A 55791-nucleotide genomic window follows, 5' to 3' on the forward strand; every position below is an offset into this window, starting at 1 on the left:
AACTCTCCGCCCAACTGCAGACCGCGCTCGATGCCGGCGTGGATGTGACGCACCTCGACAACCACATGGGGTCGGTCTACGGGCTCGTGACGGGACGGGACTTCCTGCAGCCGGTCTTCGAACTCGCCGCACGGCACGGCCTGCCCTTCCGGCTGCCCCGCAGCATGGACGGTGTGGGCGAGAACCTCGCCCTGCAGGCTCAGCTCGATCGCGCCGCAGCGGCCGCCGACGCGTCCGGCGTCGAGATCATCGATCGCCTCTGGTCGCATCCGTTCGAACTCCTGCGCGAAGGCGCACCCGACGAGGAGACGTATGAGGAGGTGCGAGCCGGTTTCATCGCGCTGCTGCGGGCGGTGCCGGCCGGAGTCACCGAGATCTACCTGCATCCGATGGTCGACGACGACGAGCTCCGCGCGGCCGTCGACTTCAGCGCGAGGAAGCGCGGCTATGAGCTGCGTCTGCTGAGCGACCCGGTCGTGCTGCAGGCCATCGAGGATGAGGCGCTCGTGCGCATCGGCTGGCGCGACCTGCGAGACCTGCAGAGGGGCAGCGCCCGGTGACCTCTCTGCGCGAACGCGTACGGGACCGACGACTGGATGCGGCGCCCACCAGAGCGCAGACGATCGCCTTCGGCGCATCCGGCTTCCCGACGCAACTGATGGCGCAGACCTTCTCGGCCTTCGTCGTCTACTTCTACGTCTCGCACCTCGCGGTCCCGGCGACGGGCGTGGCGATCGCCATGATCGCCCACGGGGTGCTGAACGCCGTGCTGAACCCCGTCGTCGGCACGATCTCCGACCGGCTGCGCACGCCCTGGGGTCGGCGCATCCCGTGGATCGGCCTGGGCATCGTGCCACTCGTCGTCGCCTTCGCGCTGGTCTGGATGCCGCCGGATCTCCCGGTCACCGGCCTCATCGTCTGGTTCCTCGTCGTCGTGGCCGTCTACGACGTGGCCTTCGTGGTGGTGGTGCTGAACATCTCGGCGCTGTTCCCTGAGATCTTCCGCACCACCGAGGAGCGGGCCCGCGGCAACGTGCCGCGACAGATCTTCGCGATCCTCGGCATGGTGCTCGGCACGGCCGGCGCTCCCGCCCTGTACGGCGCCATCGGCTGGCCGGGAATGGCCATGGTGCTCGGGGCCGTCTGTCTCGTGCTGCTCGTGTGGTCGTTCCTCGGAGGCATGATCGAGCGCCGGACGCCGCAGACATCAGCGGAGTCGTCATCGCCCGACAACCCGGGGGAGGCCATGCGCTGGCGTGATCAGCTGACCTATACCTTCCGCAACCGTGCGTTCGTCCCGTACGTCCTCGGCTCGCTGTTCGTGCAGACGTCGATCGCCGTGATCCTCGCCGCCGTCCCCTTCTACGTACGCTACTCGCTGCACGCGCCGGAGGGAGAGGGCAGTCTGCTGCTCGGGGCGATCTTCGTGACCGCGATCCCCTCGATCGTGTTGTGGAGCGCGGTCGTCCGCCGCACCTCGCCGCGCACGGCCATGCTGTGGAGCGTCGCGGTGTTCGGGACGGCCGTTCTCGGCTATCTCGCCCCCTCGACCGTGCTCGGCGCTGCGCTGGTCGGCGTGGCCGTCGGTGTGGGTGTCGGGGGTCTGCTGCAGCTGCTCGAGGTCATGCTCGCGCAGATCATCGACGACGACGCGACCCGCACCGGGCTCCGTCGAGAAGGCGCCTACTTCGGGGTGAACGGATTCGTGGTCCGTGGCTCGGTCGTGCTGCAGGCGATCGTCGCCGCGGTGGTGCTGAACGCTGCCGGGTTCGATGCCACTCTCGGCGACGCACAGCCGGACAGTGTCGACGGAGGCATCCGGCTGATGCTCGCGGTGATCCCGCTCGGGTTCACGGCCGTCGCCTGGCTGTGCTTCTGGGCGTACCCGATCCGCACTCGCGACGTCTGACCGTCAGGGGCGAGCTGCCTGTCGGGCCTTCCAGCCCGTGCGCACCATCTCGTCCACCGAGTACCGCATGGTCCAGTCGAGGTCGCGTGCGGCGAGCTCGCCCGTCGCCACGATGCGGTCGGGGTCTCCGGGGCGCCGGGGGCCGACTTCGGGGGTGAAGTCGATTCCGGTCACGCGGGCGACGGCATCCATGATCTGCTTCACGCTGAGGCCGTCGCCGGAGCCGAGGTTGTATGCCGCTTCGAGGGGCTGGCCGGCCGTGAGGCGCTGGGCCGCCGCGACGTGGGCGGCCGCGATGTCGCCGACGTGCACGTAGTCGCGCACGTTCGTCCCGTCTTCCGTGTCGTAGTCGTCGCCGTTGATGCGCGGGGTCTTTCCCGCGATCAGCGCCTCGAACACGATGGGGAACAGGTTGTGCGGGCTGACGTCGTAGACCGTCGGATCGGCGGATCCCACCACGTTGAAGTACCGCAGCGAGGTGTGCCGCAGCGGGTGCTCCGAGTCCGCCGTCGCGATCGCCTGGTCGCGCAGCAGCCACTCGCCGATGAGCTTGGATTCCCCGTAGGGGCTGGCAGGCTTCTTGGCGGTGTCCTCGACGACGAGGGCGACGTCTGGGGTGCCGTACACCGCGGCGGACGAGGAGAAGACGATGTTCGCGACACCGGCGGACTCCATGGCCTCGAGGATCACGCGTGTGCCGTCGACGTTCTGCGCATAGGTGTGCAGGGGGCGCTGCACCGAGACGCCGGCGTACTTGAAGCCGGCGACGTGGATCACCCCTTCGGCGTCATGCTCGCGCAGCGTGCTCTCGACGAGCTCGCGGTCGAGGATGCTGCCCTGCACGAACTCCACGCCTTCGGGCACGAAAGACGCGACACCGCTGGAGAGGTCGTCGAGCACGACAGGCGTGAGCCCCGCGTTCGCAAGCGCACGCACGACGTGGGAGCCGATGTAGCCGGCCCCGCCGGTCACGATCCAGGACATTGCTTCCTCTCCTGCCGCGGATTCGTCGCGGCCCGATGGATCATTCTGTCATGCGTCGCGCCGAGGACCGGCTGAGGGGAGGACCGCGAACAGCAGGGGTTCCACGAACCCGTGCGCCGCGAAGGAATCCCTCACGGCCTCCGAAACCGAGGCGACGTCGGACGCTTCGACCAGAGCGATCGCCGCACCGCCGAAACCGCCGCCCGTCATCCGCGCCCCCAGGGCGCCGGCGGCCAGGACGGTGTCGACGGCCGTGTCGAGCTCGGGGGTCGAGATCTCGAAGTCGTCCCGCATCGATGCGTGCGAGGCGACCAGGAAGTCGCCGATCGCTCGCACGCCCTGCTCGCGCAGCACCCGCACCGTGTCGAGCACCCGCTGGTTCTCGGTCACGATGTGGCGCACGCGGCGGAAGGTCACGTCGTCCATCAGGCCCTGCGCCCGCGGCAGGTCGTCCACCGTGACGTCGCGCAGTGCCGGCACACCCAGGAGCGAGGCGCCGAGCTCGCAGGAAGCGCGCCTCTCGCGATAGCCGCCGGTGGAGTGGGCGTGCTTCACGCGCGTGTCGATCACGAGGATCGCGAGGCCCGTCTCGGCGACGGCGAGTGGGACGAGTTCGGCGTCCAACGAGCGGCAGTCGAGGAAGATCGCGGTGTCGGGCCGACCGAGCATCGACGCCATCTGGTCCATGATGCCGGTCGGCGCGCCCACCGCTTCGTTCTCGGCACGGCGCCCGATGCGGGCGAGGTGCGTGCCGTCGAAGCCGGTGTTCCACAGGTCGTTCAGCGCGGAAGCCGTCGCGCCCTCGATCGCGGCGGACGAGGAGAGTCCCGCCCCGACCGGCACGTCGGACGCGATGGTGAGGTCGAATCCTCCGAAGGGCCCGCTCTCCGTCGCGGCCTGTCGCATCGCCCAGGCGACTCCGAGGGGGTACGCGGCCCATTCGGGGACGGCAGGGTGGGCGCCCGCGGGGGTGGGGAAGAGCCGATCCAGATCGTCCAGGTCGACCTCGACCGGCTCCTCGGCGAAGGTGGAGGCGACTCGGACCCGGTCGTCGTCGCGCAGGCCGACGGCGGCCACCGTGCGCTGCGGGATGGCGAACGGCAGCACGAACCCGTCGTTGTAGTCGGTGTGCTCGCCGATGAGGTTCACGCGTCCGGGTGCCGACCAGAATCCGTCCGGCTCGCGGCCGGTGAGGCCCGCGAACAGGGATCCGGCGTCGTCGTGTGCGGCGTCGTCGTGTGCGGCGGTCATGCGGAGACTCCCGGATCGGTCTGGTCGTCTGCTGTGCGCTCGATGGCCTCGCGGAGTCGCGCGGCTCCGACCTCCGGCGGCACCTCTGCCGCCCACGCCCACATCGCGGCCTCCGAGCCGGCGAGGAACTTCAGCTTGTCGGCGGCACGGCGCGGGCTCGTCAGCTGCAGGTGCAGGCGCACGGTGTCGCGGCCCACGTGCACCGGTGCCTGATGCCAGGCGGCGATGTACGGGGTGGGGGAGTCGTAGAGGGCGTCGACGCCGCGCAGCAGGCGCAGGTACAGGGGTGCGAGTTCGTCCCGCTCGGCCGCCGAGGTCTCGGCGAAATCCGCCACGTGACGGTGCGGCATCAGGTGCACCTCGAGCGGCCAGCGCGCGGCGAACGGCACGAACGCCGTCCAGTGCTCGCCCCGGAACACGACGCGCTCGGACGCCTGCTCGGAATCCAGGATGCGCTGGAAGAGGTCGGGCGCCGTGCGGTCGATCGACTCCAGCACGCGAGCGGTGCGCGGGGTCACGTACGGGTAGGCGTAGATCTGGCCGTGCGGGTGGGGCAGCGTCACGCCGATTGCCTCGCCGCGGTTCTCGAACGGGAAGATCTGCTCGATGCCGGGCAGCCGGGAGAGCGCGGCCGTGCGGTCGGCCCACGCCTCGATCACGGTGCGCGCGCGGGTGACCGACTGCGTGCCGAAGGAGCCTGCGTGCTCGGGGCTGAAGCAGACGACCTCGCAGCGTCCGACCGAGGTGCGCGTGCGACCGAGGCCCAGGGCGGCGAGGTCGTCGAGACCGCGGGGAGCATTCGCAGCCTGCGGTGCGGTGCCCGCCGCCTCGGCGAGAGCAGGACCGAATGCGGGGGAGCGGTTCTCGAACACCGCGACGTCGTAGCGGGACGGCACCTCCGACGGATTGCTCGGCGTCTGCGGGGCCAGGGGGTCGGCATCCGAACCCGGCATCATCACGCGGTTCTGCCGGTTCGCGGCCACCGTGATCCAGTCGCCGGTGAGCACGTCGAGGCGCATGGTCGCGGTGTCGGGTCGAGGGCCGAGGGTGCGGGCATCCACGGAGCGCTCCGGTCCGAGTGCCGTCCCCGGGTCGTCGTAGTAGATCAGATCGCGGCCGTCGGCGAGGGTGGTGGCGCGTTTGACGACGCCGGCGCCGAGGGTCTCGGTGCGCGTCTCGGGAAGCTCGGGCGTGTTCACGTAAACATGGTAGGCGCAGCCCCGTGATAACGTCAACACGAGCGAGTCGCGCATCCACCGTGCGCGGGACGGAGGCGGCGGGTGCGAGCACGCGGGAGTGGCGGAGAAGGCGTCGACGTGCCCGGTTCCGACCGCGGGCGTTCGTCCTCCCGCCGGGTGTCGATGGCCATGGTCGCCGAGCGTGCCGGTGTCTCGGGTCAGACGGTCTCCCGTGTCGTCAACGGCAGCCCCCGCGTGGACCCCGATACCAGAGCGCGTGTCGAGACCGCGATGGTCGAGCTCGGATACCGCCCGCACCGCGCGGCCCGCGCCCTGCGCACCGGGCGTTCGCAGACCATCGGACTCGTCGTCACCACGCTCTCGACGGTCGGCAACTCCCGCATGCTCCAGGCGACGGCGGAGGCGGCGGCGGAGCGCGGATACGCCCTCACGCTGGTGACTGCCGCCCGGGGCATCGGTGAGGCGTTCGACCGGCTCGCCGAGCAAGAGGTGGACGGCGCGATCGTCCTGAACGAGGCGTCGGCCCTGGTCTCCGACACCGAGCGCCCGAGCGGGCTCAGGCTCGTGGTCGTCGACGCCCCGACCGAGGCCGGCTTCGCCTCGGTGCACAGCGATCATGCCGGTGGCGCAGCGGCGGCCACGGAACGGCTCCTGGAGCTCGGGCACTCCACGGTCCATCACCTCGCCGGTCCCGCCGACTCCTTCGCCGCCATGGAGCGGGAACGGGGCTGGCGCGAGACCCTCGCCGCTGCCGGCATCGATGCTCCGCCCGTCGTCCGGGGTGACTGGAGCGCCGATTCGGGCCACCGGGCGGCAGCTGCACTGACGGCGGCCACCGCGGTCTTCTCCGCCAACGACCAGATGGCGCTGGGCTTGCTGCGCGCGCTCTCCGACGCGGGGCGCCGGGTGCCGGAGGATGTCAGCGTGATCGGCTTCGACGACGTGCCGGATGCGGCGAACTACCGCCCTCCACTGACCACCATCCGGCAGGACTTCACGGCCCTCGCCCAGTGCGCGGTCTCGTCGTTGATCGACGCCATCGAAGGGGTGTCGAAGGCTCGCGCCGCCTCGGTCGTCGGAACCGAGCTCGTCGAGCGCGCCAGCACGACATCGCGCTGACCGTCACACCCTCCTGATGCGCCTGTTGCAGTTCGCCTCGATGTCGTGCCATGATGCCGGAAAGCGTTTTCCCATCTGGTGGCCGACCAGCAGGTCCGACCACCGGGGAAGCGCACCGACGGCCTCCTGCGACAGAAACGGAACACCATGGCACAGGCGAACACCCGCGAGATCGGGATCATCATGAACGGCGTCTCCGGGCGCATGGGCTACCGGCAGCATCTGGTGCGCTCGATCCTCGCGATCCGCGAGGAGGGCGGCATCGAACTCGCCGACGGCTCCCGCATCACGGTGAAGCCGATCCTGGTCGGACGCAACGAGGCCAAGCTGGCCGAGCTGGCGGCGAAGCACGGCATCGACGACTACACGACCGATCTCGACGCGGCGCTCGCCGACCCGCAGTGGGAGATCTACGCCGACTTCCTCGTGACCAAGGCCCGCGCCTCCGCGATCCGCAAGGCCATCGCCGCAGGGAAGGCGATCTACACGGAGAAGCCCACTGCGGAGTCGCTCGAGGAGGCACTCGAGCTCGCGCGCCTGGCGGACGAGGCGGGCGTCAAGACCGGCGTCGTGCACGACAAGCTGTATCTCCCCGGTCTGCAGAAGCTCAAGCGCCTGATCGACTCCGGATTCTTCGGCCGCATCCTCTCCGTCCGCGGCGAGTTCGGGTACTGGGTGTTCGAGGGCGACTGGCAGCCCGCGCAGCGTCCGAGCTGGAACTACCGCACCGAGGACGGCGGCGGCATCATCACCGACATGTTCCCGCACTGGAACTACGTGCTGGAGAACCTGTTCGGCGAGGTCAAGAGCGTGTACGCGCAGGCCGCCGTGCACATCGCCGACCGCTGGGACGAGAAGGGCGAGCACTACACCGCCACTGCGGAGGACGCTGCGTACGGGATCTTCGAGATCGAGGGCGGCGTGATCGCCGAGATCAACTCCTCCTGGACCGTGCGCGTGAACCGCGACGAGCTCGTCGAGTTCCAGGTCGACGGCACCCACGGATCCGCCGTGGTCGGACTGTTCGGCGCGAAGATCCAGCCGCGCAACGCCACCCCGAAGCCCGTGTGGAACCCCGACCTCGAGGACACGCGCGACTACGACGCCGACTGGCAGGACGTGCCGACCAACGACGTCTTCCTCAACGGTTTCCGCCAGCAGTGGCAGGAGTATCTGGTCTCCTACGTCGAGGGCACCGAATACCCGTTCGACCTGCTCGCCGGTGCACGGGGTGTGCAGTTCGCCGAGGCGGGACTGACCTCCAGCGCCGAGGGTCGCAAGATCGCCCTGTCGCCGCTGACCCTGGGCTGAGGCGCGCATGAGCACTCTGCGCCTCCTCCGCCCCAGCGGTGAGACGTTCGCCGCCGCCCTCAACGACTCGGGCGCATACGCCCGCCCGACGACGCCGCTGCAGAGTCGTGTCGCCTACGCCGCTGCACACGTCGTGCCGAAGGTGCATGCCGACAACACCCCAGGACAGCCCGCCGACATCGACTGGGATTCCACCCTCGCTTTCCGCCGCAACGTGTACTCCTGGGGTCTCGGCGTCGCCGACGCGATGGACACGGCGCAGCGGAACATGGGTCTCGATGCCGCAGCCACCCGTGAGCTGATCGCCCGCAGCGCTCAGGTCGCGCGCGAGGAGGGCGGTTCGGTCGTCGTCGGCGTCAACACCGACCACATCGCCGAGACGCACATCCCCCTCGAACAGGTGATCACGGCCTACACCGAGCAGCTGCACTTCACCGAGGAGCAGGGCGCCGGACCCGTGCTGATGGCCTCGCGCCACCTCGCCCGTGTCGCCGCCGACGCCGCCGATTACCGCCGCGTGTATCGGGAGGTGCTCTCGCGCGCGACGACCCCCGTGGTGCTGCACTGGCTGGGTACGGCTTTCGACCCCGAGCTCGCCGGCTACTTCGGTGCGGAGGATTGGCAGACGGCGTCCGAGGTGCTGCTGCAGATCATCGCCGAGAGCCCTGGCAAGGTCGCGGGTGTCAAGATGAGCCTGCTGAACGCCGACTCCGAGATCGCGGTGCGCTCGCGCCTCCCCGAGGAGGTCAGGATGTTCACCGGCGATGACTTCAACTACGTGGACCTGATCGGCGGCGCTGCGGATCGTGCCCACTCCGACGCGCTGCTGGGAGCCTTCGCCGCGATCACCCCTGTCGCGTCCGCGGCGATCCAGGCGTTGGATGCGGGTGACGCTGCGGAGTACCGGCGGGTCCTCGGTCCGACCGAGGCACTGAGCAGGCAGGTGTTCGCGGCACCCACCTTCTACTACAAGACGGGTGTGGCGTTCCTCTCCTGGTTGAACGGGCACCAGCCCGCGTTCCAGATGGTCGGCGGGCTGCATTCCGCGCGCAGCCTGCCGCATCTGAGCCGCATCGTCGAGCTCGCGAACGACTCGCTCGCGCTCGAACAGCCCGACCTCGCCCGCGAGCGATGGCACAGCATGTTGCGTGTGAACGGAGTGGACGCATGACCCGCGAAGCGCAGACTCCGGATCCGCGACTGTCGATCAATCAGGCGACCATCAAGCACGCCGACCTCGCGACGGCGCTGCGGGTCACGGCCGCCGCCGGCGTACGGTCGATCGGACTCTGGCGTGAGCCCGTGAACGACGTCGGGCTCGACGTCGCGGCGCGGATGCTCCGAGACTCGGGGCTCCGGTTCTCGACGCACTGCCGAGGCGGATTCTTCACGCTGCCGGACGGCCCGGAGAGGCGCGCGGCGCTCGACGACAACCGCCGTGCGATCGAGGAGACGGCGACGCTCGCGGCCGCGGGAGCCGCGGGATCCACCGCTGTGCTGGTGCTCGTCGCCGGGGGGCTGCCCGCGGGATCGCGCGACCTGATCGGAGCGCGCGAGCGCGTGCGCGATGCCATCGGCGTGCTGGCCCCCGAGGCGAAGGCGGCGGGTGTGACGCTCGCGATCGAGCCGCTGCACCCGATGTACGCCTCCGATCGCGCCGTCGTCTCGACGCTCGGTCAGGCGCTCGACATCGCGGGCGACTTCGAGCCCGATGTGGTGGGCGCGGCCGTCGACACGTTCCACATCTGGTGGGATCCGCAGGTGCTCGAGCAGATCGCGCGCGCCGGCCGGGAGGGACGCATCGCCACGTACCAGGTGTGCGACTGGAAGACGCCCCTCGCGGACGATGTGCTGCTCTCACGGCACTACACCGGCGACGGGGTGATCGACTTCGCCTCGCTCACGCGCGCCGTGATCGCGACCGGATACGACCGTGACATCGAGGTCGAGATCTTCAACGCCGACATCTGGGCGGACGCTCCGGATCACGTCGTACGGCGGACTGCCGAGACGTTCGCCGAAGCCGTCTCCGCGTACCTGAGGTGAGGATGTCCGGTCGCCGGCGCCGCGTCGTCCCTCGCGGTGATGCTGAGGCGGGACCGTGGCAAGTAGGATCTGGGTCATGACCAAGCCCGCAACGTCCGCGGAGCGGCCAGCGCGGTCTCCGCGTCATGTGCGAGGGCCCGCCCCCACCCTGCACGACGTCGCACGCGAGGCGGGTGTCTCGCTCGCGACCGCATCGCGCGTGCTGAACGGCTCCGAGCGGAAGGTCGCCGAGTCGTTCCGGGAACGGGTGGAGTCCGCGGCCGGGAAGCTGGGGTACACCGCCAACGTCTCGGCCCAGTCGATCGCGAAGGGCACGTCGCCGGTCATCGCCCTGCTCGTCGCCGACATCGCCGACCCCTATTTCGGACAGATCGCGTCAGGCGTCGCCAGGGGAGCGGACGAGGAGGGGCTGGTCGTGACGATCGCGATCACCGAGAGGGACCAGGCGCGGGAGGCGCGGATCGTGCGCGCCCTGCGCGGGCAGCGGCCCCGAGGCCTGATCCTGGCCGCCTCTCGCACACAGGAGGCCACAGAGGCCGAGACCGCTCACGAGCTCGCGGAGTTCGTGAGGCAGGGCGGCCGCGTCGTGGCATTCGGACCAGACGGCGAGGGAGAGCGTCACATCGAGATCGACAACCGCTCCGGTGCGGAGGCGTTGGGTCGTCTGATGGCAGATCGCGGATACCGCCGTGCCATCGTTCTCGGCGCGGCGGACGGGGTGCGCACATCGGATGATCGTCTCGTCGGCTTCCGCGCGGGTTTCGAGCAGGCGGGTGGCGTCGTCGAGAGCGTGCATCGTGGCGACTTCCGCCGGGAGTCCGGGGCTGCCGGGATGAGGGCGGCCCTCGACCGCGGAGTGGAGGCCGGCACCCTCGTGTTCGCGATCAGCGACGTGGTGGCGCTCGGGGCGATGTCCGCGATCCGTGACGCGGGGCGCGAGATCGGCACCGACATCGCGGTCTGCGGTTTCGACGATGTCCCCGCGAGCAGCGATGTCTCCCCGGCACTGACGACGGTGCGTGTGCCGTTGAGCGACGTCGGGTACCAGGCGTTCCGCGCGACGGTCGACGTCGAGTGGGTGCAGGCCCCGTTGCCGCTCGAGGTCATCGTGCGTGCCAGCACTCCGATGGTCGGCTCGTGACCAGGGTCGTGCTGGCCCCCGACAGCTTCAAGGGCACGGTCGCCGCGGTGGAGGCGGCCGTCGCGCTCGCGGAGGGCTGGGCATCGGTCGAACCCGAGGCTGAGTTCGTGCATCGACCGATGGCAGACGGTGGTGAGGGGACCGTTGCGGCTTTCGAAGCGGCGGTGCCAGGCGCGGTGCGGATGCCCCTCGCGGTCGACGGGCCTGCCGGGGTGCGGGTCGACACCTTCTGGCTGTTGCTGCCGCCGACGGTCGACGCCCCCGACGGCACAGGTGTGATCGACCTCGCCTCGACCTCGGGCATCGAGCTGCTGCAGGAGCTGCGTCCCTGGGATGCGGATACGACCGGCCTCGGCCAGGCCCTGGCCGCAGCCATCGATCATGGTGTCTCACGCCTCGTCGTCGGCATCGGCTCCAGCGCGTCCACCGATGGAGGCACCGGGATGCTCTCGGCCCTCGGCGCGCGGTTCCTCGATGCCACCGGCGTTCCGGTCGCTCGCGGCGCGCGTGGCCTCGCAGACATCGCGTCCGTCGATCTCACCGGGCTGCGCGCGGCACCCGACGTGCGGGTGCTCACCGACGTCACGAATCCGCTCACCGGCCCGCGCGGTGCGGCCGCGGTGTTCGGCCCCCAGAAGGGGCTGCGATCGGTCGACGACATCGCCATCGTCGACGACGGCCTCGGCCGGCTCGCCGAACTGCTCGCCATCGATCCCGCAGGGCCAGGCTACGGCGCGGCCGGCGGAACCGGAGCAGCCCTCGTCGCGTGGGGTGGCGAGCTCGCTCCCGGTGCCGCGGAGGTGGCCGAGCTCATCGGTCTCGCCGATGCGCTCTCCGATGCCGACGCGATCATCACGGGGGAGGGGTCGTACGACGGCCAGTCCGGAGACGGCAAGGTGCCGTCATTCCTCGCGAACCTCGCGGCCGAGGCCGGAGCCGTGGCGATGCTGGCGGCAGGGCGGGTCGCCGCAGACGCCGACACCTCGTCGTTCGCCGACGTCGCGTCTCTCACCGCGCTGGCCGGTTCGTCGGAGGCGGCGCTGGCCGAACCCGTCCGCTGGTTGCGCGCCGCCGGCGCCGTTCTGGCTCGCACCGCCGCAGCTCGCACCGCCTCAGCTCGCACCGCATCTGCCGGCGAACCGTCCTGACCGCCGGCGCGAGACCGACGGTCCGCAGCCGTCAGTCGCCGAGCGCGGCGGAGACCACGGCGCGTGCTTCGGCCTGCACCTCGGCGAGGTGCTCAGGACCGCGCAGGCTCTCCGCATAGAGCTTGTAGACGTCTTCGGTGCCCGAAGGGCGAGCGGCGAACCAGGCGTGCTCGGTCTGCACCTTGAGGCCGCCGATCGCCGCACCGTTGCCAGGGGCGTGCGACAGCTTCGCCGTGATGTCCTCGCCGGCGAGCGCGGTCGCCGTCACCGCCTCGGGAGCGAGCTTGCCGAGGGTCGCCTTCTGCTCCGGGGTCGCCGGAGCGTCGACGCGCTGATACGCCGATGCGCCGAAGGCGGTCTCCAGCTCCTGGTACCGCTCCGAGGGGGTCTTCCCGGTGACGGCGATGATCTCGGCGGCCAGCAGGCACAGCAGGATGCCGTCCTTGTCCGTGGACCAGACCGAGCCGTCCTTGCGGAGGAACGAGGCACCGGCCGACTCCTCCCCGCCGAACGCGACCGAGCCGTCGAGCAGCCCGGGGACGAACCACTTGAATCCGACCGGAACCTCCAGCAGGCGCCGTCCGAGCGACTCGGCGACGCGGTCGATGATCATGGACGAGACCAGCGTCTTGCCGATCGCGGCGTCGCGGGGCCACCCCTCACGGTGCGAGAACAGGTAGTCGATGGCGACCGCGAGGTAGTGGTTCGGGTTCATCAGTCCGGCGTCCGGGGTCACGATCCCATGCCGGTCGGCGTCGGCGTCGTTCCCGGTGAGGACGTCGTAGGAGCCCTTCTTCGCGACCAGGGATGCCATCGCCGAAGGGGACGACGGATCCATCCGGATCTTCTCGTCCCAGTCGAGCGTCATGAAGCGCCATGTCGGGTCGACCTCGGGGTTCACGACGGTGAGGTCGAGGTCGTGCATCTCGGCGATCAAGGCCCAGTACTCGACGGAGGCCCCGCCCAGCGGGTCGGCGCCGATGCTGACGCCGGCGCTGCGGATCGCATCGATGTCGATGATCGACGGCAGATCGCGCACGTAGGCGTCACGGAAGTCGTAGCCGGTGAGGGAGTCCCAGTCGATGTCGGCGAAGCGCTCCAGCTTCACGCCCTCGAGCCCTGCGGCGATCAGGGTGTTCGCCCGGTCGGCGATCCAGCTTGTCGCGTCGGTGTCGGCGGGCCCGCCGTGCGGAGGGTTGTACTTGAATCCGCCGTCGCGCGGAGGGTTGTGCGAGGGGGTGACGACGATGCCGTCGGCGCGACCGGGGTCGTCTGCCGCCTTGCCGCGGTTGTAGGTGAGGATCGCGTGGCTGAGGGCCGGAGTCGGCACCCACGAGTCGCGGGAGTCGACGCGCACGTCGATGCCGTTCGCGAGCAGCACCTCGATCGCGCTGCGCTCGGCGGGGAGCGAGAGCGCGTGCGTGTCGCGTCCGAGGAACAGCGGACCGGTGATCCCCTGCGCGTCGCGGTAGTCGACGATCGCCTGCGTCGTGGCGAGGATGTGGTTCTCGTTGAAGCTGTTCGACAGCGACGATCCGCGATGGCCGCTGGTGCCGAACACGACGCGCTCTGCGGCCACCTCCGGGTTCGGCGTGCGGTCGTAGTAGGCGGCGATCAGTTCGTCGACGTCGATCAGGTCACTTTCCTCCGCGGGGAGGCCGGCACGGCTCGTCATCCTCTCAGTCTGCCCCCTGTTCGGCGTGATCGCATCTGGAAGAGGCCCTCTTCCTCTCCCGCCTCGCCGTTCTCGTCGCGATATGACAGCCAGAACCGCCGACGAAGGTGGAATATTGCGACGGGAGGGGAAGTCACGCGGGGGAGCGGCGCCGTCACCGAGGGATAAGGTGAAACCCGTGACTGAACGCCGCACCTACAGCTATCTCGGCCCCGCCGGCACCTTCACGGAGGCGGCGCTCGATCAGGTGGCCGAGGCCCGCGGGCAGGACTGGCGCCCCGTGCACAACGTGGGCGAGGCTCTCGCCGACGTGCTCGAGGGGCGCAGCGACGCCGCGATGATCGCGATCGAGAACTCGATCGAGGGCGGGGTGTCCACCACGCAGGACGCTCTGGCGACCCTCCCCGGTCTGCGCATCATCGGCGAGTACCTGGTGCGGGTGAACTTCGTGCTGGTCGCCCCGCGCGGCACGACGCTTGACCAGGTCGAGGTCATCGCGGCGCATCCCGTCGCCTACGCGCAGTGCCACGGCTGGCTCGGCGCGCACCTGCCGTCGCACTCGCACGTGCCGGCCTCGAGCAACGTCGCCTCCGCGATCGGCGTCCTCGACGGAACGCTGCCCGCCCAGGCCGCCATCGCGGCTCCCGGCATCGTGAACCACTACGACGTCGATGTGCTGGCGGAAGGCATCGGCGACAACGCGCAGGCGGTGACCCGTTTCGTGCTGGTCACCCGCACCACCCGCTCACCGGAACCGACCGGTGCAGATAAGACGTCCCTGATCGTCGAGCTTCCGCACGACCACCCCGGATCGCTCCTGGAGATGCTCGAGCAATTCTCCACCCGCGGTATCAACCTGTCGCTCATCGAGTCTCGGCCCATCGGCGATGAGTTGGGTCGCTACCGGTTCGTGATCGACGCCGACGGCCACATCGAGCACGAGCGCATGGCCGATGCGCTGCTCGGCATCCGCCGGTTCAGTCCCCGCGTCGTGTTCCTCGGGTCGTACCCGCGGGCGGACCGTCAGATCGTGCAGTACCCTGACCGCTACTCGGACGACGTGTTCGTCGAGGCGCGCGATTGGCTCCGCGGGATCCTCTCCGGCGAACCGGAGTCCTGACTCTCCCGGTCCGTCAGGCCGTCGAGCCGCTCAGTGCTCCTGGAAGCGCGGCCAATCGCTCCCCGGCGTCATGTGCGAATGCAGCGCACCCTTCGCCGAGGCGAGGCTCGGGTAGGTGCCCGTCGTCGCGTCGGCCCCGACCATCGTGACCGTGTAGCCGTCCTCGTCGTGGCGGATGCTGCCCACAACGCCGTTGCGTCCGTAGGCCACCCAGAGTGCGAGTGTCTTCGTGGTGCTCATCGTCGAACCCCTCTCTCTGCCGCCGAGGCTACGCCTGCCCGCAGGGGAAGGCCAGGGCTTGACAAGCGGCCGTCACTGTCGGCTCAGAGCGCAGCGGCGATGAGCTCCAGAGTCTGCGCTCGTCCGGTCGGGGCGTCCTTCGGCTCGGCGTCGTAGGCACCGGCGACCGGTGAGAGCATGACCTCGTCGACGCAGTGGCGCTCGGCGAAGGCACGCACCTCGGCCGCGACGCTCTCACCCGTGCCGACGAACCAGCGAGAGCGGGCGGCCTGCACGACCTCGTCGGTCGCCGGGTCGGTGACGGCGGACATCGCTTGCTCGACGGTCTCGAGAGCGGCGAGGGGTTGATTGAGCCGCAGGCGCGCCATCATCCGCAGCTGCGGCAGCGCGCGAGCCTCCGCCTCGTCCTGGGTCGGCGCCGCCACCGCGTTCACGGTGAGGAACGTGCGCGGCTCAGGGTGCTCTTCGCTGGGGCGGTACCCGGTGCGGTAGAGATCGAGCGCGCGTTCGAGACCCTGCCCCGAGAAGTGGTTGGCGAAGACGTAGGGCAGCCCGTGGGATGCGGCGAGCTGGGCCGAGTAGTCGCTCGATCCGAGCAGCCAGACCTCGGGGGTTCCGGTCGCGGCCGGAGTGGCGCGCACCGTGTACTCCCCGCCAGAGGTGAAGCGCAGGGCGGCTCCCTCGCCGGAGAGGAGTGCGGCGATGTCCTGCACATGGCGCGGGAACTGCTCCACGTCGCTCGTCGTTCCCGAACCGCGGAGCAGCTGGGTGATGACCGGGTCGCTTCCCGGAGCGCGCCCGAGGCCGAGATCGATGCGGCCGGGCGCGATCGCCTCGAGTGCCGCGAACTGCTCCGCGACGATGAGCGGCGCGTGGTTGGGCAGCATCACGCCGCCCGAACCGAGCCGCACGCGCGAGGTGCGGGTGGCTGCGGCCGCGATCAGCACCGGGGGAGTGGTCGATGCGACCGACGGCATGTTGTGGTGCTCGGCGAACCAGTAGCGGCGATAGCCGAGGCGGTCGGCGACCTCCGCGAGAGCGAGCGAGGCGGCGACGGCCTCTGCGCTGGTCTGGCCGGTGCGAACCGGGACGAGGTCGAGGACGGAGAGAGCTGTATCGGGCATCCTCGGTTGCAACGCGTCCGCAGGCGCCGTCATTCCCCGTCTTGCCCGGTTCGCCCGGCGGTGTTCAGGGCCCAACGGGGTGGGGGCGACAGTCACGCCGCCCCCACCGTTCGTCAGGCGTTGATCGCCTCGCGCTGATCAGTGGACTCCACCGTGATCTTGCGCGGCTTGGCACGCTCGCTCACCGGGATGATGACGGACAGCACACCGCTCTCGTACGAGGCGCTGATGCCGTCGAGGTCGACACCCTCGCCGAGCGAGAACTGCCGCAGGAAGGAGCCGGATCCGCGTTCACGGGCGAGCCAGCGCACACCGTCACGAGTGTCGGGGGTGCGCTGTGCGCGGATCGTGAGCTGACCGCCGTCGAGATCGACGTCGATCGAGCCGGGGTCGGCCCCGGGAAGGTCGGCGTGGAGCACATACCGGTCTCCGTCGCGGAAGAGGTCCACCGGCATCGGCCGGGGAGCGCGAACGGAGTCCAGCACGCTCGCGGCGAAGCGATCGAGCTGGCTGAAGGGGTCGAAGGTCAGTGCCATGAGGTTCTCCTTTCGTGCTGCCCTGAGGGCGAATCGGTGGTGCAGGAGATCTGCACCATTGCTATAGATTTTTTATACGACAACTCGTGTTAGATTTGCAACTCCGAATCCCGCCGACCTCAGGGGGTGACCGCATGCCGCATCGTGACAGCCGGACGCCGCTCTATGGCATAGCCGTCGCAGCGCAGCTGGTCGAGCTCCCCGAGGCGACGCTCCGCCTGTTCGAGAGCAAGGGCTTGCTCACCCCCGCCCGCAGCGAAGGCGGGACCCGCCGCTACAGCGATGACGACATCGAACGGCTGCGGCGAGCGGCCTCACTGCGCGAAGACGGGGTGAACATCGCCGGGATCGCTCGGATGCTCGACCTGCAGGATGCGAACGACGACCTGCAGGTGCGCAACGAGCAGCTCCGCGAAGCTCTCGATGCTCAGCGCGGGAGAGGCCGCCGCTCCGCCGACTGATCGATGGTGCGACGCGGCCGACCGTCCATCGGGCCCGACCACTACCGTTGAGGCATGGAAGCAGGCATCTTCTACGTCCTCGTCGGCTCGGTCGCCGTCGCCGCCTTCGCGCGGTGGCGTGGATGGCCTGCACCTCTGCTCGTGACGGTGGTCGCGCTCGCCGCGTCGTTCCTCCCGTTCGTGCCCGATCTCGACATCGACGGGCATGTGCTCCTGAGTCTCGTGCTGCCGCCGCTGCTGTACTCGGCCGCCCTCGATGTCTCCTTCGTCGGGTTCAAGCGCAGCCTGCCGCAGATCCGCCGTCTCGGGATCTGGCTCGTGCTGCTCACGGCCCTCGCTGTCGGGTTCGTCGCCTGGTGGATCCTGCCCTCGCTCACGCTTCCCGGCGCACTGCTGCTGGGCGCGATCGTCGCTCCTCCCGACGCGGTGTCCGCCGCGGCGATCGGTCGTCGGCTCGGACTGCCTCGACGCATCATGACCGTGTTGTCGGGCGAGAGTCTCATCAACGACGCGACCTCGCTCACCCTGTACCGGGTGTTCGCGGCGATCCTCGCCGGGGCGACGGTCTCGGTGTGGGGCGGTGTCTTGCAGTTCCTGCTGGCTGTCGGCGTCGGTGTCGCCGTCGGACTCGTCTTCGGGATCGTCCTGCACCAGCTGCGCATGCGCATCAGCGATCCGGTCGTCATCGGCACCTTCGGACTGCTCGCTCCGTTCGGTGCGTACGCGATCGCCGAGCATCTGCTCGGATCGGGAGTCCTCGCCGTCGTGGCGATGGGGCTCTACGTCGGTTACAACTCGCCGCGCACCGACTACACGACGCGCCAACAGGAGAAGCCGCTGTGGCTCTCGGCCGACCTGTTGCTGGAGAGCTTCGTGTTCGCCTACATCGGGCTGCAGTTCCCTCGCGTGCTCAGCGACCTCGGCAGCGAGTCCGTCGGACAGATCCTGCTGCTCTCCGGCGCGGTGCTGCTCGTGGTGGTCATCGTGCGGCCCCTCTACATCTACCCGACCAGTGCGTGGTCGAACTTCCAGGACCGCAAGCGTCTCGAGCGCTGGGATCGCGGTGTGGAATCCGGGGAGTTCGAGAAACGTCACCGCAGGTCGCGTCGCTGGGGGAACTACACGGCGGACGAACTGCGCAGCCACATCGTCCGGGAGCAGATGGCGGGACTCACCCTCACGTGGAAGGACAGCGCCGTCATCTCCTGGGCGGGCATGCGCGGGGTGGTGACGCTGGCGATCGCGGTGGCGGCGGCCGACCTCGCGACCCTCGACACCGAGGCGTCGCACGCGATCGTCGTCGTCGCGTTCATCGTCACGGTGGGCACCCTGCTGCTGCAGGGGCTCACGCTGCCCATGCTGATCCGTGGTCTCGGCATCGAGCGCGACGCGGATGAGGCGGAGGACGAGGCGGCTCTTGCGGAAGTGCGGGAGAAGAGCCGCGAGGCCGGCAAGGCCTATCTCGCCGAGAAGCGCGTGGAGTGGGAGGCGAAGTACGGCGAGGTCGATCTGAGCGTGTTCGACGCGTTCACGAAGCGTATGACCCGGGTGGAGAAGGACACCGACGAGGCGCAGAAGGTCGAGGACGCCGTGACCCGGCCCTCCTATGACGACCTCGTCGCGCTGTCCAGAGGGTGGTTGCAGGTGCGCCGCGACATCCTCCTCGCCGAGCGCGACGCCGGCAATCTCGACGAAGAGGTGATGCGGGAGCTCATCGCCGCGATGGATGCCGAGGAGCTCGCGCTCGACACGCGCGGTGCCACCCGTCAACAGAGCCGCGCCTGACGATCCCTCCCGCTCCCCCTCCTCCCCTCCCCTCCCCTCCTCCCTCCCCCCTCCTCACCTCCGCCGAGACCCATCGTCGTCGCCCAGACCCATCGTCTGAGACGTCTGCGACTGTGGGTCTCGACGACGCGCGTGGGTCTCGGCGGAGGAGAGACGGGGGAGGAGGGGGAGAGGGGGAGAGGGAGAGAGGGGGAGGGGGTCAGCGTGCGCTGACCGGCTCCTTGTCGGCGGACGCGTCCGCCTCGGGAGCGTCGTCGTCGCCGGAGTCGTCGGCGAAGGGGAGGCCCTCGCGCGGAGCGTTGTAGAGCTCCTCGTTCAGGATGCCCTCGCGCTTGGCGACGATGGTCGGGATCAGCGCCTGACCCGCGACGTTGACCGCGGTGCGGCCCATGTCGAGGATCGGGTCGATCGCGAGCAGCAGCCCGACGCCCTCGAGCGGCAGACCGAGCGTCGACAGTGTCAGCGTGAGCATGACCACCGCGCCGGTGGTTCCGGCGGTGGCGGCGGAACCGACGACCGAGACGATCACGATCAGCAGGTACTGCACGAAGTTCAGCTCGATGCCGAAGAACTGTGCCACGAAGATCGCGGCGATGGCCGGGTAGATCGCGGCGCAGCCGTCCATCTTCGTGGTCGCGCCCAGCGGCACGGCGAACGAGGCGTAGGAGCGGGGCACTCCGAGGTTGCGCTCGGTCACGCGCTCGGTGAGGGGCAGCGTGCCGATCGAGGAACGGCTGACGAAGGCCAGCTGCACCGCGGGCCACACGCCGGAGAAGTACTGTTTGATCGACAGGCCGTGCGTCTTGACCAGGACGGGGTAGACGACGAACAGCACGAGCGCGAGGCCGATGTACACCGCGGCGGCGAACCAGCCGAGTGAGGCCAGCTTCTCCCAGCCGTACTTGATCACTGCAGAGCCGATGAGGCCGAACGTGCCGAGCGGGGCGATGCGGATGATCCACCACAGCACGCGCTGGATGACCTTGAGCAGCGACTCGGTGAACACGAGGAACGGCTCTGCCTTCTTGCCGGCCTTGAGCGCGGCGATGCCGACGACGGCCGCGACCACGATGACCTGCAGGATGTTGAAGCCGACGCTGGAGCTGAAGGTGCCTTCGACGGCGCCGGGGTTGGTGCTGACCGTGAGCCCGAGGAAGTTCTGCGGGATGAGACCCAGCAGGAAGTTCCACCAGGTGCCGACCGTGTACGGGTCGCCGGTCTCGAGGCCCTCACCGGCGCGGTTGCCCGGCTGGATCACGAGGCCGAGGACGATGCCGATGATCACGGCGACGAACGCGGTGATCGCGAACCACAGGATCGTCTGCCCTGCCAGGCGTGCAGCGTTCTGCACGCGGCGCAGGTTCGAGATGCTGGCGACGATGGCCGTGAAGATCAGCGGGACGACGGCGGCGCGCAGCAGCGTCACGTACGAGCTGCCGATCGTGTCGAGGGTCGCCGACAGGCCGTTCGGGTTCTCGGCGGTGGCGCCGAGCTGGCGGCCGATCAGACCGGCGGCGACGCCGAGGACGAGGGCGGCGAGGATCTGGAAGCCGAACGACGTCAGCAGCTTCCGGACCGGTCCGCGGGTGTCTGGCGCCTTCTGGGCGCGTGCGGTGGTGCTCATGGGGTGGGGACTCCAGGATCGCGGCGCGCCGAGTGCGCGCCATGAGGCCCAACGCTATGACTCCCTGAGAATTCCCTGGGTGGATATGACGAAGGATGACGCTCCCGAGCTCAGCGGGGGAGTGAGTTCAGCGGGGGAGGGGGCTCAGCGGGGAGCGAGCACCAGCAGCTCGCCCACTTCGCAGTCGAGCGCTTCGCAGATCGCGCGAAGGGTGGAGTAGCGGATGGCGCGGGCGCGGTCGTTCTTCAGGACCGACAGGTTCACGATGCTCACCCCGACCGCGGCGCTCAGCTCGGTGAGGGTCATCCCGCGATCGGCGAGCAGCTCATCGAGTCGGCAGTGGATGCCGGTGAACTCGTCGTCGCTCTCCGCCGGGGTCACACCAGCCCCTCCGTTTCCTTCTCGAGCGCGAGCTTCTCGTTCTGCAGGCGGATGCCGCGGCGGAAAGCGACGGCGATCAGGCCCACGGTCACGCCGGTCGCGAAGATCGGAGCGACGCTCCAGAACTCGATCGGATGCGCAGGCTCTCCCTCACCGAGGCCGAGTGCTGAGGTGACGCCGTTGCGGCCCATGGTCTCGAACATGACGATCAGGATCGGCGCCACGACCAGGGTCCAGCCGATCACATCGAACGCGCGGGCGTTGCCGCGCACGAAGAAACGTCCGCGCAGGAAGTTCCAGGCGACCAGCGTGACCGACCCGATCACCAGCAGGGCCGCGAGCGCCCACAGGGTGATGGCGGCGATGATCGCCCCGACCGACACCGTGTTCACACCGGTGGCGAAGACCATCGCATCCTGCGCTATCCCCTCGACGGAGATCGCGCCGGAGTCGGTGGTCGCCGAGATCGGCTGCTCGTCGATCGGGATCGACCACGCGATCCCGGAGTCGCGGAAGGTGCCGGCGACGCGCAGGATCGTGGCGAACGCCACTGCGACCAGAGCCGCGGCGGCGTAGAGGATCACGGTGATCGCGTCCGCCGTCTCGGAGCGGGTGGCCTTGGTTGCGGCTGCGGTGGTGTTCATCAGACGAGTCCTTCCGTGTCGCGCTGTAGGCGTTGATCGATCTCGAACGCGCCGGCGACGACCACGAGCGCGAAGCCCCACCCGAACGGGGCGAGGTCGATCGACATCTCGAACGCCGGAACGCCACCGGAGACGAGGTTCAGCTCGGAGGTGATCTCGCTGAACGCATTCGCGCGCACCGCCTGGCTCATCAGACCGCCCGCCATGACGGCGAGCGCGGCGACGGCGATGCCCCAGGTCGCCGCGCTGCCGAAGGGGCGACCGATCAAGAGCCGGATGCACAGCCAGGCGACCGCGAGGCACAGCACGATCGGGCCCAGGACCGCGAGCGCATCGGCGATGGCGAGCAGGAGGCGGGGAGACAGGCTGAGGCCGGAGGCGGTGAGCGTGACGGTGTCGTACTGTGCATCGGAGATGTTCGAGGACGCCGCGAGCACTGCGGGCGCCTCGGCCGTGCTCAGCGGCATCGACGGGACGGTGACGGACTCGCCCGTCATCAGGACGGCGGTGCGGACGCCTGCGCCGATCAGATCGACGACCGCGATGGCTCCCGCGGCTCCGGCTATGACACCCAGCACGGTCTTCTCCACCAGGCTCGCCGCTCTGGTCGCGGTCGGTACATCGGTCATGGCGCCTCCTTCTCCGTGGCCCGGTTCGGACCCGTTGTTATCGACTTTCGTTAACATAACGACAGTCGATAACCCCGTCAACCTCCGGTATGCCCACGGCGAACACGGGCATACGTGCCGTTCGCGGTGGTTACTCTCGATGTACAGGCGCAGAGAACGCCATAGGTGTCAGCGCTTCGCCCCGTGCGAATAAGGAGTCACAGCATGTTCGAGAGATTCACGGACCGAGCCCGTCGAGTGGTTGTCCTCGCCCAAGAAGAGGCGAAGATGCTCAACCACAACTACATCGGAACCGAGCACATCCTGCTCGGTCTCATCCACGAGGGTGAAGGTGTCGCTGCCAAGGCGCTCGAGTCGCTCGGCATCTCCCTCGACGCCGTGCGCGAGCAGGTGCAGGACATCATCGGCCAGGGCCAGCAGCAGCCGACCGGCCACATCCCGTTCACCCCGCGCGCCAAGAAGGTTCTCGAGCTCAGCCTCCGCGAGGCCCTCCAGCTCGGCCACAACTACATCGGCACCGAGCACATCCTGCTCGGCCTCATCCGCGAGGGCGAGGGCGTCGCCGCCCAGGTGCTCGTCAAGCTCGGCGCCGACCTCAACAAGGTGCGCCAGCAGGTCATCCAGCTGCTCTCCGGCGCTCCCGGTCGCGAGCCGGCGTCCGTCGGTGCGCAGACCAACGACTCGCAGGCGGGCGCTCAGGGCGGCTCGGCCGTGCTCGACCAGTTCGGTCGCAACCTCACCCAGGCCGCACGCGACAACAAGCTCGACCCGGTGATCGGGCGCGAGAAGGAGGCGGAGCGGGTCATGCAGATCCTCTCCCGCCGTTCCAAGAACAACCCCGTCCTGATCGGCGAGCCGGGCGTCGGCAAGACCGCCGTCGTCGAGGGGCTGGCCCAGGCGATCGTCAAGGGCGATGTGCCCGAGACGCTGAAGGACAAGCAGCTCTACTCGCTCGACCTCGGCTCGCTCATCGCCGGTTCCCGCTACCGCGGTGACTTCGAGGAGCGTCTGAAGAAGGTCACCAAGGAGATCCGCACGCGCGGCGACATCATCGTCTTCATCGACGAGATCCACACCCTCGTGGGTGCGGGCGCCGCCGAGGGTGCGATCGACGCGGCCAGCATCCTGAAGCCTCTCCTCGCCCGCGGCGAGCTGCAGACGATCGGTGCCACCACGCTCGACGAGTACCGCAAGCACTTCGAGAAGGACGCCGCGCTCGAGCGCCGCTTCCAGCCGGTGCAGGTGAACGAGCCGACGCTGCCGCACGCGATCAACATCCTCAAGGGTCTGCGCGACCGCTACGAGGCGCACCACAAGGTGCAGATCACCGACGGCGCGATCGTGGCCGCGGCGAACCTCGCCGACCGCTACGTCTCGGACCGCTTCCTCCCGGACAAGGCCATCGACCTGATCGACGAGGCCGGCGCACGTCTGCGTCTGTCGATCCTGTCCAGCCCGCCCGAGCTGCGTGAGTTCGACGAGAAGATCGCCGCCGTGCGCGAGCAGAAGGAAGTCGCCTCCGAGGAGCAGGACTTCGAGAAGGCCGCCTCCCTGCGCGACGAGGAGAAGAGCCTCCTCGCGGAGCGTCTGCGCCTCGAGAAGCAGTGGCGTGCGGGCGACGTCGCGACCCAGGCGGTCGTCGACGAGGGTCTGATCGCCGAGGTGCTCGCCCAGGCGACCGGCATCCCCGTGTTCAAGCTGACCGAGGAGGAGTCCAGCCGACTCGTCTTCATGGAGAAGGCGCTGCACCAGCGCGTCATCGGTCAGGAGGAGGCCATCGCCGCCCTCTCCAAGACCATCCGTCGTCAGCGTGCCGGCCTCAAGGACCCGAAGCGTCCCTCCGGCTCGTTCATCTTCGCCGGCCCCACGGGTGTCGGAAAGACCGAGCTGGCCAAGGCTCTCGCCGAGTTCCTGTTCGACGACGAAGCTGCGCTGATCTCCCTCGACATGAGCGAGTTCGGTGAGAAGCACACCGTCTCGCGTCTGTTCGGTGCCCCTCCCGGATTCGTCGGATTCGAAGAGGGTGGCCAGCTCACCGAGAAGGTGCGGCGCAAGCCGTTCAGCGTGGTCCTCTTCGACGAGATCGAGAAGGCGCACCCGGACATCTTCAACTCGCTGCTTCAGATCCTGGAAGAGGGTCGTCTCACCGACGGTCAGGGTCGGATCGTGGACTTCAAGAACACGGTCATCATCATGACCACCAACCTCGGTGCGCGCGACATCGCCGGCGGACCCGTCGGCTTCCAGATCGAGGGCAACGACTCGACCAGCTACGACCGGATGAAGGGCAAGGTGAACGAAGAGCTCAAGCGGCACTTCAAGCCCGAGTTCCTCAACCGTGTCGACGACATCATCGTGTTCCCGCAGCTGTCGAAGGAAGAGCTGGTGCAGATCGTCGATCTGTTCACCAAGCGCCTCGGCGAGCGTCTGCTGGACCGCGACATGACGATCGAGCTGTCGCAGGCCGCCAAGGAGCGTCTGATCGAGATCGGCTTCGACCCGGCCCTGGGCGCCCGACCGCTGCGTCGCGCGATGCAGCACGAGGTCGAGGACCGTCTGTCGGAGAAGATCCTGCACGGTGAGCTCAACTCCGGAGACCACGTGAAGGTCGACGCGAAGGACGGGCAGTTCCTGTTCGAGCACGGCCCGCGCGATGGCGGTCCCGTCGCGGTCGGTGTGAACACCGGCGGCGGCGCGATCTCCGGCACCCCCGACCTGGCGGTCGCCAGCGGGGAGTGACCTCCCGGAACCACGAGAAGGGGCGGATGCTGCGGCATCCGCCCCTTCTTGCGTCCCCGCCTCTTGCGTCCCCGCCTCTTGCGTCCCCGCCTCTTGCGTCCCCGCCTCTTGCGTCCCCGCCTCTTGCGTCCCCGCCTCTTGCGTCCACCATGCCGCGGCGCCTCGGCGCGTCCAGGCCGGACACGCCTCGAGGGCATCGGATGGTCTGGGTTTTGGCATACCGACCCCGGCTGAGGGACATGCCCAGGGGTGGGTTCTAGGCTTGTGGTGTGAGCGAGTACATCGTCCGTCCGGCGCGCAGCGCCGACATCGTCGGCATCCGTGACCTGCTGCAGCCGCTCGTCGAACAGCGCATCCTGCTCGGCAAAGACCTGGCGGTGCTGTACGGCGCGGTGCAGGAGTTCGTCGTCGCAGAGGCCGATGGCGTGCTGATCGGATGCGGTGCGCTGCACGTGTTCTGGGAAGACCTCGGCGAGGTGCGCACTCTGCTCGTGCGCGACGACTGGCTGCACCACGGTGTCGGGCGCGCGATCGTCGACCGTCTGGAGGAGAACGCCAAGACGCTCGGCCTGACCCGCCTGTTCTGCCTCACGTTCGAGGTCGACTTCTTCGGGCGGCGCGGTTACACCCCGATCGGCGAGCAGGTGGTCGACTCGGACGTGTACTCGCAGCTGTTGCGCAGCGGTGACGCGGGTGTGGAGGAGTTCCTCGACCTCGCCCACGTCAAGCCGAACACGCTCGGCAACACGCGCATGCTCAAGGTGCTCTGACCACGCACGTTCGTCCGCGTGTGCCGTGGGGCCTCCCAGGCTGAGCGCGGCGGATCGCTTAGCCTGGAGTCATGCCCCGTCGCTCTGCCGCCGTCTACCGTCGTCGGCGACTGGTCGTCATCCTCGGTCTCATCCTGGCCGTCGCCGCGATCGGCATCGGCGCCTGGTTGCTGATCGCCCGCCCGTGGGCCTCGGCCGACACGTCATCGACGCCGACGTCCACCCCCTCCACGTCGCCGTCACCGTCCGCGGGCGCGACGACCGAGGGGCAGTCGCCCTCTCCCGATCCCTCCTCCGAGCAGACGCCGGCGATCGTCGCCTGCGAGGCGGCGGACATCGAGGTCGCCGCCGTGACCGACGCCGAGAGCTATGCGCCCGGCGTTCTACCGAAGCTCTCGATCTCGCTGACCAACAAGGGCACGAAGGACTGCACGCTCGACGTCGGTTCCGCCACCCAGGCGTTCACGATCTCCAGCGGCTCGGACGAATGGTGGCGTTCGACCGACTGCCAGGAGAACCCGAGCAGCATGATCGCCACGCTCACGGCGGGTACCACGGTCACGAGCAAGGACCCCGTCACCTGGGATCGCACCCGGTCGAGTGTCGAGACCTGTGCCCAGGAGAATCGACAGCGAGCGCCTGGGGGCGGAGCCTCGTACCACGTCGAGGTATCCATCGGCGGTTTCACGAGCCCCTCGAGCGCGCAGATCCTGCTCTACTGAACGACGTCGCACCGACGACCGATCGCTGCGCAGCTCCGTCCCGCTGAGTTCGAAGCGATCTCAGACGGCGCCTTCGAAATCCGTCGTCGCTCGACGGGTATCGCACGAAATGGAGCGATGTCGCCTGCCTTCGCCGCACGATGCTGACATCCCCCACTCTTTGGGATACCATAGAAGCGACTCTCCGCATCTGCGGCAACAAGCCATCCCCAGTGGCGTCGAACTACAGCGTCCCCAGCGCTTCGACATCGCCGCACGAGAGTCCGAGGGCCCTCTCGAGTACCCCAGTCCCCAATGTGGGACTCGAGAGGGCCCCAATCGTCTCCGCTGTCGGATCGGCACTCTGCGCCCGGCGCTCTGCATAAGCTGGATGCATGGCAGCGAAGAAGGCGAAGTCCGGAAAGAACAAGCCGGCACCCGAGGATTTCCGTTCGGACGCTCTGGCGCAGGCTCTGGAGAAGCAGGATGTCGCTGCGGTCGCGCTCGCCCTCCGGCACGGCACCACGATCGTCCCGCTCATCAAGCCCGGCGCGCGGGACAACCCTCTCGACAGCGGCGAGGTGTGGACGTATCGCGACCCGAACACCGGTGACCTCGCCCTGCTGCTCTTCAGCGACGCGAAGAACAAGCCTGCCAACCTGCCTCCAGGAGTGGGCATCTACAGCGCGGACTGGCTGCGGAAGTTCCTCGCGGCGCACCCGATCACGACGGTGTTCCTCGATATCGCCGGACCGCACCCGATGCAGGCCGATCCCGCTGAGCTGCTCAAGGCGCTCGACGCCTGACACGCGACGTCAGACACACGGCGTCAGACCCTCCATGCCTGACCTTCGACGTCAAAACCGCGACGCGGAAGCGCGGGCGGTCAGAACGGGGGGATGTCGCGGTCGGATCGGCGTGAGGTGTTGCGCGCGCGCACATCGCTCAGCGCGGCTCGGAGCGTCTTCGAACGATCGTCGACCACCTGCTCATAGCCGAGGCGCGCGGCCTCGGAGCGTCGCTGGGCCGCCTGCGTGACCGGCCTGATCTCCCCGGCGAGGCTCAGCTCGCCCACCGCCGCGACCGTGCGCGGAACCGAGATCTGCTGGATGGAACCCGCCACGGCGATGGCGATCGCGAGGTCGGCCGCGGGTTCGGTGAAGCGCACACCGCCGACCGTGGACACGTAGACGTCGAGGCTGCCGGTCGCGATGCCGGCTCTCTTCTCGAGGATGGCCAGCACCATGGCGACCCGCGAAGAGTCGACGCCGTGCACGATGCGGCGCGGGTTCGGGGCGTTGCTCGGCACCGTGAGCGCCTGCACCTCGACGGGAAGGGCGCGTCGACCCTCGAGCGAGATCGCCACGCACGTGCCTGGCTCGGTCGCCCCCTGCGAGAGGAAGAGCCCTGAGGGGTCTGGCACCTCGGCGATGCCGTCGCCGGTCATCTCGAAGCAGCCCACCTCGTCGGTCGGACCGAAGCGGTTCTTGAGCGCGCGGACGAAGCGCAGCGAGGTCTGCCGGTCGCCCTCGAAGTGACACACCACGTCGACGAGGTGCTCGAGCACACGGGGCCCCGCGACCTGACCGTCTTTTGTCACGTGGCCGACGATGATGATCGGCAGGTCGCGATCCTTGGCGATGCGGATCAGTGTGGCAGCCACCTCTCGCACCTGGCTGGGCTGCCCGGCGGCGCCGTCGATCAGGGACGACGAGACGGTCTGCACCGAGTCGACGATCACGAGCTGCGGCTTGACCTCGTCGATGTGGCCGAGGATGGTCGCCAGATCGGTCTCGCTCGCGAGATACAGCTCGTCGTGCAGCGCGCCAGTGCGCTCGGCGCGCAGGCGCACCTGACCGGGGGATTCCTCGGCGCTCGCGTAGAGCACACGGCGTCCGCCGCGAGCCGCCTGCGCTGCCACCTCGAGCAGAAGCGTGGACTTGCCGACGCCGGGTTCACCGCTGAGCAGGATCGCCGCCCCCGGCACGATGCCGCCGCCGAGGACACGGTCGAACTCGCCGACGCCGCTCGAGCGACGCGGTGCATCCTGCGTCGTGATCTGCGTGATGGGCCGGGCGGCACGGTCGGCCGTCGGCGCGACCGGCCCCACCCGACGGAGGATGCCGGTCTGCGCTGCCTGCTCCTGCACCGTTCCCCACTGCTGGCACTCGCCGCAGCGTCCGACCCACTTGGCGGTGGTCCACCCGCATTCCGTGCACACGTACGCAGGAGGAGCGGGTTTCCGGGTGGCCATGCCCCCAGGCTATCGCCGGCATCAGACATCCCTATCGGCCAGGTGTTTATTCACGGCCCATCCTCTCGGCAAACTCGCAGTGTCGCGGGATACTGGGTTCATGGCCAACGGCGGGCCCGTCTGCGGGCCGATCTCGAGCTACTCCCGGGTGCAGATCCTGCACTTGCTCTTCGAAGCGGGAAGTTCGCAGACCCGGGGCGAGCTCTCCATCACCCAGCTGTGCGAAGCCACAGGGCTGCACCCCAACACGATCCGCGAGCACCTACAGCGCCTGATCGAGGGCGGCTACGTGATCCCCACGATCGAGCACCGCACGACGCGGGGCCGACCGCGCACGCTGTACAGCGCGGCGACCGGAGCGCCAGGGGCCTCCAGTCCCGTGGCCCGAGACAAGGCGAAGGCGGCCGCCCGCCGTGGCGACCTGATGCGGAGCATGCTCCCCGACGCGGCGTCCGGACTCGGTCGCGAAGCCACCTATCAGCTCGATGCGCTCGTCGAGCACCTGGAGGAGAGCGGCTTCGAGCCCGTGCTCGACGACCGCAGTCTCACGGTCGACCTCAGTCCGTGCCCGCACGCCGCCGGACGGTCGGAAGACCGCCCGATGCTGTGCCGCGTGCACCTGGAACTCATGCAAGGCGTCCTGAACGAGGCAGGCGGACCACTCGAAGCCGAGTGCGTGCGCGACGCTGTCCTCCCGTCGGACTGCACCGTGCAGCTGCGCGACACCACCGCGCCGCTGGTCGAGGGAACGCTGCGTCACAGCACGAAGCAGCGGCACCACAGAACAGGAGTCGTGCATGGAATGGCTTGATCCGCTCGCTCTGGCCCGATGGCAATTCGGCCTGACGACCGTCTACCACTACCTCTTCGTGCCGCTCACGATCGGCATGGCGCTGGTCGCGGCGATCTTCCAGACCGCGTGGGTGCGCACCGGCAAGGTGCAGTACCTGCACCTGACCCGCTTCTTCGGGAAGATCTTCCTGATCAACTTCGCCATGGGCGTCGTCACCGGCATCGTGCAGGAGTTCCAGTTCGGCATGAACTGGTCCGACTACTCCCGCTTCGTCGGTGACGTGTTCGGCGCCCCGCTCGCCTTCGAGGGCCTGCTGGCCTTCTTCTTCGAGGCGACCTTCATCGGCCTCTGGATCTTCGGCTGGGACAAGCTCCCGCAGAAGCTGCACCTCGCCACGATCTGGTGCGTCTCGATCGGCAGCATCCTGTCGGCGTACTTCATCATCGCCGCCAACGCCTTCATGCAGAACCCCGTCGGGTACACGTTCAACGAGGCGACCAACCGCGCCGAGCTGACCGACTTCTGGGCGCTGCTGACCAACCCCGTCGCGCTCGCCGCGTTCCCGCACACGATCTTCGGTGCGTTCATGTTCGCCGCCGGTGTCGTGATCTCGGTCTCGGCCTGGCACCTCTCGCGCGGCCAGCACTTCGACACCATGCGCATCTCGCTCAAGTTCGGGCTGTGGGCCATGATCGTCTCGACCGCGGGCGTCGTGCTCACGGGCGACCAGCTGGGCCTCGCGATGTACGCCGCGCAGCCCATGAAGATGGCGGCGGCCGAGGCCACGTTCAACACGGTCTGCGGTCCCGATGCCTCGTTCAGCATCTTCACGCTCGGCACCCCGGACGGCAGCTCCGAACTGTTCTCCATCCGCGTGCCGTATCTGCTCTCGCTGCTGTCGACACACACCCTCGACGCGTGTGTGCACGGCATCAACGATCTGAACGCCGAGTACGCGCAGACCTACGCCGCCACCGGTCTGACCGACTTCGCCCCGGTGCTGTGGATCACGTACTGGGCCTTCCGCTGGATGATCGGCCTGGGCATCGCCGCGGCGCTCGTCGCCGTCGCGGGCCTCTGGGTCACCCGCAAGGGCGCCAAGAAGCCGGTCGCACCGTGGATGTGGAAGGTCGCCATCTGGTCGTTCCCGCTCGCGCTGGCCGCCAACATCATGGGCTGGGTCTTCACCGAGATGGGCAGACAGCCCTGGATCGTGTTCGGGCTGATGACGACGCAGGACGGTGTCTCGCCGGGCGTCAGCGGGCTCGAGGTGCTGATATCGCTCATCGCGTTCACCGCGATCTATGCGGCGCTCGCCGTCGTGGAGATCCGCCTCATCATCCGGGCCGCCCAGAAGGGGCCCGACACCGAAGAGAAGCCGCATGACGAGACGGCCCAGCTGCCGTCGGTCGTCTACTGAGAGGGAGGAGCATCATGGATCTCGCAACACTCTGGTTCTTCATCGTCGCCTTCTTCTTCGTCGGCTACTTCGTCCTGGACGGCTTCGATTTCGGAGTCGGCATGTCCCTGCCGTTCCTCGGCAAGAACGACGTCTCGCGCCGACAGGTCATCAACACGATCGGCCCGGTCTGGGATCTCAACGAGACCTGGGTCATCGTGGCCGGCGCCGTGCTGTTCGCGTCGTTCCCCGAGTGGTACGCCACGCTGTTCAGCGGCTTCTATCTGCCGCTGCTGCTGATCCTGCTCGCGCTGATCCTGCGCGGTGTCTCGTTCGAGTACCGGCACCAGCGCGACAGCGCGAAGTGGAAGGCCGGCTTCGACCGGATGATCGTGATCGGCTCTGTCGTTCCCGCGCTGCTGTGGGGTGTGGCGTTCGGCAACATCGTGCAGGGCGTCGCGATCGACGAGAACCACATCTTCGTCGGCGGCTTCTTCTCCCTGCTGAACCCCTACGCACTGCTGGTGGGCGTCACCACGCTGCTGCTCTTCTTCCTGCACGGGGTGCTGTTCGTGGCACTCAAGACCGATGGTCAGGTGCATGAGGATGCGCAGAAGCTCGCGAAGAAGGCCGCCATCCCGACGATCCTCGTCGCAGCCGCGACGGTGATCTGGACGGTCGCGATCGCGATGGGCCGCGAGGCTCCGTTGCTCTGGCTGGTCATCGCAGCCGGTGCGCTCGCGGCGGTCAGCCTGATCGCGGCGGTCGGCTTCTCGCTCGTCCGTCGCGACGGGTGGGCGTTCTTCGCCGGCATGCTCACGGTCATGTTCGCCGTGGTCATGCTGTTCTCCGCCCTGTTCCCGTACGTGATGCCGTCGACGATCGACCCGGCCTACAGCCTCACGATCGCCAACGCCTCGAGCACCCCGTACACGCTGCAGATCATGAGCTGGACGGCCCTGATCGCGATGCCGCTCGTGCTCGCGTACCAGGCGTGGACCTACTGGGTGTTCCGCAAGCGCGTCACCCGGAAATCCATCGAGGGGGCTCCGGCGCACGCGTGAAACCCGTCGATCCGAGACTGCTGCGATACGCGGGTGCCGCGAGGGGTTTCCTCGCGGCATCCGCGTTGATCGGCGTCGTCCAGACGGCGGTCACGATCGTCTTCGCGTGGCTGCTGACCGACGCGATCACGGGTGCGCTCGCGGGGCGTGACGTCGCCTCGTCGCTGCTCTGGCTGCTGCTCACGGCTCTGCTGCGCGGCCTGCTCATCGCGGCCTCGGATGCCGCGGGCACACGGGCGGCCGCCAAGACGGGGATGCAGCTGCGCACGGCGCTCGTGGCTGCGGTCGGGAGGCTCGGGCCAGGGTGGCTCGCGCAGCGCAATCAGACGGCGCTCGCGGTCACGGCCGGTCACGGGCTCGAAGCTCTCGACGCCTACTTCGCCCGGTACATCCCGCAGCTCGTGCTGACCGTGATCGCGACGCCGGTGCTCGTCGCGGTCATGTGGTGGCAGGACTGGCCGAGCGGACTCACCGCAGTGATCACGCTGCCGCTGATCCCGTTGTTCCTCATCCTGATCGGCATGGCGACCCGCACCGTGCAGACCCGGCAGTGGCAGACGCTGCAGCGCCTCGCGGCACGCTTCGCCGACACGGTGCAGGGGCTGTCGACGCTGCGACTGTTCGGACGCGACCGGCGTGCGGCCGACCGCATCGAGGTCACCGCCGACGAGTACCGCCGCGAGACCATGAAGGTGCTGCGGTTCTCGTTCCTGTCCGGCTTCGCGATGGAGTTGCTGGCCTCGATCGCGGTGGCCCTGATCGCGGTGTCGGTCGGCTTCCGGCTGCTGTCGGGCGATCTGACCCTCGAGGTGGGGCTGTTCGTGCTGCTGCTCGCTCCCGAGGCGTTCCTGCCCATCCGGCAGGTGGGGGTGCAGTTCCACGCGGCGGCCGAGGGGGTCGCGGCGACGGAGGACGTGTTCGAGGTGCTCGATGCGGCGGGGGAGCGCGCGCGGATGCAGGAGCGTTCGACGGATGTCGGAGGAATCGCCGCCGAAACCCCCGGCATCCGTGAATCGGTCATGCATGTGGACACCACCGTGGAACCGGCGAACGGCGGAAACCTCGTGGTCGAGGGTCTGCGGGTGCGCGACCTGCCGCCCGTGTCGTTCGCAGCCGGGCCGGGGACCATCACCGTCATCGAGGGGCCGAGCGGGTCGGGGAAGTCGTCGCTGCTGGCGGCACTCCGGGGCGCTGTCGAGTTCGAGGGGACGGCGTTCTACGGCGGCGCGGACGTGCGGGGGATCGCGCCGTCGGTGTGGCTCGCCTGGGCCGGACAGGCACCTGGACTGACGCGCGGGACAGTGGCGGCGAATGTCACCCTCGGTGATCCTGAGCCGGACGCAGGTCGGGTGCGCGCTGCGCTCGACGACGCCTGCGCCGAGGGGATCGACCCCGCGCTGGAGCTCGGCGTGCAGGGGGCGGGACTGTCGGGCGGGCAGGCGCAGCGGGTGGCCGTCGCCCGCGCCCTGTATCGCCAGGCAACGGCGTCCGGACGGGTGCTCGCACTCGATGAGCCGTCGAGTGCGCTCGACCCCGAGACCGAGGACCGGCTGTGGCGATCGTTGCGCGAGAAGGCGGATGCCGGGGCGACGATCCTCCTCGTCTCCCACCGTCGGACCGCACGGGAGATCGCGGATCAGATCGTGGCGCTGGGGGTGAACGCATGACTGCACCCCGCACAACCGATGCCGCGCATTCCCGCGGTCACCGGGTCGGCGCCATCCTGCGACTCGCGCAGCCGCCACTCGGCCGCTTCGTACCGGGACTGATCTGGGGTCTGCTCTCGGCCGCCGCCGCCGTGAGTCTGCTCGCGGTCAGCGGGTGGCTGATCGTGAGCGCCTCGATCGTCGATTCGCTGGTGCCGCTGTCGATCGCCGTCGTCGGTGTGCGCTTCTTCGCCGTCTCGCGCGCGGTCACCCGCTATCTGGAGCGCCTGAGCGGACACGATGCCGCGCTGCGTCAGCTCGCCTCGACTCGTGCCGACATGGTGCGCCGGCTGATCCCTCTGTCGCCGGCGGGACTCGGCTCGACGGACCGCGGGCAGGTGCTCGCAGCTCTCGTGGACGACGTCGAGAACCTGCAGAACCTGCCGCTGCGAGTGGTGCAGCCGCTCGGTGTGGCGGCGCTCGTCGCGGTCGGAGCGGTGGGCTTCCTCGCGTTCGTCTCGCCCCCGGCCGCCCTCGCTCTCGCGGTCTGCCTCCTGGCCGCCGCGGCTGCAGCGATCGGACTCGGTTGGGCGTTCGGCTCGCACGCCGAAGCACGGGTCTCGGAGCGTCGGGCAGAGCTCTCCGCAGCTCTCGTCGACTACCTCGGGAGCCTCGACGTGCTCATCGCCTACGGGGCGGAGCAACAGGCGCGGGCGCGGATCACCGCCGCCGATGCGGCTCTGCGACGCGTGGTCGACCGTGCCTCCCTCGCTCAGGCCGTCGCGGCGGGTGTCGTGTCCGCCGTGGCCGGGGCGGCATCGGTCTGGGCGCTCGCCGTGGCGGCTCCGGGCCTTGCGGACGGCTCGATCGACGGTCCGTGGCTGGCCGTGGCGGTGCTCGTGCCGATGGTGGTCTTCGAGGTGTTCGGAGCGGTGCCGATCGCTGCGGCGTCATGGCGGAGCGTGCGCGCGAGCGCCGGGCGCATCGTCGACGTGCTCCCGGAGCGGATGCCGGAGGAGTTGCGTTCCGACGAGGGGGATGACGTGGAGTTCGCGCGCACTCCCGAGCTGCATCTGCGCGGCGTCAGGGCGACCTGGCCCGGCGGCACGCCCGCGCTGAAGGGAGTCGACCTCGACCTCCGCGCCGGTGAGCGCGTGCTGGTCGCGGGACCGAGTGGGGCGGGCAAGAGCTCGCTCGCGGCGACCCTGGTCGGCTTCCTGCGCGTGGAGGGCGAGTATCTGGTGGGTGGTCGCGACGCCGCAGAGCTCTCGGGCCCGGCGCTGCGACGCGTGATCGGACTGTGCGAGCAGAGCCCTCAGCTGTTCGACGAGGACATCCGCCAGAATCTGCTCTTCGCGCGCGACTCCGCCTCGGACGAGGAGCTGCTGGCGATGCTCGACCGGGTCGGACTCGGTCACTGGGTGCGGGAGCGCGGGGGCCTCGATGCGAGGGTGGGTGACCGCGGCGCGCTGGTGTCCGGCGGTCAGGCGCAGCGGATCTCGCTCGCCAGGGCGCTGCTGCGCGGCTTCCCCGTGCTGGTGCTCGACGAGCCGACGGCGGGCGTCGATCCTGAGGCATCGGATGCCCTGCTGCGCGATCTGCTGCTGGCCGCGGGGGAGCAGTCGGTGCTGCTGATCTCGCACGTGGCGCCGCCGGCGGGGACGGTCGACCGCGTGGTGCGGATCCACGACGGCCGCACGGTCTGACACCGTTGGCTCCGTGCGGGGAGACCCGCCGGCCGACGTCTCAGACGTTCATGTCCACGGGCGGTTCCATCACGATGCCCTGTGCTTCGAACGCGCGACGGCGCTCTTCGATGCGGCGATGCAGCTCGATCTGGGCGGCGTCGACGAACCGGGGATCGAGGTCGACGGTCTTGGGGTGCGGGTCGCCGTGATTGGCGGCGATGTACGCGTCGAGCTCGGGGCCGCTGGTCCACGAGGTGATGAGGGCGTACCGCGGTGCCGTGCCGCGGTGCCAGACCGCGTGCCAGAAGCGCTGCGTGTCGACGATGATGCGGGAGCCGGCGCGCAGCGGCAGGCGGATCTCGGTCGCGGGGTCGAAGCGGTCGGAGCGCAGGATCAGCATCGACTCGGTGTCGTCGGAGAGGTTGAAGAACCCGCGCACGACCCAGCCGGTGCCCTCTTCGTTGAGGCGGTTGTTGTCGTCCTGGTGCAGGTTGTAGATCGCGTCGGCGTACTCGTTGGGCTGCAGCTCGATCACGCGGCATCGGCCGATGCCCGCGCCCGGTTCCTGGGCCCGGCGCTGGAGCGTCGGGGCGATCGCGACCTGCGAGTCGACCCAGACACCGTCCTTGTCGGTGCGCGGCGGGGTGTGGTTCCAGAAGCCGTTGCAGTCGACGTCGCCGGCATAGCTGGTGAGCGGGGCGAAGCGCGTGATGCCGGAGGAGCGCCAACCGACGTACTCGAGGCCCAGCCATTCAGCGGGATCGGTGGCGGAGGTGTGGTCGTCGAGCACGACGTAGCCGGTGTCGGCCAGTGCCTCGGACGTGATGAAGCCCATGATGGAACCTTCCCGTCATCGCTGCCCCCACAGGCGGCGGGTTGTAAGGCCATCCTAACTCGATCATCCCCGTCCTGGCGGAGCCGCTGCCGGGGAAAACACCGCCGACCCGCCGATATTCTGGGGGCATGACTCAGCCGCAGGGTGCCCTCCTCGTGGGCAGCGTGAACTACGACGACGCCGAGACCACGATTCGCACCGCCGCGGAGACGCTCGGCACTCGACTCCGCCGCATCCCGGACGGCGAGGTCGGCAAGCGGTTCCACTGGATCATGTTCCAGCCCGACGTGATCGGTCGGGCCGAGGGCATCGAGCGCATCGGCGATGAACCCATCCCGTTCCCCGCCGGCATCGATGCCCGGGGTCTGCGCATCGGCGAGGGCGTGGATGCCTCGGCCATCGAGCTGCCGCCGCTCGGCTACGCAGCCGCCGCGATCGAGTCGTATGCGGTGTTCGAGCGACTGCGCGCCGAGGGTGCGGTTCCGGCGGAGGTGCGGTTCCAGGTGTCGTTGCCCACGCCGCTCGCCGTGATCGCCTCGTTCTTCCACGGCGATGATCGCGGCGCCATCGAGCCCGTCTACACCGCCGCGATCCTGCGCGAGCTCGAGGAGATCCTGGCCGCCATCCCGCACGAAGACCTCGCCGTGCAGTGGGACGTCGCCAGCGAGATGGGCATCATCGAGCGCGCGGCCGGGTACGGATCCGTGATGGAGGCCTGGTGGCCCGGCGAGCCGTTCGCCGGACTGGTCGCACGGCTGGCCGCCCTGGTCGACGCGGTGCCCGCCGACGTCGAGGTGGGCGTGCACCTCTGCTACGGCGACGCGGGGGAGAAGCACTTCTTCGAGCCGCGCGACGCGGCGAACCTGGTCCGGTATGCGAACGCCGTCGTGGCCGCATCCGCGCGTCCGCTCACCTGGCTGCACCTCCCCGTGCCGATCGACCACGACGACGAGGCCTACTTCGCCCCGCTCACCGACCTCGCACCGGTCGACGAGCTGTACCTGGGGCTCGTGCACCGGGAGGACGGTGTCGAGGGTGCCGCACGTCGCATCGCCGCCGCTGCTCCGTTCGTCTCCGCGTTCGGGGTCGCGACGGAATGCGGCATCGGCCGCGCACCCGCCGGATCGACCGAGGGCATCCTGCACACGCACGCCGAGGTCGCCAGCACCTGGTGAGCTGCTGCTCTCGATTCGCGTGGACGCCCCGCGTCGCGTAAGCTGTTCCGCGGTGACGTGTCCGAGCGGCCGAAGGTGCAACTCTCGAAAAGTTGTGTAGGGTAACCCCCTACCGTGGGTTCAAATCCCACCGTCACCGCCACCACGAAGGCCCCGACTCCCTTGTAAACACTGGGATGCGGGGCCTTCGTCATGTGCGGTGATCGGTCTGCGGTAACGCAGCAAGGGCGTCTCCGCGGATATCTGTTGGCAGGACGTGACGCGGCAAACTGCGATCTGTGCGGCCGACGGCTGCCTACGTCGCTGCTAGTGGCAGCCCACATCGTGCCGCGGTCTGTTTCCGACGAGGACCACCGGAAGGACTTCGCAGCGATCGCGATGCTCGCCTGCAACCTGGGGTGCGACGAGCCGTTCGAGCTATCGTCCCGCTGTCACATTCGCGAGACTCTCGGCGAGCTCCTCCGCGCCTTCAGAGACATCGAGCGCGGTGTGACGAGGGAGCTCCCCGTCCTCGCCGCGAGCGTAGAACGCGGCCAGGAGCGCGATGATGTTCGGGTACTTTCCCTCGGGTCCGTCCCACTGTGATGCATACTGCGAGTTGCCGACCAGGCGGCCGGTGCAGACCAACACCCGAACGAGGATCTGCTCGACTTCGGCGATCGAGGGTGCGGGCCCGGTCTTCAGTCGTTCGAGCACCGGGAGGACGGAGCGACCCTCCCACTGGATGTCCTGCTGGAGGATCGCCTGGGGGTCGAAGGTCGCTGGGTCGTAGTGGAAGCTGTGCCGCACCCCGTCGTTCTCCGTAATGAGCGCCGAAAAGCCGACCCCGATTCGATCGATGTAGCCCTCTGCGGCGATGCGCACTTCGTCCCGGCTGCGCTGAGCCGAGGCGGCGGTACCGATGTAGAGGATGTCGCGGTCGGGAGCGGCATAGATGTAGGTGTTCTCGGGGTGAGCCTCGTCGGCACGCACCAGCGCGATGCCGGCGCCGCGGGCGATCGCGACGAGATCATCGACCTTCATGAGTTTGACCATGGTGTCACTGCTTCCTGTGGGTGATCATTCGCCGGAGTCATGCGTGACTATCGGCGCGATCGCCCGTGTGGGAAGCCATGCACGAGGGGTGCCGCAGTCGGTGCAGGAGCGTGACCCGGGAATCTGCCCGAGCTCTTACCTCCTTCGATGCCGGCGACGAAAGGCACAGTCCGATGCCGAAGGGGGCGAGTGGTGATGCTCCGGGCGCTCGACGCCGCCTTCGGGCTTCACTGATCCGCCGCTCCGGGAGGGGGATGGGCGATGAGGGGTGATGGCTCTCAGCCGAGCAGTTCCACGCCGAACTCGGAGACGACGGCGCGCAGTTCGGCGAGGTAGCGCTGTGCCTGCTCGGTGAGCGGGATCGCCGAGTGGCCGATCCAGCCGATCTCGATGTTCTCGTCGACGTCGAGCGGGATGGCGACGATCTCGGGGTCGAGGTCGTCGCTGATGATGCCGGTCGAGATGGTGTAGCCGTCGAGGCCGATCATCAGGTTGAAGATGGTCGCGCGGTCGGAGACGCGGATGTCCTGCGGGCTCGAGAGGGTGGAGAGGATCTCCTCGGCGAAGTAGAAGGAGTTGTTCGCGCCCTGGTCGAACGTGAGCCTCGGCACGTCGGCGAGATCGGCGAGCGTTACGCGCTTCCGCGCGGCGAGGGGGTTCTTGCGGGAGATGAAGATGTGCGGGTCTGCGACGAAGAGCGGGTGGAAGGCGAGCCCGGAGTCGCGGAGCAGCTTGTCGATCACGTTGCGGTTGAAGTCGTTTCGATAGAGGATCCCCAGCTCGCTGCGGAGGGTGCGGACGTCTTCGATGATGTCCCAGGTGCGCGTCTCGCGCAGGGAGAACTCGTACTCGGTCGCCGCGGTCGCCTTCACCATCCGCACGAGGGCGTCGACAGCGAACGAATAGTGCTGGGTCGAGACGCCGAGGAGTCGTCGGGACGGCGGACGACCGAGGTAGCGCTGCTCCAGGAGCGCCACCTGCTCGACGACCTGCCGGGCGTACCCGAGGAACTCGACACCATCGGTGGTGAGCGTCACGCCCCGGGCGGAGCGGATCAGGAGTTCGCGCCCCACTCTGCCCTCGAGATCCTTCATCGCCGCGGACAGTGTGGGCTGGGCGACATAGAGCAGGTCGGCGGCGGCACTGATCGATCCCTCCGCGGCGACTTCGATGTAATAGGTGAGCTGCTGGAGGGTGATGCCGTTCGAACGCTTGGCCATAGGTTCAACCTATGCCACGGCATAGTCGACGCGCATTACCCGATGGGCCCTTGCAGTCGTCATCATGGAGAAACCCCCGATCGAGGCCGAGCCCGGCCGATCTTCCACCGATTGGCCGCTCATGGCATCCGAATTCACGTTCCGCATCACGACGACCCGATTCGACGAGGACTACTCGCCGTCCGACGACTCGCGCATCACCACGAACTTCGCCAATCTGGCGCGCGGCGAGCACCGTCAGCAGAACCTCCGCAACGCCCTGACGATGATCGACCGGCGGTTCAACGATCTGGCGCACTGGGACAACCCGAGCCGCGATCGCTACACGCTCGAACTCGAGATCGTCTCGGTCGCGATCCAATTCGCCACGGAGGGGGAGGATCGGGAGTTCCCTCTTCTCGAGGTGCTGGAGGTGACCATCGTCGATCGGTCGACGGGCGCGCGCACTCAGGGCATCGTGGGCAACAACTTCTCGTCGTACATCCGCGACTTCGACTTCAGCGTGCGGTTGCCGGCGGCCACCGCGGCCGCGGGAGGCTTCACCGTTCCCGACGACTTCGGCGACCTGCACGGCAAGCTCTTCCAGCACTTCCTCGACTCCGAGGCGTACCGGGAGCGGTTCACGCTGTCGCCCGTCATCTGCATCAGCGTCTCGACGAGCAAGACGTACCGTCGCACCGAGAACCACCACCCGATCCTCGGTGTCGAGTACGAGCAGAAGGACGGCTCGCTGACCGACGAGTACTTCGGCAAGATGGGCCTCTCGGTCCGCTACTTCATGCCGCGAGGCAGCGTCGCCCCGCTGGCGTTCTACTTCCGCGGGGATCTGCTCAGCGACTACACGAACCTCCAGCTCATCGGCACGATCAGCACGATGGAGACCTTCCAGAAGATCTATCGACCGGAGATCTACAACGCGAACTCCGAGGCCGCGAGCATCTACCGGCCGACCCTGGAGCAGCAGGACTACTCGGTGACCAAGATCGCCTACGACCGGGAGGAGCGCAGCCGGCTCGCGGCCGAGCAGGGGCGGTACGCCGACGCGCATCTGATGACCCCGCACGGCGAGCTCCTCGAGAGGTGGGCCGTCGGCCGTTCCGCAGACTCGCTGGTGTCCGTCGGATGACGAACGGACGAGCCCCGATCATGCCCGAGATCCTTCCCACCTCCATCGTCGGCAGCCTGCCGAAGCCTTCCTGGCTGGCCGAGCCCGAGACGCTCTGGTCCCCGTGGAAGCTGGAGGGCGATGCCCTGGTGGAGGGCGTGCAGGACGCGCTTCGCCTCACTGTGCACGAGCAGCGTCAGGCCGGCATCGACATCATCAGCGACGGGGAGCAGTCGCGCCAGCACTTCGTCACGACGTTCATCGAGCACCTCTCCGGTGTCGACTTCGACCAGCGGGAGACCGTGCGGATCCGCGACCGGTACGACGCCAGCGTGCCCACCGTGGTCGGTGCCGTGAGCCGCGAGAAGCCCGTGTTCGTCGAGGACGCGAAGTTCCTCCGCCAGCAGACCGACCAGCCCATCAAGTGGGCTCTGCCCGGTCCGATGACGATGATCGACACGCTCTACGACCGTCACTACAAGAGTCGCGAGAAGCTGGCGTGGGAGTTCGCGACGATCTTGAATCAGGAGGCGAAGGAGCTCGAGGCGGCCGGGGTGGACATCATCCAGTTCGACGAGCCGGCCTTCAACGTGTTCTTCGACGACGTGCAGGACTGGGGCGTGGCCGTGCTCGAACGCGCAGCCGAGGGTCTGCGCGCGGAGACCGTGGTGCACATCTGTTACGGGTACGGGATCAAGGCGAACACCGACTGGAAGGCGACCCTCGGCTCGGAGTGGCGGCAGTACGAGAAGTCGTTCCCGCTTCTGCAGCAGTCGAGCATCGACACCGTCTCGCTGGAGAGTCACCACTCGCACGTGCCCCTGGACCTCATCGAGCTCATCCGGGGCAAGAAGGTCATGCTCGGAGCCATCGATGTGGCGAGCCCCATCATCGAGACTCCGGAGGAGGTCGCCGATACCCTGCGGAACGCCCTCCGCTTCGTTGACGCGGACAAGCTCGTGCCGAGCACGAACTGCGGGTTGGCGCCGTTGTCGCGTGACGTCGCCCGCGGCAAGCTGCGGGCGCTCAGCGCAGGTACTGCTCTCCTTCGTGAGGAGCTCGGCTCCGCGCTCTGATAGCCTCGAGCTTCCGTGCAGCAACCTGAGGAGGTGGTACCCGTGAACGAACTCACGTCGGTGCTCCTCCAGGGAGACACGGTCGGGCGATAGGTCGTCCGGGAGCGCCGCTTCTTCGCCGCACTCCCGAGAGGTACGACCATGCATTTCACTTCACGACGAATCCTCGACGACCGCGTCACCGAGCGCACGTTCACACTCGGCGACGTCTCCGGCATCCTGTGGACGCCGCCCGCCGCAACGCCGACCGCTCCCGTCCCGCTCATCCTCATGGGCCAGCCCGGCGGCATCGGCATGCGGCGCATGTATCCGAGACTGGTCGCGCGTGCCCGCAACGCCAGCGCGCAGGGCTTCGCCGCCGCGACTATCGAGTTGCCGGGGGCAGGCGAACGCGCTCCACTGCCCGGCGCCGAGCTCGCCAGGGCCGACCTCGTTCGAGCGATCACCGCGGGAGAGAAGCCTTCCGCGGATGTCGTGGACCGGCTGATCCTCCCTCTGGTCGACCGGGCTGTTCCCGAATGGCAGGCGACGCTCGACGAGTCCCTCGAGCTTCCGGAGATCGGCGACCGGGTCGCGTTCTCCGGAGGGGTGATCGCGATCGGCACCCGCCTCGCCGCGATGGATGCACGCATCGTGGCCGCCGGACTCTTCGCCGGCAGCTACGTTCCACGCTCGACGATGGCAGAGGCCCGACGGGTGACGATCCCGCTGCACGTGCTGCTCCAGTGGGACGACGAGGGCAACGACCGCCAGATGGCACTCGACCTGTTCGATGCATTCGGCTCGACGGAGAAGACGCTGTACGCCAACATGGGCGGACACACCGGAGTGCCGGCGTTCGCCGGGGAGGACGCCGCCCGGTTCTTCGCCCGTCACCTCGGGGGTGCGTGAGGGCAGGAGGCCGAGTGATCTGACCGGGGCGCGGAGGCGAGGCGCTCGCCGAGGGGGAGGGATCCGGCGAACGCCCCGTCTGCACCCGATGCCTGCGAGCGCGGCCCCCCACGATCTCGCGCTACGACCGGAGCACGATCAGGATGCGCCTGATGGAGCCGGAATGCAATGCGCTTCCGCGTTTAACGGCACAGTCTGGACAAAAGTCACTGCCGAGAACCCCACGACCGTGGCGCCGGATCCGTCCGGACGGTTCCCGCTCCTGTCAAGGCCCGATACGTCGAGGACGGATCATCCTAAAGTCATCGAATGCCGCCCTTGACCCGACGGGTGGCAGGAGGACTCGCCGATGACCGAAGACTCTGCGCCCACCGACTCTGCGCCCACGCAAGAGCTGCTGGGCGGGCGCTATCAGCTGCGGGAGTGCGTCGGACAGGGCGGAATGGCCCGCGTGTACCGCGCCGACGATGTCCTGCTCGGCCGGACAGTGGCGATCAAGCTGCTGAACGGGGGGAGCGAGGGCGTTCCGTCCGAACGCGCGCGCAGCGAGATGACGCTGCTGGCCTCGCTCAACCACCCCGCGATGGTCACGCTCTACGACGCCCAACTGGTGCCGGGCAAAGCCGAGTACCTGGTGATGGAGTTCGTCGACGGCCCGACCCTCTCCGCCCGCATCGCCCAGGGCCCCGTGCCGCCGACCGACGTGGCCATGATCGCCGCGGATCTCGCCGAAGCGCTGCATGTGGTGCACGGTGCCGGCGTGGTGCACCGCGATGTGAAGCCGTCGAACGTGCTACTCTCGCCCACCTCGCTTCCGGGGAGCCGTTCGGGCGCGAAGCTCGCCGACTTCGGTATCTCCGTGCTCGTCGATGATGCCCGGCTGACGTCGCCCGGTGTCGTGATCGGCACTGCTGCGTACCTCGCCCCCGAGCAACTCCGGGGCGCGCCTCCTGCTCCGGCGGCCGACATCTACTCCCTGGGACTCGTGCTGCTGGAGGCGCTCACCGGGAAGCGGGCGTTCGGCCAGGCGGAGGGGATCGGTGCGGCGATGGCACGTCTGATCGAGGTCCCTGAGGTGCCGAGATCCGTGGGTCCGCAGTGGGCGGATCTGCTGACCCGGATGGTGGCGATCGCGCCCGAGGACCGGCCCAGTGCTGCTGCCGTGTTCGCCGCGGCGTCCATGCTCGCGTCTGCGCCGGCCATCCCGCCTCGCCCTCCCGTGCCGGTGATCGCCCCTCCGGTCCCGGCCATGAGCGCCGCTTCCGCTGCCAGCACCGCACCGACACTGCTCCTCTCCTCGAAGCCTTCGGACCGTGTGGTGCCCACGCGTCGCCCGACGCGACGGTGGGGAGTGATCGGCACCGCCGCTGCCGCGGTCGTCGCCGCCTCCGTGCTCGTGGGGGTGTGGGCGGCAGGTCAAGGGTTCGGAGACACCGGCGACCTGGAGACCGGCGATGTCGATTCCGTCGTCACCGAGCAGACGCCGGGAAGCTCGCCCTCGCCGGATCCGACACCGGATCAGGCTGACGCGCAGCAGGACACCTCCGGGACTGTCGTCCCCGTCGTCCCGGCTGAGAACACGCAGCCGACACACGTCGATCAGGTCGTCGATCAGACGAAGGACGAGCGCAAGGCGGCGGAGCAGGCGGCCAAGGACGAGCGCAAGGCGCAGGAGGAAGCCCAGAAGAAGGCCGACAAGGAGCAGGAGAGGGCGGACAAGGAGCAGGAGAAGCGGGACGCGAAGAAGTAGTGCTGCCCGACCCGATCGGCCCACCCGACCCGATCAGCCCGCGGCGGCGCGCTCCCCGTCGGAGTTCGGCGCCCAGCCGTACCAGCCGCCGTCCGTGGCCATCACGGCCCAGTCGCCGCAGACGAAGACGGTCTTCGCCTTGTACGGATCGGGGGCGCCGTCGAGCGTCCAGGACGGCGCCGACTGCCGCTCGACCTCGGTGCAGGCATCGGCGAGGTCGGAAGCGCTGGTGAGGAGGATGACCGCGTCCTCGGCCTTCTCGACCGTCGAGGTGCGCACGGTGATCTGCGAGGAGTCTGCGGGAATCCAGTCCGCGTCGACCTCCGCCCCCTTCGCGAAAGCGGCCGCATCGTCGAAGGTGGAGGTGGACTGCTTGTGGACGATGCTGTCGAAGGCAGAGCATCCGCTGAGGGAGAGTGCGCCCACGACGATCAGGGCGGAGGCGGCGAGAAGCGGTCGTACGTTCATGCCCCCAGCCTCGCGGCTGTGACGCCCTCGCGGCATCCCTCGCGCGAGGTATCGGCGTACCTCGGACGGATGACTCGTGGGTCGTGTCGTGAGTCGTTCCGCGACGCTCGACGGTCCGGATGTCCCCCATGTGTGCGATGCTGGAGAGGACCACTCAGCGATCATCTCGGTCGCGCCTCTGGCACGGGTTCCCGTGGCGAAACAGAGGAGCGCCTCATGGGCAGGTTCATCTATGAAGGCGACGTCAAGACCGAGATCGAGGATCGTGCGCTGACGCACATCCAGCTCGTCATGACCGCGAAACTCCGTCGAGGCGAGCCGTTCGGTTTCAGCTGGAAGGAAGACGTCAGCATCGGCGGCGGACGCACGACCGTCTGGGTGCATGGCGGCAGCGCGCTCGTCTTCAAGTACAGCGGGAGTCGTCAGCCCTCGATCAATCGCGAGTGGATCGAAGCGCTTGCTTTCACCGCGAACTCGCCGAGCGGTCTGTATCTCGTGCCAGAGCCGGTGGACGCCGGGCCCCGCGAGCCGAACCGGGTGCTCGAGCGGGCCTGACCCAGAACGACGCATCCGCCCACGGTCGATTCGGCCGCGAACGGATGCGTTCGTCATCTGCCGGGCGTTCAGCCGCCGGACGGGTTCTCGAGCGGTTTCCCGTTCTCGTCGGTGGTCTCGTCCTCGAGCACCTCTTCGGTGTCCGGAGCGCCTCCCGATGCGGTGTCCGCCTCCTCATCGGGGCCGGGCGTACCCTGGGTGTTCTTCGGATCGCTCATGCTTCTCTCCTCTCGTCGGGACTGGCGACGGTAGTCCTCGGAGTCGATCGACATCAGGGGGTTGACCGGCCACGGGTGCAGGGGTGCTGATAATCTGCGGGCCATGCAGCCAGCCGAGGACGAGCGCACATCGCCGGGGGGAGAGTCGGCCGACCTCGTCACCGCCTCGATCAAGGAGCGGATCTACGCCACCTTCACCGGCCTCGCCATCGTGCTCGTTCAGGCCTCGAACGTCGAGCACACCAGCGCCGCGCGGGCGAGCATCACCCTTCTCGTCGGCATCGTCGCGATCGCGGTGGCCGGGTTCGTGGCAGAGCTCCTTGCCCACCTGGCCGTGCACGCGACCTTCCCTGATCGGCGGGAGTTCGGGCGGATGCTCCGCCTCACGAGCACGGCGATCGCCTCGGCGGCGATCCCGCTCCTCGTCCTCCTCCTCGCGGTGTTCGACTGGGTCGGGTTGGGCACCGCTCTCACGATCGCTTCGGTCGTCTACGTCGCCATCCTCGGATTGATCGGGTACGTCGCCGTCCGTCGCACCCGAGCGCCCTGGTGGAAGCAGGTGATCGCGCTGGGGATCCTGATCGCCCTCGGCGGGCTGGCCATCCTCATCCAGCAGCTCGCCCACGGGCACTGAGGGCTCTGCTCTCGCGTCGAGCGCCGGAACCCGAGAAATGTCCTGCTCCGGAGTAATCTCAGAGGATGGGAACTCTCGAGTACAACAGCTCTCGTCCTCCGATCAAGGTCGACGACGCGACGTTGGCGCACCTGAAGATCGTCATCGGCACCAAGCTGCGTCGACACGAGAGTTTCATGATGACGTGGCTGCCCGAGGAGAAGAACCCCGCCGGCCGTCTCACCATCTGGATGCACCCCGCCATCCCTCTGATCCTCGCGTTCGACGGCGCGACGATGCCCGAGATCGACACCAAGCGGATCGAGCGCATGATGGAGCACCTCAACGCGCGTGGTGAGCTCGTCCTCGACCAGCTCGGCTGAACACGTCCGCTCGTCCCGCTTCCCTATAGTGGGGTCATGCGACGTCGCTCCGCCCTGGCCCTCGGTCTGTCCGCCGTCCTTCTGTTGACGGGGTGCGCCTCCGCTGTGGGCGACGGCTCCGCCGCGCCCACGTCCGAACCCACCGCCACGCAGAGCGCACCGCCCGCGGGAGTCGACGCAGCAGCCGAGGAGCAGGCACAGGCCTGGCTGGATGCGGCCGTCGTGCCGCCGGGGGCTGTGCGCGTGACCGAGAAGCCGGTCTCGTTCGGCTCCTACCAGGGGTGGCCGTGCCAGCCGGTCGCCCAGCTCGAGGGCTACTGGACCGTGGCCGACTCGACGGTTGCAGGGGCTGCGAACTGGTTGCGAGAGAACCCGACAGCGGATCTCGTCAGCACGGCATCGGGCATGGCGTGGCCCGAGGATCCGAACCTCGACGGCGTGCTCATCGGCTACATCCCCGCCGACGAATCGCAGCAGGGCGTCGTCTACGCCGTCGCGAAGATGGACTCGGGCGTCGCGATCCGGGCGGAGGTCGCGGCCCTCAGCGCTTCGGCGACGTGTCCTTCCCTCGCGCCCGGAGAGATGCTGGGCAAGCCGGGACAAGGCTGAGCGCCCCCGCGGAAGTCCGCGAAGGCGCTCCTCTCACCTGCTGAAGGCCGTCAGTCTTTGCCGGGGTTCTCGGCGTCGGTGCTGTCGTCCGTGCCGGCGTCCTTGTCCGTCGGCGGCACGGTCGGCGGGGTTCCCTTGCCGTCCTCGGCCCCGAGGTTGTCGTTGTCCTCTGGCCCGGGAGAGGGCTCGGTGCTGATGTCGTTCCGGTCGTTCGTGCTCACGGGAGCCTCCTTGGTCGCTGTGGGTTCTCGACGCGCGTCGACGTTCTCAGGGCAGGTCTTCGACGTCGATGCCGTCCTCGTCGGTGTCCTCGTCCTCGTCGGTGTCGTCGTCGTCGATGTCGTCGTCGGTCGATGGCATGTCCGGGTCGATGCCCTGGGCTTCGACCTCGGGGGTGTCGTCTGAGTGGTGCTGGGGATCTGACATGCGGTTCTCCGATCGATCAGTGGGCTGGTCGACCAGTGTCGCCTGACTTCCGTGCGGTCCGTCTGCCCGTTGACAGGTGGGCGCCCGCGAGCGGACAATCCCGGTTGCAGCTCGGCGGGCGTGCGCTCGGGGGAAAGGGGGCGGGGTCAGCGGCGGGTGCGGGCTCGGGTCTTCGCGACGCTGGCGAGGGTGGCGCGGACGGGGGTTCCGAGGTAGAGGCCGAGCGAGGCACCGGAGGCCAGACCGATCCCGATCACGGCCGCATCGATGAGGGAACCGCCGGCGAGCAGCATCCCCGTCGACGTGCCCGCCGCGTGGACCATCTCGAGCAGGCCCTGGAACACGGCCACTCCGGGAACGAGCGGCACGATCGCCGCCGTGGTCACCGCGACCGAGGGGACATGCAGGTTTCGCGCGATCAGCATCCCGAGGAAGCTCGCCAGCAGCGCGCCCACCGCGCTCGCCGCCGCGGGGTGCAGGTTCAGCGCCACCGATCCCGTGTAGCCCGCGAGGGTCACGGCGCTCAGGAGCGCGCTGACCAGGATGATCCGGATGCCGGCGCCGTTGAACACCGCGACGGCGACCGCGATGATGATCGCACCGGCGAACTGGTTCACGGGTGGCCCGAACGGTGCGGGGTCGTCCGGGAGGTCCATCGTGAAGCCCAGGACGCCGCCGAGTTCGAGGCCGACGAGGATGCCGATCACCACGCCGAGGGTCTGCATGGTCAGATCCAGGATGCGCCCGCCTGCGGTGAGGGCGAAGCCGTCGATCGCATCCTGTGCCGCGCCGACCACCGTGAGACCGGCGAGCATCAGCACGATGCCCGAGGCCACGATGATCGATGGGCGGATGCCGACGAACGGCTCGATCCCCGCGGTGCCGAGCGCCGAGACCACCACGGCCACGATCGTCGTCACCAGGCCTCCCGCGATCTGGCTGAAGAACAGGGGGACGCGGAGTCGCGCGAGCCCGGCCTGGGTCAGGGCTGCGCACAGCGCGGCGACGAATGTGAGTCCGACGATGATCGGTGCGGCACCGAGCATGATGCTGACCCCGACCGCGAGCAGAGCGCGCGCGACGATCACGACTGGCTGCTGGTAGCGGAACGGCACACGCCGGATGGCGCGGAACGTGGTGCGGGCGGATTCGAGGTCGAGGCCGCCGTCGATGTCGGCGACCAGGGCCTGCACACGCTGCAGCTTCGCGTGATCGGGCGCGGTCACCCGCACCACCCGCACCAGGGTCTCGGGCCAGACCTCGCCGCTCAGGTGGAACGACACCGTGATGGAGTTGTACGTGACGTCGACCTGCACGCCGCGCATCCCGTAGGCGTCGCACACCCGCGTGATCGCGAGCGTGACCTCGTGCGCGGAGGCGCCGACGGCGAACATCGACTCTCCGATGCGCGTCGCGAGGTCGAGCACGCGGGGGACCGTGCGCTCGTCGATGACGGGCATGGCCTCGGTGTGCGCGACCGCTGACGGATCGGTGTGCAACAGGCGACGTACGGAGGAGAGCAGCGGCCGGCGGGAGTTCGCGGACATATGGTCCATTCTCTCGCCGGTGCCGCCGATCGCGGGGAAGACTGTCCGGTCCTCCGCGACCCGAACGCGGAGGACCGGCGAGATCGAGTGAGCGGGTGCGTATGCGCACCGGCCCCCGAGCCGCCGCCCGGACCCGAGAGAGAATCCGAGCACGCCGCCGGTTCGACCGGCGTAGAGCGCTGAAGCGACTCTTCGCTTCGGCCACGATACGCGGGAGCCGCGGCAACACTGCCATCGGACACCCTCCCTTGACGGAAACCCCGACGCGCTGGTAGCGACGCGGTGGGCATGGTTAGCGTTCGAGAGGGCCACGATGCAACCCCCTTGGGTGTGCTGCGCCGATCGTGGCACCGTCGTGGATATGAAACTCGTGTCCTATGCAGGCCAACAGGTGGTCACGACCGATGACGTCGCCGACGCGCTCGTCGCGCTCGCCGCCGCCATCGCGAGCGAAGGCGAGTCGGCGGCGCTCCGGCTCCCGATCGTCATCGATGGGAAGAAGGATTCCGCCGATCTGATCGTCGGCGTCGGCAACGACCTCCTGGTCGGGCCGCAGACCTCCGACGGCGACGATCCGGACTTCTCCGACGAGGCAGCGGAGATCCGACGCCACCCCCTCTTCCCCCAGCGCGCCACCGGGGATGAGGATGAGGATGATGAGATCGGGATCGCGTCGATCGACTTCGACATCGACCACGGGGCACGTGCGTAGCGCACCGACGCGACCGCTGTAAAGGGGAGCGCGTAACGGATACCGTGCGCCTAGTCTGCTGAGGTGCCGAACTCCGCCCTGCCCGATCCCGACGTCCTCTGGGCGTGCGTCGAGGAGGGCTTCCATGTCGGGAGCCGTCGCGGCGACTTCCTCGGATACATCGACAGGCAGCCGGACGGCGGGTATCGCGCGTTCGATGCTCGATCACGGTCGCTCGGCGACTTCCCGACGCTGCGGGCAGCGACCGCCGCGGTCGAGCAGCCGACAGACGCGGCATCGTCCGAGATCCTCGACGGCGAGCAGGGGGCCACGCTGTGAGCTCGGCTTCGGCCACCGGTCTGGTGTCGCTCGTCTACACCAGCACGGCGTCACAGCCGTTCAGGGAGACCGCGCTCGAGCAGCTGCTCGCCGTGTGTCGTCGCCTCAACGACGGGCGCGGCATCACCGGCATGCTCCTTCACAGAGACGGTCGCTTCATCCAGGTGCTGGAGGGGCAGGCGGACACGATCGCCGGCCTCGTCGACACCATCCGCCGTGATTCCCGGCACCGCGACCTGCGCGTGCTCCTGACGCAGTCGATCACCGAGCGCCGCTTTCCGGACTGGACCATGGGGTATCGCGCCCTGCACGTCGGCGAGAGCCGCCCTTCGGGCTTCCGGGACTCGTTCGCCGACCTGGACGCCGGTGCAGACGTCGACACCACGCTCAGGGCACTGAACGAGCTCACCCTGTGGTTCCGGGTACGGGCGCGCGACTGAGCACGCGTCAGCAGGCGCTCAGCCCCGGGCGAAGATCTCGGGATGCGCGTCGATGAGCTCGGCCTGCTCGGTCCAGGAGAGCCCCACGATGCTGAGCACCACGCGCACGACGGTCGCGTCGGCGTCGGTCGTGGTCAGCCGTAGCTCGCGCAGCGTGGCCCTGGCCGTCTCCTCGATCAGGAAGGCGAGCAGTTCAGGGGGCATGTCGCCGCGGAAAGCTCCCGATCCCACCCCCACTGCGGTCAGGTCGCGGATGCGTCGTCGCAGCGGAGCCAGGGCGCGGACGGTGTCGGCCAGATGCGCGTCGTCGAGTGCGATGTTCGCCGAAGCGCGCACGGCCGAAGCCTCCCGCCAGAGCCGAGTCGCCATCCGCGCCAGGGTCACGCGCGGATCGGACTCGTCCGTGGTCTCGGCGATCGCGTTGAAGCGCTGCGCCCCCACCGCGATCACCTCGCGCAGCAGGCTGTCGCGGTCGGCGAAGTGGCCGTAGACGGCTCGGCGTGTGAGACCCGCGGCCTGCGCGATCGCATCGAGGGAGGCTGTGGGATTGGTCGCGAGCACCGATTGCGCCGCCCGCAGCAGGGACTCTCGGTTGGCCAGGGCATCGCGACGCCGGCGCGGAGCCGGAGCGGCGGTCTCCTGCCCGTCTCGCGGAGTCGCGGTGCTCACGACATCACCTTGGTCGAGGCGAGGGCATCGACCAGCTTGCGGTTGTAGTTCACGAGCGGTCGCCGCAGCACGAGACCGAGGAGGAGAGCGGGGACGATGAACAGCGCGAGAGCACCGAGCGACCACCAGAAGTCGCCCTGATAGACGCCGGCGATCGCCGAGCGAACCATGTTCACCGCGTAGGTCGCGGGAAGGAAGGGGCTGATGCTCTGGAACCAGTCCGGCAGCAACTGCAGGGGGTACGCGCCGCCCGAGCCCGAGATCTGGATCACCAGGAGCAGCACCGACAGCGCCTTGCCCGCGTTGCCGAACGCCACGACCGCGGTGTAGACGATCAGGGTGAACACGGTCGAGATCGCCCACCCCGCCAGGATCAGCAGCAGCGGATGCGCCGGTTCGATCTGCACGAACAGGATCAGTCCGAGCGTCAGGAGCGTGCTCTGCGCGAGGCCCACCAGACCGAAGACGCCGTAGCGGCCGAGGTACTTCTGCGTGGGGGTGAGCTCCGGCCGGTCGGGCAGCGTCTCGGCGTTCACGTCCGTGCGGATCGTCACGGTCATCAGAAGAGCGCCCACCCACAGGGCGAGGATCATGTACAGCGGAGCCATGGCCGCGCCGAAGCCTGCCACGGGGAACACCGCCGTGCGGTCGAGACGCACGGGCTCGGCGAGCGAGGTCGCCAGCACACCGGGGTCCGCGCCGACCAGGGCACTGAGGTCACCGGTGTCGGCGGCTTTTCCGATGGACTGCTGCACGCCGTCGAACCTGTCGGCCAGGGAGTTCAGCGCCGCCGACAGCCCGGTCGTGGCCTCCTGGGCACGGGACAGGGTGGACAGTACGGAGTCGGACGCCCCGGACAGACCCGACGTGATGCCGGACAGGTCGGAGCGGATCGCCGAGACGTCGGAGCCGATCTGCGCGAGCGTCGACGAGAGGGCGTTCAGCTTCGTCTTGAGCCCGTCGTCGTACGCGGTTCGCGCGTCGGCGATCGCCTTCTTGGCGTCGGCGATCGCGGCGCTGATCTCCTGGTGGGAGCCCTGCGCCGCGTCGTTGCCGGCCGCGATCTGCGTCGCCGTGTCCTGGAGCCGCTGCTGCAGGGCCTGCTGGCGCGCGATCGCCTCGTCGAGTCGGCTGATCACCGCGTCGAAGTCGGACTGCGCGGAATCCGGCAGGTTCGGTCCGACCTGGGTCTCCAAGGTGTTCTTCACGGCCTGGTACTGGTCGATCTGCTGCTGCACGCGCTCGGCGAGCGTGGTGATCGCCTGCACCTGGCTTCCGCTGAGCGAGTCCGCGCCGGCGTACAGCTCGTCGATGCGCTGACCGACGGCGTCGTAGCTGCTCGACGTCGCCGCGAGGGCGTCCGCCAGCGACTGCGCGGCCGTCTGCAGGGTCGACTTGAGAGCGCCCGCCGCATCCACACCGCTGCCGAGGGCGCCAGAGGTGTCCTTGAACGCATCGCCGGCCGAACCGACCAGGCCAGAGGCGCTTTCCAACAGAGGACGACTCGCCTCGAGCAGAGCGGTGAACGTGTCGGCGGTCGTCGCTCCGGACCGCAGCTGATCTCCGACGCTGCCGAGTCGCGCCTCGATGCGGTTCAGCGCCGCCTGCGTGTCGTCATCCGTGAGGTAGTCCGACATCGATGAGACGAGGCCGAGCGCCACGTCGCCGAGGGTCTGGGCGAACGTGTCGCTGATCGCGGACGACACTCCTTCCGCACCCTGCCCCGTGATCTTGGGGGCCAGGGCATTCTTCTTCTCGTTCGTGTAGAGCGCGATGTGGGTGCGGTCGCCGCCGTCGGCATAGAACGTCAGCATGTCGGCGCTGAACGTCTCCGGCAGCACGATGGCGGCGTAGTACTCGCCCGACTTCGTCCCGTCGATCGCATCGCGCTCGTCCGTGATGACCCAGTCGAGCTGGTCGTTCCCGCGCAGCTGTGAGAGCACCTGCTCGCCGACGTTCACGCGGATCGGCACGAGATCGCTCTCGTACCCGGCATCCGTGCTCGCGACCGCGATCTTCAGATCCTTGGTGTTGGCGAACGGATCCCAGCTGGCGATGACGTTGAACCACGTGAACAGCGACGGGATGACGACGAGGCCGAACAGCACGATGCAGGCCATCACGTTCTGGGTGGCGTGACGCACGTCGCGGCGCGTCAGATCCAGGATGTTCTTCACGCGCGGTCCTCCCCTTCGGCTCGCTCGGCGGTGTCTTGTTCTGCGGTGTCTTGTTCAGCGGTGTCTTGTTCTGCGGTGTGTTCTTCGGCCGTGTCGTCTTCAGTTGTGAGTTCGGGCGCGGTGTCGGGTTCGGCGGTTCGGCGCTCTGCGGGTCGGCCCTCAGCGGTGGCGGATGCGGAGCTGTCGGGCTCGGGGGCCGGGCCCTCGGGCTCCTCGACCGACTCCGTTTCTCCTTCCGGCTCGAACCACTCGGTGAGCAGCGCGTGTGCCTCGGCACCCGAAGCCGTCTCGGTGTCGGCAGCGGGCGCGGTGTCGGCAGCCGTCTCGGTATCGGCAGCGGGCGCGGTCCTGGTGAGCGGAGCGGTCGTGGCCACGTCGTGGGCAGCGGTCCCCACGGGCAGGGCCGCGTCCCGGACTGCGGGTCCGGCGAGCGCGAGGCGGCGCAGCTCGGTGTCGTCGAGCGCCGCGACCTCGGCACCGTTCTCGAAGCTGTGCTTGATGTATTCGATGGCGACGAGGAATCCGATGACGAGGAGGATCCACAGGGTCCACAGGCCCAGCAGCAGGGCTTTGGATCCGGGGAGAGCCCAGGTGAGGACACCGAGCACGACGAGGCCCGCCACCCCGGTGAGCACCGTGCCCTTCAACAGCATCGGGTACCGGCGCGTGAACGGTTCGGCGCGCCGTGCCAGATCGTCGCGGTAGTCGCTGCGGTTCGAGAGGGCGCGGATCACGTCGGTGAGCCGGTATCCGTTCCCGACGACCTGCACCTTCTCGCCGATGAGCAGGTCGGTGGCGAGCACCTGTCGGTTGAAGAGCAGGGTGAAGTTCGCGAGACGGCGGCGCAGGACGAGTCCGATGAGGAAGGCGAGCACCACGAACACGGCGAGGGCGCCGAGGAAGCGCCAGTAGTGACCGTCGTAGAAACCGCCGATGGTCTCGCGCATCGCGTCGATGCCGTAGGAGAACGGCAGGAGCGGATAGATCGCGCGGAAGAAGCCTGGCATCAGCTCGATCGGGTACAGGCCGGAGGCGCCGGGGATCTGCATGATCACGAGGAGGATGCACAGTCCGCGGCCGACGTGCCCGAACGCCACGCACAGGGCGTAGACGATGCTCACGTAGGCGAGGGCGATGAGCACACCCGTGCCGACGAAGGCGAGTGCGCTGACCGTCTGCACCCCGATGATGAGGTTCCCGGTGCACACGATCAGCGCTTGGCCGATGGCGAGCGTCGCGAAGAGGAAGAAGCGGCCGAAGTAGGCCTCTCGCACCGTCACACCCTCGACCCCCTCGGTGTCGACCTCGACGCGGAAGATGACCATGAGCACGAAAGCGCCGATCCACAGTGACAGGTTCGTGAACAGTGCTGCCATCGCCGAGCCGTAGGTGTCGACGGGGAACACCAGGTGCTCGTCCACCTCGACCGGGGAGGAGATGAACTGGGCGATCTGCTCGGGCTCCAGGTCGGTGAGGGTGCCGAGCAGACCCCATTCGGATGCGGCGTTCAGCGCGACCACGTCGGTGCGCGAGGTCTGCAGGCCCTGTTCGATGCCGGCGAGGTCGCCGTCGAAGCTCGTGAGTGCCGCGGAGGTCGCGACGAGCTGTGAGTCCAGTCCGCCGAGCAGCTGGTCCGCCTGGGCGAGCACACCCTTCTGCGCATCCAGTGCGGCGGAGAACGAGCCGACGCTCGCCGACAGCTGCGCCATGGCGCTGTTCAGCGCGGGGACGGTGCCGGTGAGGATGTCGCGCATCGAGGACGACGCGTCCCTGGTGTCCTGCATCGCGCGGTCCACGGCATCGGCCGTCGCCTGGATCGAGCCGACGGTGTCGGCGGCGCCGGCCTTGAGGGTCTTCAGGTCGGCGAGCAGCTGCTGGTCGGTGGCGTTGCGCTCCTGCAGGGAGGCGATCACCTCGGTCAGGCGCTGCTTCGTGTCCTCGCTGAGGTCGGTGTCGTCGAGGAGCGCCTGCAACCGGGCGGCTGCCGCCTCGTTCGCCTTCAGCACGGCGGAGACGTCGTCGATACCGGCATCGATGCGCACGCCTGCCTGCTCGAGGCTCTGGGTGAGGCGCGTGATGGAGACGTTCGCCTTCGAGGAGGCGTCGGCGAGCAGGGTCGTCCCCTGCAGGAACGCGGTGGTGGCGCTGTCGGTGAAGGTGATCACCTCCTTCTGCGTCTCGGCGATGA

The 55791-nt window shown here is 68.8% G+C and carries 55 protein-coding genes, 1 tRNA gene and 1 pseudogene (2 of these 57 running past the window's edge); 34 read left to right on the forward strand and 23 right to left on the reverse strand.

Annotation, left to right across the window (positions count from 1 at the left end; genetic code table 11):
- Together ILP86_RS02430 and ILP86_RS02435 are read left to right on the forward strand one after the other, a co-directional pair.
- Positions 1 to 560, forward strand: partial view of a polysaccharide deacetylase family protein gene (locus ILP86_RS02430; RefSeq protein WP_193761281.1) — the 3' portion only. The gene continues 370 nt to the left of window position 1, outside the view; the window shows 560 of its 930 coding nt (coding positions 371-930); the start codon falls outside the window, past its left edge; it ends in the stop codon at positions 558 to 560.
- A complete protein-coding gene (locus ILP86_RS02435; protein ID WP_193761282.1) occupies positions 557 to 1909 on the forward strand; it encodes an MFS transporter in 1353 nt (450 codons plus the stop codon). The genes ILP86_RS02430 and ILP86_RS02435 overlap by 4 nt, the downstream gene beginning before the upstream one ends.
- 3 nt (positions 1910 to 1912) lie before the next feature.
- Here the strand turns inward: ILP86_RS02435 and galE are convergent, their stop codons facing one another.
- Genes galE through galT form a run of 3 tightly spaced genes read right to left on the reverse strand, consistent with a single transcriptional unit; the run spans position 1913 to position 5343 of the window.
- Positions 1913 to 2893: a UDP-glucose 4-epimerase GalE gene (galE, locus tag ILP86_RS02440; protein ID WP_193761283.1), complete on the reverse strand. Its 981-nt coding sequence runs from the start codon at positions 2891 to 2893 to the stop codon at positions 1913 to 1915.
- 48 nt (positions 2894 to 2941) lie between these two features.
- Positions 2942 to 4144: a galactokinase gene (gene galK / locus ILP86_RS02445; protein WP_193761284.1), complete on the reverse strand. Its 1203-nt coding sequence runs from the start codon at positions 4142 to 4144 to the stop codon at positions 2942 to 2944.
- On the reverse strand, positions 4141 to 5343 hold the full coding sequence (galT, locus tag ILP86_RS02450) for a galactose-1-phosphate uridylyltransferase (protein WP_193761285.1): 1203 nt from the start codon (positions 5341 to 5343) through the stop codon (positions 4141 to 4143). Before galT ends, galK begins: the two co-directional genes overlap by 4 nt.
- A 162-nt stretch (positions 5344 to 5505) precedes the next feature.
- Between galT and ILP86_RS02455 the strand changes: the two genes are divergently transcribed.
- From ILP86_RS02455 to ILP86_RS02480, 6 genes are all read left to right on the forward strand, one after another.
- The gene (locus ILP86_RS02455; protein ID WP_141368834.1) at positions 5506 to 6462 is read left to right on the forward strand and encodes a LacI family DNA-binding transcriptional regulator; all 957 of its coding nucleotides are present in this window, start codon (positions 5506 to 5508) and stop codon (positions 6460 to 6462) included.
- 147 nt (positions 6463 to 6609) lie between these two features.
- Positions 6610 to 7773 carry a Gfo/Idh/MocA family protein gene (locus ILP86_RS02460; protein ID WP_046747686.1) on the forward strand — a complete coding sequence of 388 codons (1164 nt, stop codon included), beginning with the start codon at positions 6610 to 6612 and terminating at the stop codon, positions 7771 to 7773.
- A gap of 7 nt (positions 7774 to 7780) precedes the next feature.
- Positions 7781 to 8944, forward strand: a complete 1164-nt coding sequence (locus ILP86_RS02465; protein ID WP_193761286.1) for a dihydrodipicolinate synthase family protein — start codon at positions 7781 to 7783, stop codon at positions 8942 to 8944.
- Positions 8941 to 9819, forward strand: coding sequence for a sugar phosphate isomerase/epimerase (locus ILP86_RS02470; RefSeq protein ID WP_193761287.1), 879 nt, complete (start codon positions 8941 to 8943; stop codon positions 9817 to 9819). Before ILP86_RS02465 ends, ILP86_RS02470 begins: the two co-directional genes overlap by 4 nt.
- Before the next feature lie 76 nt (positions 9820 to 9895).
- Positions 9896 to 10960, forward strand: a complete 1065-nt coding sequence (locus tag ILP86_RS02475) for a LacI family DNA-binding transcriptional regulator (protein ID WP_061015513.1) — start codon at positions 9896 to 9898, stop codon at positions 10958 to 10960.
- The gene (locus ILP86_RS02480; protein ID WP_193761288.1) at positions 10957 to 12108 is read left to right on the forward strand and encodes a glycerate kinase; all 1152 of its coding nucleotides are present in this window, start codon (positions 10957 to 10959) and stop codon (positions 12106 to 12108) included. The genes ILP86_RS02475 and ILP86_RS02480 overlap by 4 nt, the downstream gene beginning before the upstream one ends.
- A 31-nt stretch (positions 12109 to 12139) precedes the next feature.
- Here the strand turns inward: ILP86_RS02480 and pgm are convergent, their stop codons facing one another.
- Positions 12140 to 13783: a phosphoglucomutase (alpha-D-glucose-1,6-bisphosphate-dependent) gene (pgm, locus tag ILP86_RS02485; protein WP_193761289.1), complete on the reverse strand. Its 1644-nt coding sequence runs from the start codon at positions 13781 to 13783 to the stop codon at positions 12140 to 12142.
- A gap of 169 nt (positions 13784 to 13952) precedes the next feature.
- Here pgm and pheA point away from each other — a divergent pair, with 169 nt between their 5' ends.
- Positions 13953 to 14903, forward strand: coding sequence for a prephenate dehydratase (gene pheA / locus ILP86_RS02490; protein ID WP_045264466.1), 951 nt, complete (start codon positions 13953 to 13955; stop codon positions 14901 to 14903).
- 30 nt (positions 14904 to 14933) lie between these two features.
- On the opposite strand, the gene ILP86_RS02495 is transcribed toward pheA, so the two are convergent.
- From ILP86_RS02495 to ILP86_RS02505, 3 genes are all read right to left on the reverse strand, one after another.
- Positions 14934 to 15143 (reverse strand): hypothetical protein, encoded by a 210-nt coding sequence (locus tag ILP86_RS02495; protein WP_045264467.1) that lies wholly within the window; start codon positions 15141 to 15143, stop codon positions 14934 to 14936.
- A gap of 83 nt (positions 15144 to 15226) precedes the next feature.
- Entirely contained in the window at positions 15227 to 16267 is a 1041-nt protein-coding gene (locus tag ILP86_RS02500; protein ID WP_193761290.1) for an LLM class flavin-dependent oxidoreductase, read from the reverse strand.
- 113 nt (positions 16268 to 16380) lie between these two features.
- A complete protein-coding gene (locus ILP86_RS02505; RefSeq protein ID WP_058632973.1) occupies positions 16381 to 16803 on the reverse strand; it encodes an Hsp20/alpha crystallin family protein in 423 nt (140 codons plus the stop codon).
- A gap of 134 nt (positions 16804 to 16937) precedes the next feature.
- Here ILP86_RS02505 and ILP86_RS02510 point away from each other — a divergent pair, with 134 nt between their 5' ends.
- Positions 16938 to 17264: a MerR family transcriptional regulator gene (locus ILP86_RS02510; RefSeq protein WP_046747595.1), complete on the forward strand. Its 327-nt coding sequence runs from the start codon at positions 16938 to 16940 to the stop codon at positions 17262 to 17264.
- Between the two features lie 54 nt (positions 17265 to 17318).
- Positions 17319 to 19049 carry a sodium:proton antiporter gene (locus ILP86_RS02515; protein WP_058632974.1) on the forward strand — a complete coding sequence of 577 codons (1731 nt, stop codon included), beginning with the start codon at positions 17319 to 17321 and terminating at the stop codon, positions 19047 to 19049.
- Between the two features lie 199 nt (positions 19050 to 19248).
- Here the strand turns inward: ILP86_RS02515 and ILP86_RS02520 are convergent, their stop codons facing one another.
- The 4 genes from ILP86_RS02520 to ILP86_RS02535 all read right to left on the reverse strand — a co-directional run bounded on the left by ILP86_RS02520 (position 19249) and on the right by ILP86_RS02535 (position 22327).
- Positions 19249 to 20673, reverse strand: a complete 1425-nt coding sequence (locus tag ILP86_RS02520; protein WP_174799748.1) for a dicarboxylate/amino acid:cation symporter — start codon at positions 20671 to 20673, stop codon at positions 19249 to 19251.
- 144 nt (positions 20674 to 20817) lie between these two features.
- A complete protein-coding gene (locus tag ILP86_RS02525; RefSeq protein WP_046747597.1) occupies positions 20818 to 21054 on the reverse strand; it encodes a helix-turn-helix transcriptional regulator in 237 nt (78 codons plus the stop codon).
- Positions 21051 to 21698, reverse strand: a complete 648-nt coding sequence (locus ILP86_RS02530; protein WP_113681399.1) for a hypothetical protein — start codon at positions 21696 to 21698, stop codon at positions 21051 to 21053. The genes ILP86_RS02525 and ILP86_RS02530 overlap by 4 nt, the downstream gene beginning before the upstream one ends.
- Positions 21698 to 22327: a hypothetical protein gene (locus tag ILP86_RS02535; protein ID WP_193761291.1), complete on the reverse strand. Its 630-nt coding sequence runs from the start codon at positions 22325 to 22327 to the stop codon at positions 21698 to 21700. The genes ILP86_RS02530 and ILP86_RS02535 overlap by 1 nt, the downstream gene beginning before the upstream one ends.
- A gap of 204 nt (positions 22328 to 22531) precedes the next feature.
- Here ILP86_RS02535 and ILP86_RS02540 point away from each other — a divergent pair, with 204 nt between their 5' ends.
- The 4 genes from ILP86_RS02540 (at position 22532) to ILP86_RS02555 (ending at position 27343) form a co-directional block, all read left to right on the forward strand.
- On the forward strand, positions 22532 to 25066 hold the full coding sequence (locus tag ILP86_RS02540) for an ATP-dependent Clp protease ATP-binding subunit (RefSeq protein ID WP_046747599.1): 2535 nt from the start codon (positions 22532 to 22534) through the stop codon (positions 25064 to 25066).
- Between the two features lie 269 nt (positions 25067 to 25335).
- A complete protein-coding gene (locus ILP86_RS02545) occupies positions 25336 to 25836 on the forward strand; it encodes an amino-acid N-acetyltransferase (protein WP_046747600.1) in 501 nt (166 codons plus the stop codon).
- Positions 25837 to 25907: 71 nt separating this feature from the next.
- Complete coding sequence (locus ILP86_RS02550; protein ID WP_046747601.1) at positions 25908 to 26558, forward strand: hypothetical protein; 651 nt, start codon at positions 25908 to 25910, stop codon at positions 26556 to 26558.
- A gap of 374 nt (positions 26559 to 26932) precedes the next feature.
- Positions 26933 to 27343: a hypothetical protein gene (locus ILP86_RS02555; protein ID WP_046747602.1), complete on the forward strand. Its 411-nt coding sequence runs from the start codon at positions 26933 to 26935 to the stop codon at positions 27341 to 27343.
- Between the two features lie 80 nt (positions 27344 to 27423).
- On the opposite strand, the gene radA is transcribed toward ILP86_RS02555, so the two are convergent.
- On the reverse strand, positions 27424 to 28791 hold the full coding sequence (gene radA, locus ILP86_RS02560) for a DNA repair protein RadA (protein WP_058630739.1): 1368 nt from the start codon (positions 28789 to 28791) through the stop codon (positions 27424 to 27426).
- Positions 28792 to 28891: 100 nt separating this feature from the next.
- Between radA and ILP86_RS02565 the strand changes: the two genes are divergently transcribed.
- The 5 genes from ILP86_RS02565 to cydC are packed head-to-tail and all read left to right on the forward strand — an operon-like array spanning position 28892 to position 35399.
- On the forward strand, positions 28892 to 29602 hold the full coding sequence (locus ILP86_RS02565; protein ID WP_029259881.1) for a metalloregulator ArsR/SmtB family transcription factor: 711 nt from the start codon (positions 28892 to 28894) through the stop codon (positions 29600 to 29602).
- Positions 29589 to 31004: a cytochrome ubiquinol oxidase subunit I gene (locus ILP86_RS02570; protein WP_029259882.1), complete on the forward strand. Its 1416-nt coding sequence runs from the start codon at positions 29589 to 29591 to the stop codon at positions 31002 to 31004. Before ILP86_RS02565 ends, ILP86_RS02570 begins: the two co-directional genes overlap by 14 nt.
- Positions 31005 to 31018: 14 nt before the next feature.
- The gene (gene cydB / locus ILP86_RS02575) at positions 31019 to 32047 is read left to right on the forward strand and encodes a cytochrome d ubiquinol oxidase subunit II (protein WP_029259883.1); all 1029 of its coding nucleotides are present in this window, start codon (positions 31019 to 31021) and stop codon (positions 32045 to 32047) included.
- Positions 32044 to 33714, forward strand: coding sequence for a thiol reductant ABC exporter subunit CydD (gene cydD, locus ILP86_RS02580; RefSeq protein ID WP_193761292.1), 1671 nt, complete (start codon positions 32044 to 32046; stop codon positions 33712 to 33714). Before cydB ends, cydD begins: the two co-directional genes overlap by 4 nt.
- On the forward strand, positions 33711 to 35399 hold the full coding sequence (gene cydC, locus ILP86_RS02585; RefSeq protein ID WP_193761293.1) for a thiol reductant ABC exporter subunit CydC: 1689 nt from the start codon (positions 33711 to 33713) through the stop codon (positions 35397 to 35399). The genes cydD and cydC overlap by 4 nt, the downstream gene beginning before the upstream one ends.
- A 40-nt stretch (positions 35400 to 35439) precedes the next feature.
- On the opposite strand, the gene ILP86_RS02590 is transcribed toward cydC, so the two are convergent.
- Positions 35440 to 36216 (reverse strand): hypothetical protein, encoded by a 777-nt coding sequence (locus ILP86_RS02590; RefSeq protein ID WP_046747607.1) that lies wholly within the window; start codon positions 36214 to 36216, stop codon positions 35440 to 35442.
- A gap of 128 nt (positions 36217 to 36344) precedes the next feature.
- Here ILP86_RS02590 and ILP86_RS02595 point away from each other — a divergent pair, with 128 nt between their 5' ends.
- From ILP86_RS02595 to ILP86_RS19985, 3 genes and pseudogenes are all read left to right on the forward strand, one after another.
- On the forward strand, positions 36345 to 37391 hold the full coding sequence (locus tag ILP86_RS02595; protein ID WP_193761294.1) for a hypothetical protein: 1047 nt from the start codon (positions 36345 to 36347) through the stop codon (positions 37389 to 37391).
- Between the two features lie 51 nt (positions 37392 to 37442).
- Positions 37443 to 37533, forward strand: a tRNA-Ser gene (locus ILP86_RS02600).
- 50 nt (positions 37534 to 37583) lie between these two features.
- Positions 37584 to 37742: pseudogene (locus ILP86_RS19985) on the forward strand (hypothetical protein); the annotation flags it as partial.
- Between the two features lie 66 nt (positions 37743 to 37808).
- On the opposite strand, the gene ILP86_RS02605 reads toward ILP86_RS19985, so the two are convergent.
- Both ILP86_RS02605 and ILP86_RS02610 read right to left on the reverse strand, forming a co-directional pair.
- Positions 37809 to 38426, reverse strand: a complete 618-nt coding sequence (locus ILP86_RS02605) for a hypothetical protein (protein ID WP_141368508.1) — start codon at positions 38424 to 38426, stop codon at positions 37809 to 37811.
- Positions 38427 to 38704: 278 nt separating this feature from the next.
- Positions 38705 to 39646, reverse strand: a complete 942-nt coding sequence (locus ILP86_RS02610; protein ID WP_046747612.1) for a LysR family transcriptional regulator — start codon at positions 39644 to 39646, stop codon at positions 38705 to 38707.
- A 121-nt stretch (positions 39647 to 39767) separates the two neighbouring features.
- On the opposite strand from ILP86_RS02610, the gene ILP86_RS02615 reads away from it, so the two are divergent.
- From ILP86_RS02615 to ILP86_RS02630, 4 genes are all read left to right on the forward strand, one after another.
- Positions 39768 to 40772, forward strand: a complete 1005-nt coding sequence (locus tag ILP86_RS02615) for a DUF1852 domain-containing protein (protein WP_193761982.1) — start codon at positions 39768 to 39770, stop codon at positions 40770 to 40772.
- A gap of 20 nt (positions 40773 to 40792) precedes the next feature.
- A complete protein-coding gene (locus ILP86_RS02620) occupies positions 40793 to 41827 on the forward strand; it encodes a methionine synthase (protein WP_058630749.1) in 1035 nt (344 codons plus the stop codon).
- A gap of 141 nt (positions 41828 to 41968) precedes the next feature.
- Complete coding sequence (locus ILP86_RS02625) at positions 41969 to 42718, forward strand: hypothetical protein (RefSeq protein ID WP_058630726.1); 750 nt, start codon at positions 41969 to 41971, stop codon at positions 42716 to 42718.
- 349 nt (positions 42719 to 43067) lie between these two features.
- Entirely contained in the window at positions 43068 to 44468 is a 1401-nt protein-coding gene (locus ILP86_RS02630; protein WP_061016278.1) for a serine/threonine-protein kinase, read from the forward strand.
- 33 nt (positions 44469 to 44501) lie between these two features.
- Here the strand turns inward: ILP86_RS02630 and ILP86_RS02635 are convergent, their stop codons facing one another.
- Positions 44502 to 44936: a hypothetical protein gene (locus ILP86_RS02635; protein ID WP_193761295.1), complete on the reverse strand. Its 435-nt coding sequence runs from the start codon at positions 44934 to 44936 to the stop codon at positions 44502 to 44504.
- A gap of 216 nt (positions 44937 to 45152) precedes the next feature.
- Between ILP86_RS02635 and ILP86_RS02640 the strand changes: the two genes are divergently transcribed.
- Entirely contained in the window at positions 45153 to 45491 is a 339-nt protein-coding gene (locus tag ILP86_RS02640; RefSeq protein WP_058630723.1) for a hypothetical protein, read from the forward strand.
- A 68-nt stretch (positions 45492 to 45559) separates the two neighbouring features.
- Here the strand turns inward: ILP86_RS02640 and ILP86_RS02645 are convergent, their stop codons facing one another.
- Entirely contained in the window at positions 45560 to 45709 is a 150-nt protein-coding gene (locus ILP86_RS02645; protein WP_164734118.1) for a hypothetical protein, read from the reverse strand.
- Between the two features lie 103 nt (positions 45710 to 45812).
- On the opposite strand from ILP86_RS02645, the gene ILP86_RS02650 reads away from it, so the two are divergent.
- The 3 genes from ILP86_RS02650 to ILP86_RS02660 all read left to right on the forward strand — a co-directional run bounded on the left by ILP86_RS02650 (position 45813) and on the right by ILP86_RS02660 (position 47314).
- Positions 45813 to 46343, forward strand: a complete 531-nt coding sequence (locus ILP86_RS02650) for a hypothetical protein (protein WP_193761296.1) — start codon at positions 45813 to 45815, stop codon at positions 46341 to 46343.
- A 65-nt stretch (positions 46344 to 46408) separates the two neighbouring features.
- Positions 46409 to 46705, forward strand: coding sequence for a hypothetical protein (locus ILP86_RS02655; RefSeq protein WP_046747619.1), 297 nt, complete (start codon positions 46409 to 46411; stop codon positions 46703 to 46705).
- A gap of 36 nt (positions 46706 to 46741) precedes the next feature.
- Positions 46742 to 47314 carry a hypothetical protein gene (locus tag ILP86_RS02660; protein ID WP_193761297.1) on the forward strand — a complete coding sequence of 191 codons (573 nt, stop codon included), beginning with the start codon at positions 46742 to 46744 and terminating at the stop codon, positions 47312 to 47314.
- A gap of 50 nt (positions 47315 to 47364) precedes the next feature.
- On the opposite strand, the gene ILP86_RS02665 is transcribed toward ILP86_RS02660, so the two are convergent.
- The 3 genes from ILP86_RS02665 to ILP86_RS02675 all read right to left on the reverse strand — a co-directional run bounded on the left by ILP86_RS02665 (position 47365) and on the right by ILP86_RS02675 (position 49287).
- The gene (locus tag ILP86_RS02665) at positions 47365 to 47535 is read right to left on the reverse strand and encodes a hypothetical protein (RefSeq protein ID WP_157543558.1); all 171 of its coding nucleotides are present in this window, start codon (positions 47533 to 47535) and stop codon (positions 47365 to 47367) included.
- A 46-nt stretch (positions 47536 to 47581) separates the two neighbouring features.
- Positions 47582 to 47740, reverse strand: a complete 159-nt coding sequence (locus tag ILP86_RS02670) for a hypothetical protein (RefSeq protein ID WP_157543557.1) — start codon at positions 47738 to 47740, stop codon at positions 47582 to 47584.
- A gap of 146 nt (positions 47741 to 47886) precedes the next feature.
- Positions 47887 to 49287 (reverse strand): threonine/serine exporter ThrE family protein, encoded by a 1401-nt coding sequence (locus ILP86_RS02675; RefSeq protein ID WP_058630719.1) that lies wholly within the window; start codon positions 49285 to 49287, stop codon positions 47887 to 47889.
- Between the two features lie 361 nt (positions 49288 to 49648).
- Here ILP86_RS02675 and ILP86_RS02680 point away from each other — a divergent pair, with 361 nt between their 5' ends.
- The 3 genes from ILP86_RS02680 to ILP86_RS02690 all read left to right on the forward strand — a co-directional run bounded on the left by ILP86_RS02680 (position 49649) and on the right by ILP86_RS02690 (position 50757).
- A complete protein-coding gene (locus ILP86_RS02680; protein ID WP_058630718.1) occupies positions 49649 to 49999 on the forward strand; it encodes a hypothetical protein in 351 nt (116 codons plus the stop codon).
- A gap of 63 nt (positions 50000 to 50062) precedes the next feature.
- Positions 50063 to 50317 (forward strand): hypothetical protein, encoded by a 255-nt coding sequence (locus tag ILP86_RS02685; protein ID WP_193761298.1) that lies wholly within the window; start codon positions 50063 to 50065, stop codon positions 50315 to 50317.
- A complete protein-coding gene (locus ILP86_RS02690; protein WP_082682507.1) occupies positions 50314 to 50757 on the forward strand; it encodes a BLUF domain-containing protein in 444 nt (147 codons plus the stop codon). The genes ILP86_RS02685 and ILP86_RS02690 overlap by 4 nt, the downstream gene beginning before the upstream one ends.
- An 18-nt stretch (positions 50758 to 50775) precedes the next feature.
- Here ILP86_RS02690 and ILP86_RS02695 read toward each other — a convergent pair whose 3' ends face one another.
- The 3 genes in view from ILP86_RS02695 to ILP86_RS19870 are tightly spaced (each overlapping or abutting the next) and all read right to left on the reverse strand, a layout consistent with a single transcriptional unit that may run on beyond the window.
- Complete coding sequence (locus tag ILP86_RS02695) at positions 50776 to 51426, reverse strand: TetR/AcrR family transcriptional regulator (protein ID WP_046747624.1); 651 nt, start codon at positions 51424 to 51426, stop codon at positions 50776 to 50778.
- The gene (locus ILP86_RS02700) at positions 51423 to 53603 is read right to left on the reverse strand and encodes a YhgE/Pip domain-containing protein (RefSeq protein ID WP_113680137.1); all 2181 of its coding nucleotides are present in this window, start codon (positions 53601 to 53603) and stop codon (positions 51423 to 51425) included. The genes ILP86_RS02695 and ILP86_RS02700 overlap by 4 nt, the downstream gene beginning before the upstream one ends.
- On the reverse strand, positions 53600 to 55791 hold the 3' portion of the coding sequence (locus ILP86_RS19870) for a YhgE/Pip domain-containing protein (RefSeq protein ID WP_193761299.1). 760 nt of this gene lie beyond the right edge of the window; only the last 2192 of its 2952 coding nucleotides appear in the window; its start codon lies off the right edge, out of view; its stop codon occupies positions 53600 to 53602. Before ILP86_RS19870 ends, ILP86_RS02700 begins: the two co-directional genes overlap by 4 nt.

The organism is Microbacterium sp. R1 (genome assembly GCF_015159725.1).
GTDB lineage: Bacteria > Actinomycetota > Actinomycetes > Actinomycetales > Microbacteriaceae > Microbacterium > Microbacterium oxydans.

Coding starts and splice junctions, on each gene's coding strand:
- ILP86_RS02515 (WP_058632974.1), top strand. CDS start 17,319: ATGGAAGCAGGCATCTTCTACGTCCTCGTCGGCTCGGTCGCCGTCGCC.
- ILP86_RS02555 (WP_046747602.1), top strand. CDS start 26,933: ATGGCAGCGAAGAAGGCGAAGTCCGGAAAGAACAAGCCGGCACCCGAG.
- ILP86_RS02680 (WP_058630718.1), top strand. CDS start 49,649: ATGAAACTCGTGTCCTATGCAGGCCAACAGGTGGTCACGACCGATGAC.
- cydB (WP_029259883.1), top strand. CDS start 31,019: ATGGATCTCGCAACACTCTGGTTCTTCATCGTCGCCTTCTTCTTCGTC.
- ILP86_RS02605 (WP_141368508.1), bottom strand. CDS start 38,426: ATGGTCAAACTCATGAAGGTCGATGATCTCGTCGCGATCGCCCGCGGC.
- galK (WP_193761284.1), bottom strand. CDS start 4,144: ATGACCGCCGCACACGACGACGCCGCACACGACGACGCCGGATCCCTG.
- ILP86_RS02660 (WP_193761297.1), top strand. CDS start 46,742: ATGCGACGTCGCTCCGCCCTGGCCCTCGGTCTGTCCGCCGTCCTTCTG.
- ILP86_RS02475 (WP_061015513.1), top strand. CDS start 9,896: ATGACCAAGCCCGCAACGTCCGCGGAGCGGCCAGCGCGGTCTCCGCGT.
- ILP86_RS02590 (WP_046747607.1), bottom strand. CDS start 36,216: ATGGGCTTCATCACGTCCGAGGCACTGGCCGACACCGGCTACGTCGTG.
- ILP86_RS02495 (WP_045264467.1), bottom strand. CDS start 15,143: ATGAGCACCACGAAGACACTCGCACTCTGGGTGGCCTACGGACGCAAC.
- ILP86_RS02630 (WP_061016278.1), top strand. CDS start 43,068: ATGACCGAAGACTCTGCGCCCACCGACTCTGCGCCCACGCAAGAGCTG.
- ILP86_RS02675 (WP_058630719.1), bottom strand. CDS start 49,287: ATGTCCGCGAACTCCCGCCGGCCGCTGCTCTCCTCCGTACGTCGCCTG.
- ILP86_RS02610 (WP_046747612.1), bottom strand. CDS start 39,646: ATGGCCAAGCGTTCGAACGGCATCACCCTCCAGCAGCTCACCTATTAC.
- ILP86_RS02505 (WP_058632973.1), bottom strand. CDS start 16,803: ATGGCACTGACCTTCGACCCCTTCAGCCAGCTCGATCGCTTCGCCGCG.
- ILP86_RS02645 (WP_164734118.1), bottom strand. CDS start 45,709: ATGAGCGATCCGAAGAACACCCAGGGTACGCCCGGCCCCGATGAGGAG.
- ILP86_RS02500 (WP_193761290.1), bottom strand. CDS start 16,267: ATGCCCGATACAGCTCTCTCCGTCCTCGACCTCGTCCCGGTTCGCACC.
- ILP86_RS02535 (WP_193761291.1), bottom strand. CDS start 22,327: ATGACCGATGTACCGACCGCGACCAGAGCGGCGAGCCTGGTGGAGAAG.
- ILP86_RS02635 (WP_193761295.1), bottom strand. CDS start 44,936: ATGAACGTACGACCGCTTCTCGCCGCCTCCGCCCTGATCGTCGTGGGC.
- ILP86_RS02670 (WP_157543557.1), bottom strand. CDS start 47,740: ATGTCAGATCCCCAGCACCACTCAGACGACACCCCCGAGGTCGAAGCC.
- ILP86_RS02530 (WP_113681399.1), bottom strand. CDS start 21,698: ATGAACACCACCGCAGCCGCAACCAAGGCCACCCGCTCCGAGACGGCG.
- ILP86_RS02615 (WP_193761982.1), top strand. CDS start 39,768: ATGGCATCCGAATTCACGTTCCGCATCACGACGACCCGATTCGACGAG.
- ILP86_RS02595 (WP_193761294.1), top strand. CDS start 36,345: ATGACTCAGCCGCAGGGTGCCCTCCTCGTGGGCAGCGTGAACTACGAC.
- cydC (WP_193761293.1), top strand. CDS start 33,711: ATGACTGCACCCCGCACAACCGATGCCGCGCATTCCCGCGGTCACCGG.
- ILP86_RS02620 (WP_058630749.1), top strand. CDS start 40,793: ATGCCCGAGATCCTTCCCACCTCCATCGTCGGCAGCCTGCCGAAGCCT.
- ILP86_RS02465 (WP_193761286.1), top strand. CDS start 7,781: ATGAGCACTCTGCGCCTCCTCCGCCCCAGCGGTGAGACGTTCGCCGCC.
- ILP86_RS02510 (WP_046747595.1), top strand. CDS start 16,938: ATGCCGCATCGTGACAGCCGGACGCCGCTCTATGGCATAGCCGTCGCA.
- ILP86_RS02455 (WP_141368834.1), top strand. CDS start 5,506: ATGGCCATGGTCGCCGAGCGTGCCGGTGTCTCGGGTCAGACGGTCTCC.
- ILP86_RS02460 (WP_046747686.1), top strand. CDS start 6,610: ATGGCACAGGCGAACACCCGCGAGATCGGGATCATCATGAACGGCGTC.
- ILP86_RS02470 (WP_193761287.1), top strand. CDS start 8,941: ATGACCCGCGAAGCGCAGACTCCGGATCCGCGACTGTCGATCAATCAG.
- ILP86_RS02655 (WP_046747619.1), top strand. CDS start 46,409: ATGGGAACTCTCGAGTACAACAGCTCTCGTCCTCCGATCAAGGTCGAC.
- pgm (WP_193761289.1), bottom strand. CDS start 13,783: ATGACGAGCCGTGCCGGCCTCCCCGCGGAGGAAAGTGACCTGATCGAC.
- ILP86_RS02540 (WP_046747599.1), top strand. CDS start 22,532: ATGTTCGAGAGATTCACGGACCGAGCCCGTCGAGTGGTTGTCCTCGCC.
- ILP86_RS02650 (WP_193761296.1), top strand. CDS start 45,813: ATGCAGCCAGCCGAGGACGAGCGCACATCGCCGGGGGGAGAGTCGGCC.
- ILP86_RS02565 (WP_029259881.1), top strand. CDS start 28,892: ATGGCCAACGGCGGGCCCGTCTGCGGGCCGATCTCGAGCTACTCCCGG.
- ILP86_RS02640 (WP_058630723.1), top strand. CDS start 45,153: ATGGGCAGGTTCATCTATGAAGGCGACGTCAAGACCGAGATCGAGGAT.
- ILP86_RS02520 (WP_174799748.1), bottom strand. CDS start 20,673: ATGAGCACCACCGCACGCGCCCAGAAGGCGCCAGACACCCGCGGACCG.
- ILP86_RS02570 (WP_029259882.1), top strand. CDS start 29,589: ATGGAATGGCTTGATCCGCTCGCTCTGGCCCGATGGCAATTCGGCCTG.
- galE (WP_193761283.1), bottom strand. CDS start 2,893: ATGTCCTGGATCGTGACCGGCGGGGCCGGCTACATCGGCTCCCACGTC.
- ILP86_RS02550 (WP_046747601.1), top strand. CDS start 25,908: ATGCCCCGTCGCTCTGCCGCCGTCTACCGTCGTCGGCGACTGGTCGTC.
- ILP86_RS02625 (WP_058630726.1), top strand. CDS start 41,969: ATGCATTTCACTTCACGACGAATCCTCGACGACCGCGTCACCGAGCGC.
- radA (WP_058630739.1), bottom strand. CDS start 28,791: ATGGCCACCCGGAAACCCGCTCCTCCTGCGTACGTGTGCACGGAATGC.